Annotated in this window: 51 protein-coding genes and 3 pseudogenes (2 of these 54 cut by a window edge); 3 read left to right on the forward strand and 51 right to left on the reverse strand. The window is 33.5% G+C overall.

Annotated elements, in window-relative coordinates:
- The 3 genes from iorA to BMY18_RS13300 form a co-directional block, all read right to left on the reverse strand.
- Positions 1-466, reverse strand: the 5' portion of a protein-coding gene (gene iorA, locus BMY18_RS13290) for an indolepyruvate ferredoxin oxidoreductase subunit alpha (protein WP_092454829.1). 1,283 nt of this gene lie to the left of the window's left edge; the window shows 466 of its 1,749 coding nt (coding positions 1-466); its start codon is at positions 464-466; its stop codon lies off the left edge, out of view.
- A gap of 4 nt (positions 467-470) precedes the next feature.
- A complete protein-coding gene (locus BMY18_RS13295; protein WP_092454960.1) occupies positions 471-1,748 on the reverse strand; it encodes a phenylacetate--CoA ligase family protein in 1,278 nt (425 codons plus the stop codon).
- A gap of 492 nt (positions 1,749-2,240) precedes the next feature.
- Positions 2,241-2,918, reverse strand: a complete 678-nt coding sequence (locus tag BMY18_RS13300; RefSeq protein WP_092454831.1) for a polysaccharide deacetylase family protein — start codon at positions 2,916-2,918, stop codon at positions 2,241-2,243.
- A 177-nt stretch (positions 2,919-3,095) separates the two neighbouring features.
- Here BMY18_RS13300 and BMY18_RS13305 point away from each other — a divergent pair, with 177 nt between their 5' ends.
- Entirely contained in the window at positions 3,096-3,278 is a 183-nt protein-coding gene (locus BMY18_RS13305; RefSeq protein ID WP_092454833.1) for a DUF4250 domain-containing protein, read from the forward strand.
- Between the two features lie 133 nt (positions 3,279-3,411).
- Here the strand turns inward: BMY18_RS13305 and clpB are convergent, their stop codons facing one another.
- The 26 genes and pseudogenes from clpB to BMY18_RS13440 all read right to left on the reverse strand — a co-directional run bounded on the left by clpB (position 3,412) and on the right by BMY18_RS13440 (position 35,623).
- Positions 3,412-6,000, reverse strand: coding sequence for an ATP-dependent chaperone ClpB (gene clpB / locus BMY18_RS13310; RefSeq protein WP_092454962.1), 2,589 nt, complete (start codon positions 5,998-6,000; stop codon positions 3,412-3,414).
- Between the two features lie 325 nt (positions 6,001-6,325).
- Positions 6,326-7,666: a tyrosine-type recombinase/integrase gene (locus BMY18_RS13315; protein WP_330385988.1), complete on the reverse strand. Its 1,341-nt coding sequence runs from the start codon at positions 7,664-7,666 to the stop codon at positions 6,326-6,328.
- Between the two features lie 168 nt (positions 7,667-7,834).
- On the reverse strand, positions 7,835-8,029 hold the full coding sequence (locus tag BMY18_RS13320) for a hypothetical protein (protein WP_092454835.1): 195 nt from the start codon (positions 8,027-8,029) through the stop codon (positions 7,835-7,837).
- On the reverse strand, positions 8,026-8,829 hold the full coding sequence (locus BMY18_RS13325; RefSeq protein WP_092454837.1) for an ATP-binding protein: 804 nt from the start codon (positions 8,827-8,829) through the stop codon (positions 8,026-8,028). The genes BMY18_RS13320 and BMY18_RS13325 overlap by 4 nt, the downstream gene beginning before the upstream one ends.
- Entirely contained in the window at positions 8,830-9,357 is a 528-nt protein-coding gene (locus BMY18_RS13330; RefSeq protein ID WP_170841405.1) for a replication initiator protein A, read from the reverse strand.
- A gap of 2 nt (positions 9,358-9,359) precedes the next feature.
- Positions 9,360-10,574 (reverse strand): hypothetical protein, encoded by a 1,215-nt coding sequence (locus BMY18_RS13335; protein ID WP_092454841.1) that lies wholly within the window; start codon positions 10,572-10,574, stop codon positions 9,360-9,362.
- A gap of 744 nt (positions 10,575-11,318) precedes the next feature.
- Positions 11,319-11,894 carry a hypothetical protein gene (locus BMY18_RS13340; RefSeq protein ID WP_092454843.1) on the reverse strand — a complete coding sequence of 192 codons (576 nt, stop codon included), beginning with the start codon at positions 11,892-11,894 and terminating at the stop codon, positions 11,319-11,321.
- A complete protein-coding gene (locus BMY18_RS13345) occupies positions 11,860-13,158 on the reverse strand; it encodes a hypothetical protein (protein ID WP_092454845.1) in 1,299 nt (432 codons plus the stop codon). Before BMY18_RS13345 ends, BMY18_RS13340 begins: the two co-directional genes overlap by 35 nt.
- A gap of 218 nt (positions 13,159-13,376) precedes the next feature.
- The gene (locus tag BMY18_RS13350; protein ID WP_092454847.1) at positions 13,377-14,585 is read right to left on the reverse strand and encodes a hypothetical protein; all 1,209 of its coding nucleotides are present in this window, start codon (positions 14,583-14,585) and stop codon (positions 13,377-13,379) included.
- Positions 14,586-14,804: 219 nt separating this feature from the next.
- Positions 14,805-15,257, reverse strand: a complete 453-nt coding sequence (locus tag BMY18_RS13355) for a hypothetical protein (RefSeq protein WP_139197284.1) — start codon at positions 15,255-15,257, stop codon at positions 14,805-14,807.
- Positions 15,258-15,458: 201 nt separating this feature from the next.
- On the reverse strand, positions 15,459-15,671 hold the full coding sequence (rhuM, locus tag BMY18_RS13360) for a RhuM family protein (protein WP_242941037.1): 213 nt from the start codon (positions 15,669-15,671) through the stop codon (positions 15,459-15,461).
- A gap of 94 nt (positions 15,672-15,765) precedes the next feature.
- Entirely contained in the window at positions 15,766-15,957 is a 192-nt protein-coding gene (locus BMY18_RS13365) for a hypothetical protein (protein WP_092454853.1), read from the reverse strand.
- 2 nt (positions 15,958-15,959) lie between these two features.
- On the reverse strand, positions 15,960-16,967 hold the full coding sequence (locus BMY18_RS13370; protein ID WP_092454855.1) for a hypothetical protein: 1,008 nt from the start codon (positions 16,965-16,967) through the stop codon (positions 15,960-15,962).
- 111 nt (positions 16,968-17,078) lie between these two features.
- The gene (locus BMY18_RS13375; protein ID WP_092454857.1) at positions 17,079-17,252 is read right to left on the reverse strand and encodes a MerR family transcriptional regulator; all 174 of its coding nucleotides are present in this window, start codon (positions 17,250-17,252) and stop codon (positions 17,079-17,081) included.
- A 180-nt stretch (positions 17,253-17,432) separates the two neighbouring features.
- Complete coding sequence (locus BMY18_RS13380) at positions 17,433-18,035, reverse strand: ADP-ribosyltransferase (protein ID WP_092454859.1); 603 nt, start codon at positions 18,033-18,035, stop codon at positions 17,433-17,435.
- Between the two features lie 77 nt (positions 18,036-18,112).
- Positions 18,113-18,553 (reverse strand): hypothetical protein, encoded by a 441-nt coding sequence (locus BMY18_RS13385; protein ID WP_092454862.1) that lies wholly within the window; start codon positions 18,551-18,553, stop codon positions 18,113-18,115.
- Positions 18,554-18,905: 352 nt separating this feature from the next.
- On the reverse strand, positions 18,906-20,588 hold the full coding sequence (locus tag BMY18_RS13390; protein ID WP_092454863.1) for a hypothetical protein: 1,683 nt from the start codon (positions 20,586-20,588) through the stop codon (positions 18,906-18,908).
- Between the two features lie 131 nt (positions 20,589-20,719).
- The gene (locus BMY18_RS13395; RefSeq protein WP_092454865.1) at positions 20,720-21,601 is read right to left on the reverse strand and encodes a hypothetical protein; all 882 of its coding nucleotides are present in this window, start codon (positions 21,599-21,601) and stop codon (positions 20,720-20,722) included.
- Positions 21,602-21,705: 104 nt separating this feature from the next.
- Positions 21,706-21,876: a MerR family transcriptional regulator gene (locus BMY18_RS13400; RefSeq protein WP_092454867.1), complete on the reverse strand. Its 171-nt coding sequence runs from the start codon at positions 21,874-21,876 to the stop codon at positions 21,706-21,708.
- Positions 21,877-22,036: 160 nt separating this feature from the next.
- Entirely contained in the window at positions 22,037-23,731 is a 1,695-nt protein-coding gene (locus tag BMY18_RS13405) for a hypothetical protein (protein ID WP_092454869.1), read from the reverse strand.
- A gap of 445 nt (positions 23,732-24,176) precedes the next feature.
- A pseudogene (locus BMY18_RS13415) lies at positions 24,177-26,381 on the reverse strand (AAA family ATPase).
- Positions 26,382-27,315: 934 nt separating this feature from the next.
- Complete coding sequence (locus tag BMY18_RS13420; protein WP_170841407.1) at positions 27,316-27,798, reverse strand: DUF5104 domain-containing protein; 483 nt, start codon at positions 27,796-27,798, stop codon at positions 27,316-27,318.
- Complete coding sequence (locus BMY18_RS13425; RefSeq protein ID WP_092454876.1) at positions 27,795-31,085, reverse strand: cellulose binding domain-containing protein; 3,291 nt, start codon at positions 31,083-31,085, stop codon at positions 27,795-27,797. The genes BMY18_RS13420 and BMY18_RS13425 overlap by 4 nt, the downstream gene beginning before the upstream one ends.
- 928 nt (positions 31,086-32,013) lie before the next feature.
- A pseudogene (rhuM, locus tag BMY18_RS21800) lies at positions 32,014-32,094 on the reverse strand (RhuM family protein); the annotation flags it as partial.
- 129 nt (positions 32,095-32,223) lie between these two features.
- On the reverse strand, positions 32,224-33,906 hold the full coding sequence (locus tag BMY18_RS13435) for an ABC transporter ATP-binding protein (protein ID WP_170841408.1): 1,683 nt from the start codon (positions 33,904-33,906) through the stop codon (positions 32,224-32,226).
- On the reverse strand, positions 33,899-35,623 hold the full coding sequence (locus BMY18_RS13440) for an ABC transporter ATP-binding protein (protein WP_092454880.1): 1,725 nt from the start codon (positions 35,621-35,623) through the stop codon (positions 33,899-33,901). The genes BMY18_RS13435 and BMY18_RS13440 overlap by 8 nt, the downstream gene beginning before the upstream one ends.
- Positions 35,624-35,763: 140 nt before the next feature.
- Here BMY18_RS13440 and BMY18_RS13445 point away from each other — a divergent pair, with 140 nt between their 5' ends.
- Entirely contained in the window at positions 35,764-36,594 is an 831-nt protein-coding gene (locus BMY18_RS13445; protein ID WP_092454882.1) for a helix-turn-helix domain-containing protein, read from the forward strand.
- A gap of 762 nt (positions 36,595-37,356) precedes the next feature.
- Here BMY18_RS13445 and BMY18_RS13450 read toward each other — a convergent pair.
- The 19 genes from BMY18_RS13450 to BMY18_RS13530 all read right to left on the reverse strand — a co-directional run bounded on the left by BMY18_RS13450 (position 37,357) and on the right by BMY18_RS13530 (position 54,882).
- Positions 37,357-38,406 (reverse strand): linear amide C-N hydrolase, encoded by a 1,050-nt coding sequence (locus tag BMY18_RS13450; protein ID WP_092454884.1) that lies wholly within the window; start codon positions 38,404-38,406, stop codon positions 37,357-37,359.
- Positions 38,403-41,105 (reverse strand): translation factor GTPase family protein, encoded by a 2,703-nt coding sequence (locus BMY18_RS13455; RefSeq protein WP_092454886.1) that lies wholly within the window; start codon positions 41,103-41,105, stop codon positions 38,403-38,405. The genes BMY18_RS13450 and BMY18_RS13455 overlap by 4 nt, the downstream gene beginning before the upstream one ends.
- A gap of 260 nt (positions 41,106-41,365) precedes the next feature.
- The gene (locus BMY18_RS21110; protein WP_170841409.1) at positions 41,366-41,506 is read right to left on the reverse strand and encodes a hypothetical protein; all 141 of its coding nucleotides are present in this window, start codon (positions 41,504-41,506) and stop codon (positions 41,366-41,368) included.
- A 424-nt stretch (positions 41,507-41,930) separates the two neighbouring features.
- A complete protein-coding gene (locus BMY18_RS13460) occupies positions 41,931-42,845 on the reverse strand; it encodes a bifunctional helix-turn-helix transcriptional regulator/GNAT family N-acetyltransferase (RefSeq protein WP_092454888.1) in 915 nt (304 codons plus the stop codon).
- Positions 42,846-43,538: 693 nt separating this feature from the next.
- Positions 43,539-43,670, reverse strand: coding sequence for a hypothetical protein (locus BMY18_RS21540; RefSeq protein ID WP_278281029.1), 132 nt, complete (start codon positions 43,668-43,670; stop codon positions 43,539-43,541).
- Between the two features lie 70 nt (positions 43,671-43,740).
- The gene (locus tag BMY18_RS13465; RefSeq protein ID WP_092454890.1) at positions 43,741-44,130 is read right to left on the reverse strand and encodes a nitroreductase family protein; all 390 of its coding nucleotides are present in this window, start codon (positions 44,128-44,130) and stop codon (positions 43,741-43,743) included.
- Positions 44,131-44,196: 66 nt separating this feature from the next.
- Positions 44,197-44,721 carry a DUF5104 domain-containing protein gene (locus BMY18_RS13470; protein WP_092454891.1) on the reverse strand — a complete coding sequence of 175 codons (525 nt, stop codon included), beginning with the start codon at positions 44,719-44,721 and terminating at the stop codon, positions 44,197-44,199.
- Positions 44,722-44,730: 9 nt separating this feature from the next.
- On the reverse strand, positions 44,731-45,270 hold the full coding sequence (locus tag BMY18_RS13475; RefSeq protein ID WP_092454893.1) for a DUF4474 domain-containing protein: 540 nt from the start codon (positions 45,268-45,270) through the stop codon (positions 44,731-44,733).
- A 319-nt stretch (positions 45,271-45,589) separates the two neighbouring features.
- Positions 45,590-46,318, reverse strand: a complete 729-nt coding sequence (locus BMY18_RS13480; RefSeq protein WP_092454895.1) for a hypothetical protein — start codon at positions 46,316-46,318, stop codon at positions 45,590-45,592.
- A gap of 514 nt (positions 46,319-46,832) precedes the next feature.
- Positions 46,833-47,270 (reverse strand): hypothetical protein, encoded by a 438-nt coding sequence (locus BMY18_RS13485; protein ID WP_092454897.1) that lies wholly within the window; start codon positions 47,268-47,270, stop codon positions 46,833-46,835.
- 379 nt (positions 47,271-47,649) lie between these two features.
- Complete coding sequence (locus tag BMY18_RS13490; protein ID WP_330385990.1) at positions 47,650-48,546, reverse strand: TerC/Alx family metal homeostasis membrane protein; 897 nt, start codon at positions 48,544-48,546, stop codon at positions 47,650-47,652.
- A gap of 390 nt (positions 48,547-48,936) precedes the next feature.
- Positions 48,937-49,257, reverse strand: a complete 321-nt coding sequence (locus BMY18_RS13495; protein ID WP_092454901.1) for a hypothetical protein — start codon at positions 49,255-49,257, stop codon at positions 48,937-48,939.
- A 225-nt stretch (positions 49,258-49,482) separates the two neighbouring features.
- Positions 49,483-50,301, reverse strand: a complete 819-nt coding sequence (gene rnfB / locus BMY18_RS13500) for an RnfABCDGE type electron transport complex subunit B (protein WP_092454903.1) — start codon at positions 50,299-50,301, stop codon at positions 49,483-49,485.
- Between the two features lie 14 nt (positions 50,302-50,315).
- Entirely contained in the window at positions 50,316-50,897 is a 582-nt protein-coding gene (locus BMY18_RS13505) for an electron transport complex protein RnfA (protein ID WP_092454905.1), read from the reverse strand.
- A complete protein-coding gene (gene rsxE, locus BMY18_RS13510; protein ID WP_092454907.1) occupies positions 50,894-51,520 on the reverse strand; it encodes an electron transport complex subunit RsxE in 627 nt (208 codons plus the stop codon). The genes BMY18_RS13505 and rsxE overlap by 4 nt, the downstream gene beginning before the upstream one ends.
- A 3-nt stretch (positions 51,521-51,523) precedes the next feature.
- Positions 51,524-52,090, reverse strand: a complete 567-nt coding sequence (locus BMY18_RS13515; protein ID WP_092454909.1) for an RnfABCDGE type electron transport complex subunit G — start codon at positions 52,088-52,090, stop codon at positions 51,524-51,526.
- A complete protein-coding gene (locus BMY18_RS13520; RefSeq protein ID WP_242941039.1) occupies positions 52,071-53,117 on the reverse strand; it encodes an RnfABCDGE type electron transport complex subunit D in 1,047 nt (348 codons plus the stop codon). The genes BMY18_RS13515 and BMY18_RS13520 overlap by 20 nt, the downstream gene beginning before the upstream one ends.
- A 1-nt stretch (position 53,118) precedes the next feature.
- The gene (gene rsxC, locus BMY18_RS13525; protein ID WP_170841410.1) at positions 53,119-54,453 is read right to left on the reverse strand and encodes an electron transport complex subunit RsxC; all 1,335 of its coding nucleotides are present in this window, start codon (positions 54,451-54,453) and stop codon (positions 53,119-53,121) included.
- A 12-nt stretch (positions 54,454-54,465) separates the two neighbouring features.
- A complete protein-coding gene (locus BMY18_RS13530; protein ID WP_092454911.1) occupies positions 54,466-54,882 on the reverse strand; it encodes a SoxR reducing system RseC family protein in 417 nt (138 codons plus the stop codon).
- Positions 54,883-55,148: 266 nt separating this feature from the next.
- On the opposite strand from BMY18_RS13530, the pseudogene BMY18_RS21805 reads away from it, so the two are divergent.
- Positions 55,149-55,232, forward strand: a pseudogene (locus tag BMY18_RS21805) (hypothetical protein); the annotation flags it as partial.
- Positions 55,233-55,249: 17 nt separating this feature from the next.
- Here the strand turns inward: BMY18_RS21805 and BMY18_RS13540 are convergent.
- From BMY18_RS13540 to BMY18_RS13550, 3 genes are all read right to left on the reverse strand, one after another.
- Positions 55,250-56,134, reverse strand: coding sequence for a nitroreductase family protein (locus BMY18_RS13540; RefSeq protein ID WP_330385991.1), 885 nt, complete (start codon positions 56,132-56,134; stop codon positions 55,250-55,252).
- A 21-nt stretch (positions 56,135-56,155) separates the two neighbouring features.
- Complete coding sequence (locus tag BMY18_RS13545; RefSeq protein ID WP_092454913.1) at positions 56,156-57,235, reverse strand: S8 family peptidase; 1,080 nt, start codon at positions 57,233-57,235, stop codon at positions 56,156-56,158.
- Between the two features lie 69 nt (positions 57,236-57,304).
- Positions 57,305-57,671, reverse strand: partial view of an InlB B-repeat-containing protein gene (locus BMY18_RS13550; protein ID WP_170841411.1) — the 3' end only. It continues 8,939 nt past the right edge of the window; 367 of the gene's 9,306 nt are visible here — the last part of the coding sequence; its start codon lies off the right edge, out of view; its stop codon occupies positions 57,305-57,307.

The raw sequence follows: 57,671 nt of genomic DNA on the forward strand, positions 1-57,671 counted from the left end.
CTGGGGTATCATATTGTTCACTGATTTCAAATGCGAATTTAACGAAATCCTTCGCTTCTTGACTATCCGATGGTTCTAAAACTGGAACAAGTGCTGCTCTTGCTACACATCTTGTATCCTGTTCATTTTGAGAACTATATAAGCCTGGATCATCAGCTGCTACTAAAACCAATCCGCCATTTGCGCCAATATAAGATACCGTAAACAATGGATCACTAGCTACATTAACGCCAACATGCTTCATTGAAGCCATTGCTCTTACACCACTTATGGATGCGCCAATTGCAACCTCCATTGCTACTTTTTCATTTGGTGACCATTCTGCATAAATCTCTTTATATTTTACAATATTTTCGCTAATTTCTGTACTTGGTGTTCCAGGATATGCTGCTGAAACTTTTACTCCTGCTTCATATGCGCCTCTTGCAATTGCTTCATTGCCCAACATGATTTTCTTTTCTGCCACTTGATTACACTTCCTTTCTTAAGTCTTTAACTCGTTTTGCTTTTCCTTCGAATCTTTGTAACGTATTTGGTGATTCAAGCTTGATTTTTGCATCTAATCCCAAAACCACGCGTAATTTTGCTTTTACTTTCTTTTCGATATCTTCTAATTCTTTGTAAGAGTCGGTTGCTTTTACAAGTTCCACTCTTATTTCTAAACTATCCGAGAAATCTTTTCTTGAAACGATAATCTCATAGTGAGGACCAATTTCGTCAACACTTAATAATACTTCTTCGATCTGACTTGGGAAAACATTCACACCACGAATCTTTAACATATCATCTGTACGTCCATCTAGATTTTCCATACGGCAAGTTGTTCTTCCACACTCACATGGTTCATAAATGAGTCTTGTAACGTCTTTTGTACGATAACGAATCAAAGGTAATGCTTCTTTATATATACATGTAATTACAAGCTCACCTTTTTCTCCTATTGGTAAAACTTCACCTGTCTTTGGATTAATAATCTCGGGTATAAAGAAATCTTCATTAATATGCATACCGCACTGATATTCACATTCCCCTGAAACGCCAGGGCCCATAAGTTCACTCATTCCATAGTTAGATGTTATTAATATATCTTCTCCCCAATACTTATGCATCTCTAACCGCATAGCATCGGTTAAAAGTTCACTTCCGACTAGTCCAATTTTAATGTTCAAATCTTTTTTAGGATCAACTCCCATATGTAATGCAACTTCTGCTATTCGGAGTGCATAAGAAGGTGTTGCAACCAATAAGGTTGTACCAAAATCCTTCATATACATAATCTGCTTTTCAGTGTTTCCTGTAGATGATGGAACTATTGTAGCTCCAATATGCTCTAACCCATAATGTAATCCTAGTGCTCCTGTAAACATTCCATATCCGAAACAAATCTGTGCGACGTCACTTTTAGTAGCCCCACCCATTGTGGCAATACGTGATACACATTCCGTCCAAACATCAAGATCTTTTTGCGTATATCCAACGACTGTTGGCTTTCCAGTTGTTCCACTTGATGCATGAATACGAACCAATTCATCCTTTTCAACCGTAAATAGTCCAAATGGATAATTATCTCTCATATCCTGTTTCGTAACAAACGGAAGTTTTTGTAAATCCTTTAATGATTGAATATCCTCAGGTTTTACGCCTACATCTTCCATCTTCTTGCGATAAGCAGGTACTTTTTCATAGACACGCTTAACAGTTTCTTGAAGACGCGCTAATTGTATCTTTTCAATTTGTTCACGTGACATGGACTCTTCTTCGCTCCATATCTTTTTCACCTTATCTTCATTCAAAACGATTACCTCTTTTACATTTGAATTCTTTTATCCATCAAATTATAGACAAATACAGTTTAACACACTTATGTGCTAAAGTGCTACATAATTTGTTGTTTTTTTACTTTTTTTATGCACTTTTATTGTATATTTAACTTTAAAAAATAGATTATATTTTTTATAAATGTTTTATATTAGTAGGTTTTATATTTGAGTAATTTTATCTTTTAATAATTTATGTTTTGATGTTCTATATTTTAATGTTCTATATTTGAGTAGTTCTAAGTCTTGATGGTTTTATATTTTGTTTTTACGCCAACTCCTATCCAAACGTAACCGGTGAATAACAATTTATAATGTGCATTTACCGCAGACCGGCTGAAAACAGCGCCCTTTGCTGTTTGAAGGAAAGGCAAGGCAAATACACAATTATAAATTGTTATTCACTCACCACCCCCCAGAGTCTTAATCCAATATAATCTGATCAACCGTCACAAAAATATACCCCTTTGCCTTTAACTGTTCAATTATTTCAAGTGCCGCAGTTACAGAAGAATCATAAAAATCATGAAGCAAAATAATATCCCCACTTTTCACTTTACTCACGACTGCTTTCACAACGCCATAGGTATCTGTCGTGTTCCAATCATTTGGATCAACACTCCACATTACTGGTGTCATATTAATTTCAAGTTGAAGTTTATCACTATAAGACCCAAATGGAGGACGAATATATTTGGGCATATAACCCGTAATATCATATATCAAATTATTTGTAGACTCAATTTCTTCTAACGCCATATCATGACAAACATCACATAATTCTACATGCGAATATGTATGGTTCCCAATCAAATGTCCTTCTTCATACATTCGTTTAACTATATCTTCATTTCCAATAATATTCTTCCCCATCAAAAAAAATGTGGCTTTTACATTGAGCTCTTTAAGCCCATCTAATAATCTAACAGTCGTAGATCTACGAGGTCCATCATCAAATGTAATTGCCACTACATTTTCATAATATATTACTGACGTATTGCTTACAGTTTCTTTATATTTATTATTATCCATATAGGAACATGCAAATAATCCACAAATAATTAATATTAATAATACTTTACATAATATTCGCTTTTTCATATAAATTCTCTCTAAACAATGATTTATATTATAAATTAATTATATGCAGCAAATTGGATATTAATTATTATAGTTGATTGACACGTGTTTTTTAGACTGATATAATATGATTTAAATTAAAATCTAAATACATAACTATGAAATTATAGAGACAGCATTTCAGAAACGAGGAAAATCATGACACATACAATTCCACAAGACCCAATCATGCTACTAAGTTTTACGAACACACAATTACGAGATCATTTTAATAATCTCACTGAATTCTGCAAAGCATATATGATTGATGAAACACATATCATTCAAAAGCTACAGCTTGTAGATTATACTTACAATGAAAATACCAATCAATTTATATGAGGACAAAAAGAACATGCTTTCCATTTAATTACAGAACTCTGTAAAATAAAATGGAAAGCATGTTCTTTTTGTACGTGAAATAAAATGTGAAACATTATATTTTAATATAATCGTCGTAATCTATATAATTATTTTAATGGTTAAGAATGGCTTTTAATTCGCCATTTATAGCATCTACCACAATTACATCACCTGTATTTATATTTCCACCAAGAATCAGTTTTGCGGCTAGTGTTTCCACCGTTTTTTGAACATATCTCTTCAGTGGCCTTGCACCATACATTGGATCAAATGCTTTTTCAACAATAAATTCTTTGGCTCTATCTGTTAATTTTACACTAAGTTCCTTATCGTCCAAACGTTTGTTAATATCATTAATAACAAGATTGATAATGAATCCAATATTTTTCTTTGTCAATGGCTTGAATATGATTATTTCATCTAATCTGTTTAAGAATTCTGGTCTAAAGTGATTTTTCAAATCACCCATTACCATATTTTCGACTTCTGGTGAAATCGTACCACTTTCATCGATTCCTTCAAGTAAGTAAGTTGACCCAATATTTGAGGTCATAATAATGATTGTATTCTTGAAATCTACTGTTCTACCTTGTGAATCGGTAATTCTACCATCGTCTAACACCTGTAACAATACGTTAAATACGTCAGGATGTGCCTTTTCAATTTCATCAAAAAGTACTACTGAATATGGTTTTCTACGTACTGCTTCCGTAAGCTGACCGCCTTCATCGTATCCAACATATCCTGGTGGAGCTCCTATCAAACGTGACACGGAGTATTTTTCCATGTATTCACTCATGTCAAGACGTACGAGATTTGATTCATCGTCAAACAAACTTTCTGCCAAAGCTTTTGCTAGCTCCGTTTTACCTACACCGGTTGGCCCTAAGAATAGGAATGAACCAATTGGTTTTGATGGATCTTTGATACCTGCTTTGGATCTTATAATAGCATCCGTGACTTTTGTTACGGCTTCATCTTGACCTACTACTCTTTTATGAAGTATTTCATCTAACTGCAAAGTCTTTTTACGTTCTGATTCACTCAGCTTTGCAACGGGAATTCCAGTCCATCTAGAAATAATCTTTGCGATTTCTTCTTCCGTAACACTTTCGTGAACCAATTCCATTGCTTTTTCGTTCGTTTTTTCTTCTGCTGCACTCAATTGTTTTTGTAATGTTGGCAGTTTTCCATATTGAAGCTCCGCTGCTCTGTCTAAATTATAATCGCGCTTTGCAGCTTGAATATCAGTATTAACCTGCTCAATCTCTTCACGTATTTTACTAATCTTATCTACGCTATTTTTTTCGTTATCCCATTTTGACTTCTGTATCTTAAATGTTTCTTTTAATACAGATAACTCTTTTTGAATAATCCCAAGACGTTCTTTGCTTAAATTATCCGTTTCCTTTTTAAGTGCTGCATCTTCAATTTCCATCTGCATGATTTTTCTTTGTAATTCATCCAATTCAGTTGGCATAGAATCAAGTTCAGTCTTAATCATAGCACAAGCCTCATCAACGAGATCAATCGCTTTATCTGGAAGAAATCTATCTGAAATATATCGATCCGAAAGGATTGCAGCCGATACTAACGCACCATCTGTAATTTTAACGCCATGAAACACTTCATAACGTTCTTTTAAACCACGAAGTATTGAAATTGTATCCTCAACAGTTGGTTCACTTACCATAACTGGTTGAAAACGTCTTTCCAGTGCTGGATCTTTTTCTATATATTTTCTATGCTCATCAAGTGTTGTTGCACCGATACAGTGTAATTCGCCTCTTGCAAGCATTGGTTTTAGCATATTACCAGCATCCATTGAACCTTCTGTCTTACCGGCTCCAACAATTGTATGGATTTCATCTATAAATAATATGATTTGTCCTTCACTTTTTTTCACTTCATCTAAGACAGCTTTCAATCGCTCTTCAAATTCACCACGATACTTTGCACCTGCTACTAATGCACCCATATCTAGCGCAAATAACTTCTTCTCCTTAAGTCCTTCTGGCACATCACCTCTTACAATTCTTTGGGCGAGTCCTTCTACGACTGCTGTTTTACCAACACCTGGTTCACCGATTAGGACTGGATTGTTCTTGGTTTTTCTTGATAGAATACGGATAACGTTTCTGATTTCAGCATCACGTCCGATAACTGGATCAAGCTTTCCGTCCTTTGCAAGTTCCACCAAATCCTGACCATATTTCTCTAACGTATCATAAGTTACTTCTGGATTGTCACTTGTAACCTTTTGATTACCTCTTACAGTCGATAATACCTGTAAAAATCTATCCTTGGTAATATTAAATTCTTTGAATAATACTTTGATTTCTTTATTAGGCTCATTAATCATTGCTAAAAATAAATGTTCCACTGACACGTAAGAGTCACCCATTCTCTTCGCTTCATCTTCTGCATTAATTAGTACCTTGTTCAGCGAATTACTAATAAAGACCTGACCTCCGCCAGATACTTTGGTTTTCTTCTTTAAAAGGGCCTCACTCCTATTTAAAAATAATTCTTTGTTAATTTCCAGTTTTTCAATAAGATTAGCAATCAAACTATCCTCAATGGTAAGTAACGCATATAAGAAATGCTCTTGATCAATTTCTTGATTACCATATTCGTAAGCGAGTTTTTCGCATTTGTTCACTGCTTCTATTGATTTTTGTGTAAATTTGTTAATATTCATAATCGCTCCCATCTGCCGCTCTAGTGGCACTTAAAATCGGGGATGTGCTCCCTTTACTTCATTGAATTAACATAATTTCAATATAAATTCACTACTGATTAATGTAAAAGTACATTTCATTGATGTTACACTTGTTATACTACATGTATAGCAATAACTTTATTTTAGTTATAGCACAAAAAATTAGCACTGTCAAGACGAGAGTGCTAATTTTTTTATTATTTTTTTGAGAAGCCGTATGGTTACTGGCTTTGCATATTCGTAAATTTTTATAAAATGCCATTTTAGGGCGTTTTACACCAATTTTACACCATTTGCACGTTAGCTACGAGCCATGCGCAGCTAATTTGAAATGACTGTGGGAAGCTTGCTTACCAGCAGGCATCTTCAAATTCAGATGCATACGGCGACAGCCGTGACCGAGAAAGCTTTGCTTTCGAGGTGCATGGCTCACACTTACCCATGACTTCAATTTTGCAAGTTCCGTCTCAATTCTACTTTCATCTGTGATGTGGTTGTAGACATTCATTGTCACATCTATATTGGCGTGTCCCATCAAATACTGAACGACTTTCATATCCATTCCGCTCTCTGCCATTCTGGTACAGCCTGTATGTCTAAATATGTGAGCTGAAATTCTAGGGAGGAGTTCTAGTTCTCTTTTTTCTTTTTTGGCATTATCAACTTCCTGTAGATTGTAGGCTTTCACCACATTGTACAAAACATTATTCAATGCACTTGGCATAATCGGATTGTCATTTTTCGAATTAAATATAAATCCTGTGAAGCCATCCACTTCAGCAGTACCACGCAGACCAAGCATAAAGTTCTGTTTGCGTTGTTTTTCAAATGCCTTATAAATATTTTCTGTCATAGGGAATCTTCGAATACCCGCTTCTGTCTTTGGCGTTATAATATGAAAACTATAACCATTTCCGTCGCCAAAATCTTTATAGACAAGCTGATGATTGATGGATATTACTTTTTTCTTCATGTCAACATCTGACCAGGTCAGTCCAACAATTTCACCACAGCGAAAACATGTTTCGATCATGATCTGCAACAATGGAAGGTATACGTTGTAAACAGCGCTTTTACCTACGAACTCCAATAGGTTTCTTTGTTGCCTTATGGTAAGTGCATGCTTTTCCATAGGTGGCATTCCATTATCTTTTAATGTATTCCTACTTGGATTTTTTCGGATCAGATCGTCGTCTAATGCCATCTCAAAACTGGGATAAATAAGATTATGTAGCATCTTAATGGTACTGTGAGACAGTTTCTTGCGAGAAAGTTCTGCATAAAACAACTTGATATGTGATGGTTTGATCTGAATTACCTTCATCTGTCCGATATTATTCTTAACATGATGATTCCACATATTCAAAGAATTCATCCTGGTCGTCGGAGCCAGTTTCTTTAAAAGCATATATTGCTCAAAGAGCATATTGAGTGTCATCCTACGGCTCTCCGGATCAGTTACAATATCATCATCAATATCCTTTGAAATTTGATTTTCCGTATTTCTAAGATTCACTAAATCGTCATCATAGATGGTCATCCTCTTTCCTGACCTTTCATCTACATAACGATACATATACCGACCGTCTTTTCTTTGTGATTCTCCTGTTTTTAAATTTCTTCCTCTATTATCTTTTCTTGCCATATAAATCATTCCTTTCCGCTTACGCCCTTGCTGACACCTCCTTGTCAGTTGGAATGATTTTTGTCTTACACTGTAAGTATAGCACATTCATTTCAACTGTTCTATTTTTTGACCACAAATTACTTTACGCAACAAATTTACTTTATTACAGAAATAATCATCAATGATCTAGATGGAAATTTCATTCAAATATCTTTCCACTTTACTGACCGAATATAAAACTCTACGTCCAATTGTAATCCTTGCCCTGGCATCTTCTCCAATTTTTCTTGCAGTCGCATTTCCACAGGAAAGCATCGCCGATAATCCTTCTATATCCACCGCAATCCTTTGATTTGTATTTCTAATTTTTGTCTCTCTCATGTACGTTCACCACCTTTTTTCTGTTTAAAAATACCTTTATAAAAATTCTTCTTATGATTTGCTGATTCGATCCTCTTACTATCTCCATCCACCAGAACCGGAGTGCACATATCAAGTAAGCGATCATATATTCTTGTCTTCGCTATATCTTTTTCCTTCGTAATATCCTCCATATCCAGATTTGTTGTCACGATCAATGGTCTCCCCGATTCCCATCTTCTGTTGATGACATCAAATACATTCTGAATTGCATATTCCGTGCTTCGTTCTGCCCCCAGGTCATCAATGATCAGCAGGTCATAGCTCACTAAACAACTGATATATTCTCTGGCATCATTTACAGAGATATTTGTAATAGCAGAAAAATCAGTCATCATAACTCTCTTTTCCTTTTCAAGTAATGCATTGGCAATACAAGCTGCCATATACGTTTTGCCTGTACCAATCCCGCCCCAGAAAAGCAGTCCGGCTTTTGCATTTCGTACCTCATCCCAATGTTCCACAAATGCCCTGGCACGATTCATTGCAGGTGAGCTTCCATCATCATGTTCAAAGGTCCACTCCTGCATTCTCTTCTCATGAAAGCAGATTCTTTTGTTCCTGCTAACTATTTCTGCATGTTCGCGGTCTCTACGCTCTTTTTTTTCTTTCTCTTCCTGTAATCGATGGCAGGCACACTGTCTTGGGAATCTATCGAATTTTACAAGCAGCGGCGTTGGTAATTTCAGTTCCATTGCTTCATGACATATCGAGCAATAGATCAGTCCATCATCACCAATAAATGTATTCTCCTTATCCATTTAAAAACTCTCTCCTTCCACATAGGTATAATTTTTTATTCTATTACCTGTTCTATTATTTGTTTTATTAAATGTATTACTATAGTTGTTAGTAGCCGGTTTTCTATCCTTCCATAACCCAGAATTCTGACCTGTAGTCTGGTTTTTTAGCTTACTGACAGGCAGATTTTCGGCTATCATACATTCTTCCGGCAGTAATACATAAATTAAGTTCGCGGTATTATATCCAACTCTCTTACGCACAATCAGCCCCTCCTCGTCCAGCTCCTTCAAACAGCTTTTTATAGTGGAAATGCTTTTGCCTGCATCTTTTGCAAGCTGCTCGATCGCATACCGAATATATACTTTTCCCTGCTCATCAACCCATTCATTTTTCTGGGACAATGTTGCTCTACCAAGAAGCATTCCATACACAAGCAGTGTTGTACTGTTCAATCCACTTTTGATCAGGCAGTTTGGAAGCGGCATATATCCAGTTATTTTTGAATCAGGTTCTAAATATTTTGCTTTCATACTCATTGCTCTCATGCTCATTCCTCTGACCTTTGGTCCACTGGACCAAAAGAGCTATCCAATTTATATTCCACGCTGAGTTCAAGATTCTTTAAATCTGACTGTATTTTTTCCAGCTCCTGCACTGGTACAAGCTGAAAACTCGTCTTTTTCCCATTGTATTCCGCTTCGATCCACCATTGTTTCATAATCAATTCCTTGGCAAACTTCATTCTAAATTGATATTCGCTATCTGATTCTGCCAATTTCAAGGCTTCCAGAAATGCTTCTTTTGTTTTCTTGTTTACAATATAAGTTTCCAAAATCCTAATAACAAACTCTGCATTAATTCCATTCTTTGCTGCCTGCTCAAGAATTTCCCGCTTTTCTTTTGAATATCTTTTTGAGAAAAACGCATACAATGCCAGCTTTTCAGAATTCGTCAAACCATCATAGGCGAGAAGTTCCTCTGTTGTAAGTACATCACGATTGGGCCATATACAGTTTCTTAGTTTCCTAAATGGTCTGATATTCTCCACAACATTCCTGAGGACCCTATCTGAAAATGCTCTTCCAAACGCAACTCCCTTCAACTTAGCTGCTGTTAATTTGTTCTCTGCTCCAATCTGATGAAAATAAGAGGACAGCAAGCATGTGTCTGGATCTAGCGCAGGATAAATTTCATTTATCTTAAAAAATTTCTGTCCATATGAATTCCATGATTCCTTTAATCTGACCGATGCAGAATCTACTACATTTCGTCCCATTTTAGCTTTTATTACTTCTTTTTCTAAAGCCTGATTCTGAAGTTTGGCTCTATCCTCTTTCTGTTCATATTCTTTTATTTCCTTCCTGCGACTCATCATTTCTTCAATGTTAATGTCATCTAACTTCTTGATACGTTTATTCGCTTCAACAATTGTTTTTTTCGCCTTATCAAGATCTTTTTTGCACTCGTACAGTTCACCAGACCTGTAATCGTATTCATCCCAATGAAAAATATCAGTTAGTGCACTCTCAAACTGCATTGCCTTTTCCAAACTAAGACAGATTTTGTTTTTGCTAAACTGCAGCAATCCTGTGTCTGATTTCTTTACTGCTTCAATATGAGCTCTTGCTGTTGATTCCGGCTTACCGCACTCCTCCATCAAATACGCCTTTACTTCTGGAATCGTTTTTTCGTCCTGCTGGACAAACTCATAGATTTCAATATAACTTTGAATATGTTTACATACTTCTTCCACATTTATCATTTTTCTTCTGATCCTTTCTTTTTTTTGATTTCTACCTTTATGTGGGTTCGCTTATGCCATTTGCCACCCTGTGCATTTGCAAGAATTTGTTGATTACAAAAAAGTAGAATATTTTACTTTCAATATGTATTTGGGTTGAAAATTTGCTGATTGCCAAATCTTTTGGTCTGAAAATGCAAAAAAAAGCTTGCCAGATACTTCTGACAAACTTCTTAATATTTTTTGTATTCAATTTTTTATTCAATTCATTATAATTCTCTCAAATAACGCTTGTACTGCATAAACACTGACTTGCAGCAATCCTGCGAAATCTAACGGGTGATCCGTTCAAATGCTTGGACCTTTCTAAAACACATTTTTGTTAGGTTAAGCTGACTTTGATAATCGGTCAAGCAGTTGGGTGGATGAAAGCCAGTAAAATCAATAGTTTGCAGACTCGACACGAAATATCGGACGGATGGTCCGTTTTGATTGTAATGATAAGAAAACAGATAACAGGATACGCATAAAGTTGCAGGCAAATTTCAGGCTGGTTGACTGCACTCCTATGTCGTGCGCTTTAATGTATAAACTACATTTCACTTCGTTCAATGCATAGCAGATATTCACTGGATGTATTACCCTTAATACCCAATTTTAATTTTCACCTCACAACCTCTGGTTAACTTGACCAGAAGTTAAGCAACAAAAAATGACAGTTATAAACCGAGTGAATACGGTATATAACTGCCCTAATGTTGTGTTTTAATTACTCTTTTTACCAAGTCCACTAATACAACATGCATCTATATCATTTTCTGTAATATCGCCCACTTGTCTAAAACAAATTTCTGATTTTTCAATTTCATACTCAAATAGTGGTTCTAATCCTTCTTTACTCATATAGACTGGTATAATCTTATAACTCAAATATCTTTCATACTCGCTTCTAAATGTCTCCATATTTCGATTAGTTTTTGCTGTCTCAATACGTCGATATCTACTGACAATAGCGAATAATGTTTCATCTATTGGCAAATTTAATTTTTTGCATTTTGATAATAAATTTTCTTGATTTGTCGTAATATGTACTGTATATCCATGTTCTTCTCCCTGAATATCCCCTTGCAAAATTGATATCCGAATTTCCTCATACATATCTCTGCATCCGAAATCTTCATTCCATTGTTTAAATATTTTTATTGCTGCTTCTCGATTTTCAAACAATAGTCCTAAATAAGGTGCTGACTGTCCATCTGACAATACTGCAGTTCCCCTCCAAGTAGCTTCATTCCATAAATCTACATCAATTACTGCTGTTACACACATGACCTTTTTCATCTATCGTTTCATCCTCTCCTATGTTATTATGTATACACAAAGATTCATTAAATTTTTTGTACATTTCAAATAGCTTCTCAATTAACCTATTTGAAATAGTTATATAGTTTCTTTCTGTTTCAGATAAATCAAGTCTCGTACAACATGATGATAACATTTCTTCTCTCGATTCATCTGGGTATAGATGTGCAGATACTAGTCTTAAATCATATAATACAAACAAAGGTGCAATTTCTGTATTTATATCAATTTTATCTGTATTTTTTTCTAACCAATATTGTAATAATTTAATTCCCTTTTTCCCCTTAATCTCTTCTTTCACTTCTGGATACTTTTGCTTTAGATACTTTATGATTTCTTTGTTATTTATAGCCTCTACAAACAATTCATTTAATGGAATCATAAGATCTTTAAATGCTTCATTTGTATTTATCAGCAATTTACAGATGTTTTTAGCTACACGAAGTGTCTCTGTGTCAAGTTGTACAATTGAAATGCTAAAATTATTACGAACTTTTTCATTAAATTCTAAGCGTTCTTTCAACAATTTTTTTTCGGCTGATGCTTCAGCCCACTTTACTTCTATCTGAGCTTCATAGAATTCTGATCCAATTGAATGATCCGATGGTATATTTTCTGATCTTAAATAAAATTGCTCATTTATATCTAATTCAATAATATCCCCTAACCACATCAATACCTTATTATTTTCATTAATACCAAAAGAAATATAATGCTCATCACCTTTGTAGATATATCCAAACGTATCTGCGCCAATATCAAGCCCAAAACTTGGATGATGTAGATATTTTAGTAACACTTCAATATTAAAAAAGACTGGTGTAAGGAATCCTATTTTCCACGGTCTCGTTAAGCCGGGAATAAAATAGTAATCATCCTTATCATAGATGAACTTCACCTTTTCAGCTATATATTTATCATTACAAACTTCCATCTTAATTTTATTGAAATCATACCATACACTAACTTCATCTTGTTGATAATCATCCTCATATTCATCTTTCTCAACAATCTCCACACTTTTATCAACATTTTTTTCTAATTCATCCTCCCCTAAAATCTTCATAAACCCAGTGATTATATCTTTTGTCATGTAAGGTATATACTTTATTTCACATCTACTACACATCAGTAATGGTGTATTTGCAATTCCTACCTTCTTTTTCTTTTTCAATGTCATTACTTTATCATCATGAATCAATCGGAGTTTTCCATCACACTTTTTGCAATCCAAACCAGACATTTCTATTTCCTCTCTCAATATATATTTTGAAATATTACCTATTTCATATTCATTAAAATAATTTCTTGTATTTGTATCTAATATAATTTAAAAATCCCCCTTCTTTTGCAAAATTAAATTATATTCCCTAATCTAAACATTTTAAAGAAGTACTGTATATACAAAAAAGCAACGACTATTGAATTTTCAATTGTTGAGCAATCTTTTTGTTAATCATTTCATTCTTTTAATAACTTAAATGCCTCTTTAATTGGAACTAGATTTATTTCTCCTATTTCTAGTTTTTCTCTTTTTCCGATTTCCATATGTTTTGCAATATATTCTATATTATTCAACAATTGACCTTCGAATACATACTCCTCTTCATTCATCTCTTGATCTACTTTCATAAATGCTAGGACTTCATTTTGTGACATTTTACTTCTCTCTTTTGACGTAGCTTTTAAATTAGTTTCATTGTCCTCACAGAAAATATATGTATTCATAAAGAATACTTCTTTCGCATCTCCTTTTAATACCTTTTTTGCTGTTTCATTGATTTTTCTATATATTGTTGTTTTTATATCCGCATGAAAAACATCTAACTCAAATGTTTCATCTTGGTATACGGTCATAAGAACAGGCATTAGTTCTGTTGATTGCATCACAACATGCATCATGACAAAATTTTCAAAAACAGTATTTCCAGATTTATATATTGGCGAGTTCATAAATCCTTTAAGAGATTGTCGATTCATCCCAGAAAAAACAATAGCCATACGTCCCGCCCTTTCAAACTCTTCATTACTTAAATAATATACATAGTCATTTATAAGAAAGAAGTCTCTTGGAATCAAAGCAAATCCAGCTTTATTAATTTCTTCACGCAATTTATCACATAATGGACAGTTTTCATTAATTGTCTTATACATATAATCCATAAATATTTGCAAAGTATTAATTCCTGACATTAACATATCCCACAGGTCATCATCACTTTCTTTTTCCTTAAAAAAATAATTAGCTGAAAAGAATGTCTCATTATCTTTAAAAGAATGGAAAAATTCTTTTAATCTATTTTCAAGTGTTATTAGTGGTACGTCATTTTCAACAGTAAATGTCTCTGATGAAATATTGCGTCCTCCATACGGGAAATATATTGTAATTTGAATTGTTTTTGTAAACTCAAACGGATGTTGATGTATTGTTTTTACACGTTGTTCATTAAAAAACTTATCCCAAATTCCTTCGGATTTTTGTTTATATATCTCTTCATATGGTGTTTTTGACAAAGATTTTTGCATTACTAAAGTAGTACTTCGATATTCCGAAAAAAAATTATCCATACTGGCAATATTATCAAAAAAATCATTTTCCTTTTTAAATCTCATTAAACTACATATTGCAGCATAGAACTTCTGGTATGCTGGATACATTAAACCTGGCACACTGACTACCTCCACTCATAAACTTAACATTATCTCTGGCTTCCATGATGCCCTCATATGATTTTCAATTTTATTCACTTCTTTTCACTTCAAATATAATAATAGGTGTACACTACATTTTCATATTATAGTAATCCCAGTAGATAAACACATTCAATCTTAGGTCCTTGTAAATTGTTTCAGTAGATAAAGTAATCTTTCCACTTCATACTACAATGATCAGATTACTTTTTTTAGTTTCATAATGTACGCGGTATATTTTCTAAAATACTCACTTCCGCTATTACATGTTTCCTCCAAATCCGAATATTCGATTGTTGTTTTAGCCAAATCATGGATTACCCCATTTCTTTTTTCTCTCCATAATTGAATGTTATCTACCAATCCTGAATCAATAAATTCCACTTTTAACCAATCTGTCAGCTCATCAATAGACATTTTTGTCGGAGTAAGCGTAAGTTGCCTATCAATAATATTCTTTTTAAAATACTCTAAACATTGATACAACTTATCTTTGTTTCTATAACTTATTCCCAATTTATCTAACAAAGAATACGTTCTTTCTTCCATTAATGCATATGTAATTGCCATTGCTTCTATGTAATACCCATTATTTTTAGACTCATCTAATCTCGAAACCAAGAACTCAAATCTTTTTCCCTTTTCGTCCAACCTTGCTATTCTCTTGTATTTTCCTTTCATATATGTTATCATTAAATTGCATATAAGTTGGGTTCGATGCCTGCTTATATGCAAGAGAGAAGGTTTTCTTCTCTCTTGCATATAAATTTTATATTTTTGAATGAAAACCATTCTTATTAAACAAACTTTTCCTTTTCATCTTTCCTAGAATTAGTTTACATCACCAAGACATTATTCTTTTACCTGTACTATGGCAAATCCTTTGCTCATATATTCTTTCAATACTCCTGTATCCCCAATTCGAAAATTCGTTGCTCTCTTGGAATTAACACAATATCCGATAGAAATAATCGCAACTAAATTATAAAACTGTGCCTCTTTTGTTTGTGTCTTGTTAGCAACAGCCCCATGCTGAGTGGTTACTTCTATTTTGGAAACAACCACTTTTTCATCTAATTTTCCCTCTTCAAAAATAATTCCAGATATTTGCTTATATGATAATTGGGGATTCTCGTTTATTTTCTATATGCTTGATAATTTATGCTTTATCTCCCCCACCAAACCTTTCTTTAACAATTATAAGAGCTCCAAAAGAAACAACTGCTAATACTCCTTTACCTACTTTTTTTACAAATCCAGCCCTTTCGCCTCTGCAGTTTTCGCATTCATTATACTTATACCCCTTTGGCAATGGTCTATTACATTTTTTACAAACTTTTTCTTCTTCCATTTCTAAAACTCCTCCATAAGTTTATTTTCTCCAAAGCATGGTAATGCTTGAATTTTCTTACTGATATCTGGAAGTGCATTACTCCAGTATTTCTTAGGAGACAGATCAAGCATATCCAATCTTTCCACAAGCCCATTTCTTTCGAGATAGGTTTTATTAATATAATCACCATAATACTGCAAACTAATCCTTGCCGCTTCCATTTCGCCCATTTCCTGATATGCCACAGCCTCAGTAATAGAAACCATATTGACAACACATAAACTCTCTCGTATCTCATTCATACGTTGATTTATTTTTTCCTGCTTAGATCCACTTATAAGCTTTCCAAAAAAATCTTCTGGTTCATCATTTATAAAACCAATATTTGCGTTTTGACTAAGCATCAATAAATTTCTACTATTCTCCGCATCAGACGTCAGATTCAGTAGAGCCATTGTACGAATTTTTTTATCATTAATTGCCATTGCTTGTATGAACTTCTGTTGACAGCTATACGCCATAGCAAGTCTGTCATTTTCTTGTCCCTGACGAACTTCCTCTACTGCTAATTGAACATATTGGATTTCTTCTACTATCTGTGCCATCTGCATCTGAGTAGCATAATTTGTCATAGCCTTATTCAAATCAGGAGTCAACTTTACACTTTTTAAATTTACGGTCGATACAATTTTCTTTGTCTTAGGATCCACTAAATTTGCCAACAAAGATCCATCCTTTTTTGTCATTAGCTTAAGTGCTCCTGATGCTAGCTTTTCTTTCTGCTCCTTGGATAAGACAGCTTGTAGCGTTTCTTCTGGTATAGCGGCTCTGATTGTGTCAATAAAAGCTGGGGCAGAATATAAAGCTTTTTCTATTTTCTTAAGCCCTGCCTTTGCACCTTTAATAAGTGGTTTTGCAATATCCGGAACATTTGAATAATAATCATTTATATCAATGCTATATTCAGACTTATCTACTATTTCTATATCTTCGGGTCTAATATCTAATGTGGCATCATTTTGTGGCATAAACCATTCTCCTCTTTTCTTTAAGTTTTTTGTTGATTACTTATAATAATTCAGTCAAATAACAGTTCCAGTTGTTTCTTATTTCACCCAGTAATTTCGAAATAAAAACCACTACTTTTTTCCCCTTTTTCTTGGATCAGCTGGTTTCTGTGCTTTCTCTGGTATTAGCCACATTAAGCCTTTCTTTTCAGCGCCTTCAACTCTTCCTTCATTGCACAAAAGTGTAACTCTTCTGGATGATATCCCCCATATTTTAGCTATTTCTGACGATGTTAAGTATTCCATAAGCACCTCCATAAATATATGGTTAATTTGTTTTTTAATTATATTCCTACATCGGAATAGTTTCAATAAAGAAATCCCCCAGTTGGCAACATCAAGTCATCCCATCCATCATGGTAATCTTGACATTCCCGCCTTGGCTTGTTCGTTATCAATGGACCTTCAGGATAAGTCCCCTGAGAATCACTGGTCTATCAGTTCACATTCATAAACATAAGAATAGCGCATGCTAATATGTTTTTTAATCAACCGAAGAGAGGAATTAGGTGGTAATAAAATCTCATGTTCGTTCAAAACACTATTATCATAATTTATATATACCGCTTTTGTTCCTTTAGGCAAAAAAATTTTCAAAACGCAATCATATCTATGTTCCTTTGCAAACTTTCTAAGTAAATCAGGCACTAATGTAGTACTTAAAAATCCTTTATCGATAAATGTATTCTCTGATTTGAAGTTTGCTGAGGTCATTATTTCTTCCATCCATTTTTTTCGAGTATACCGATATACGATTATATTTTCAGGTAGTTCATGTTTATGAATTTCATCCACTAAAGTATCTATACCCTTTAAGTATTCTTCTATTTCGTTAGGACTGAAGCTGATGAGTCCTTTTAAATATCGGTTATATAAGAGGCTTAAATTACCAGAATAGTAATATAACAAATCAGTGGACTCACTTTTTTTGTCGTTCAGTGTATGTAGCCACTGTTTAAAGTTTACATCGGCCCATTGTTTAGCTTCGTTATCAGAATTAAATTCATGATACATTCTCTTGTCACTCAAATCACTACCTCCAAAGTGTAATGTTATAAAATAGTTTCCAGTTATAAAATGAATAATTATTTCCACAATTCAATTTTCTAAGGAGCATCTATACAATTAATTTTAAGTCCTGTTCTACTCTTTAAATTATCTATTGTATATTCGTATAACAACTTACTAATCTTATTTGCCCTTTCTGCATTGTCATCTTGTATAACTACATCTATTGACTTAGTATGTGTACTTATAGTTATTCTTTTATATAAAGTATCACTTGAAATACCATATTCAAGTTCTGCAAGTACCTTTTGTAGAATATCTCTATCTTTAATTACATCAATGCATACAGCTTTAAATTCTTCTGTCATTTCGCCAGTTGATTTTATTTGATATTTTTCAGGTAAATCCATAACATATAAAGTAAATTGATTTGAATATGCTAATTGAGATTCTTTTTGTTCTTTTTGCACCCCACATCCATTTATCACTAAAGCAATAAATAGTATTAACAACAATTCTACTATATGTTTTTTTCTCATATTTTTATTCTCCCTACAATTTTTATACAATTGCACTTTTAAAGATATTTCTTGCACAAAAATCCTTTCTTATTCCACCGACAACATCATACATAAATTCTAAAGTCTCTGAAACTAACTGTAGTGTCCTCGGTATCCCCATTTTTCTTCTCTCATGACCTGTACTGCTTTTATAGAATTAAATAAGCTCTACCTCTCCAGTGACTTGTCTACGGAATACATCCACTTGATGGCAAATTCCATGACACGACGACAGTTAATCTCACTGGATTCCATATCAATCTTAAGAAACTTCTCAGCATCTATTGCTGCATCAGAAAAACTATTTAATTTTGGTTCTTATTTCAAAAAATCAAAGTTGGTCACTAGCTGTGCCACCTTTCAAATGCTCTAGTAAATAATATCCAAACACAGTATTTAAAATATCAGTAAAGATCCACATAATTTGTGCAACAAATCCTATAGAAAAGTGTTTTTCAATGTTTCCAGTTAAATGAGCTAACGAATTACGGATATTCTGCCCAATCTGTTTTTCTCCTACTGTTCCCATGAAAAACATAATATTTCTTATATGATCTACACCAAAAATTTTTATCATATAACAATTTGATTCTGATAATAATTGTCCTAATGTTGCTCTATCTGTTGAAAAATACTGTTTCCCTCTTGCCTCATATTCATAAGTGTCACGCATAATCTTCTCCATAAAGCCACACATAAACATCGACGCACTATAGCACAAAGGAGCTTGCACTTCTTTTCCGGCTGATGAATTCGCTTTTATCGTAGAAATCATGTTAAGCATCAACTCATAATCATATACTAGAGAGTTTGTTGCCAATTCCATTTTTTCTTCGATAAAATGAATGGCACTTCCCATCATATCGAAATAGTCTTGGAGCATTTCGTCTCGTGCCAAAATTCCCATCATCGTTCCAGTTCCTACGCTTGCTATGATATTCAGATTTTGCTGATGACTATGCGTAAAATAAGAATCTGAAACTATATTTGAAGAACACAAATCCATAAGAGATACCTTTGCTTCTTTGTGAGTATCTAGCCTACTTCGCACAGTATAATCTTCGCCAAGCACTATAGAATCATGCGTTAATGATAATAGTTTTACCTCCCACTGATTCTGATCATTCCATTTATTCAGTATTTCCTCTACCGGTATCTCATAAGAAAACACCTGTCCTTTTCTTTGTAAATAATCATCAAGCTTTCCCGAAGTATTCTTGTTGATAATTGCAAACTCAGGAGCTCTTCTGTGCTTTATTCTCTCAAGAAAGTCATTAAACAATCGTATCTTGTGTTCTTCTTGCATAATAGACTCATCGTCAAGTTTCTCAGATAATGTAATCATTTCTCCGTATAGGACATTAATGCGATTCTTAACTATTTCGCCTAAAGACGAGCCTTTTTTACTATTTATATGCGCATACACATTCAAAACTTCGTCAAATCTATATGACATAACTTCACTGTAGCTTCCACTTGGTATGGTTTTTTCAAACAACCAAGTTTTCGCTTCAAATACCTTTTCAAAATCCGAATACTTGTCAATTAACAAATATCCATAATTCTCAGCAAGAAAGTCAAATACTTCATCTGATATTCCACCTGAATATTTAGCAACAAATTCAAGTGTAATATGTTTCGCATCAATATCTGATTCTTCCCCAAATATTGTTTGAAAATCTGCATTTATGTACTTGATAATATCGCCTACAGATATAGCTTTAAAATAACCTTCTGAAATTGAAATCAGATTCTGGATTTTTTCTTTGGCAGTTTCATCAACAAGCGCTGGCAACAATTCCTTCATAGCACATATTTTCTTTGAAAAAAGATAAAAAGGAAATTCATTATAGTCCATTTGTACAGGAGTTGAATGGTTAACAAATATTCCTTCGAATAATCCGTATTGCTCAATAATACTTTTAACTTCCCATCCAGTCGCAAGATCATTTAAGCCATAATACTCTAACGAAAAGGTTATATTATTTTCATCCAGTAACTCCAATACATTCATTCTTTTATTTTCTTCCCTTCTTCATTCCTTGCGAGATTTGTTTTAGTTTTATTAGTTTATGGTTATATATGAATTCCCCTTTTTCAATTGATACGACAAATCACAATTATCCATATTAACAACAACTTTCACTATCTTATATATTTCAGCAGCATATCGGACTTCTTTAGGAGAGAATCAGTATACGGAACATATAGAAAAACCTTATTATTACCCCCATCCAACATATGATAATAAACATCTGAACTACAACCATACAAGCTGTAATGCATCTTTGAAAGATAAGTATAAAGATCGATTTCTAATAAACCACTAAAATTCTCACTGGCCATATGAACAAAAAAGTCTATTTTTTTATACTTTTTTTCATACTCTGAATAGCATTCAAAAACTCCATTTATTTTTCTAGCCCTAACCATATCATATGTATCATTCACATCCGCTATCGCTTTACATGAATCCGACTTTCCACTCCCAGTTACTAAACAAACTTTTCCCTTAATAGTAAATAAGTCCGCATATAACATGTATTTGCAGTCATCTTTATATACTCCACTATTCAACCAGACTTTAGTTTTTTTACGAATTTCATTTTTTATATTTTCCCATCTCTCGGGAATGTTTTCAGGTAACTCATTCGCTTTAATATCTTCAACAAATACATATGATTTTTTTTTCATCCATGACACGAATACATTATAGGAAGTCTTATCATCTAATTGTAAATTCAGCACAGTAGCAATTGTAAAATAATCTCGTGGTGACGGCATATTATAAATATTCATTGGAATTGAATTCATAAGTTTATGGCGAATGTCAGTAACATTATAGTAAAAATTATTAATAGAATATACAATGCCATACTTTATGTAATAAAAATCATACATACATTGTATGCCTTTTTTATTCATTAACAACGTTTTTGACTTACTACTTACTAATTGTTTTGCACTAATGTTGGCTATTCCTCTATTTACTCTATTGTTTAGTAATTGTTGAACAAATTTAATCAAACAAACATCCTCCTAAATTAATAAATCACAATTTATCCTATTTTTTATATTCAATAGCAGCAAGTTGCTAACAAATCTAATACTTCTGTATTTCTTTGTAGGTATTATTCTCCCCTTTTTCTTGGATCAGATGGTTTCTGTGCCTTCTCTGGTATCAACCACATTACCCCTTTCTTTTCAGCTCCTTCAACTCTTCCTTCGTTGCACAAAAGTGTAACTCTTCTGGATGATATCCCCCATATTTTAGCTATTTCTGACGATGTTAAATATTCCATAAGCACCTCCATTAAATATGGTTTAATTTGTTCCTTTTATTATATTCCTATGTCGGAATAGTTTCAACAAAGAAATAACAACCCCAGCCGTCAACATCAAGTCATCCACTCCATCATGGTTATCTTGACATTCCCGCCTGGCTTATACTTTTTGTGTGTTCTAAAGAAGTTGCAGTTTTTCATAATTTCTCTTAATCCAATAAATCACTTGCGGCATACTATCTCTAGTAAGGCTTAACTTCCATTCTTCCTTCAGACCTTCTATATCTATCTTTTCTAAACTTTCCAGTCCAAATTCTTCAACTTTAATAAATTCTAGATATTCGTAATGTTCTATACCATTATCTGTATATTCAACATGATCCTGTTTAAAATCATAAATGGCTTTTTGTTCAACGCCATCCGCATAGATAAATACAAAACCAATTCCAAAATGGCGACACTCTCGTATATTTGTACACAACACATCAAAAGAATTTTTCTGTACAATTTCCAATCCCGAATAGTTCAAATCGATATTGCAGCTACCTAGAATTAAATTATATAACAAAATTGCATTTTTCCTTGTCTTTTCAACAACGTCCCAACTTTCCAAATTATGTTTATGAAAAAATTCATTTCTACACTCAATTCTGAAACAATGCATCATATTTACTATTTCTTTTCCAGATTCTTTTACTAGCAAAGCATCATTATTTATGATAAAGAAATTGGCGAGGCTCGCAAGTGTATCATCCATATAGCCTTTTTCCACATTAAAGTCTGTAAAATCTACACATCTATATTTCTCAAATCTATATATTTCAACATTATATTTTTTAGCTTCTTTCCATTTGTTTTTTGCTAGTGATACCTTGTATCCAGGTTTATTTATAAATGACATAACCATTGTATAAAGTAATTGCTCTATCGATTTAAGATATCCACTTATTATTGATGTATAGTCATAATTTCTTGTTCCTTTTAACGAATTATACAACCACTCAGATGTTCTAAAACTCTTGGCAAAGTCTGCATCACCAAGCATGGCTTTAAATAATTCATTTGAAATATATCTATCGTCTAAAATCCCTTGATCAGAAGCCTCGATTTCTGCATGCTGTAAATAAAGGTATTGTGTAATCCGTTCATTTGTAGCGTCTAAAATCTGATATCGTCGCTTACTCCCTTTTATCTTTTTGAGCATTTCTTCATCATCTGCTCTAAATGATGATAAATTTGCCGGTGACAAGTTCAATACAGATGTATAACCAAGAACATCCTTAGCTTCTTTCAAATATGTAGCCACTTCCTGGTTCAATATATGAAACTCTTCATCCGAAAAATAGTTATCAAATAATTGTTTTACGTTATAAAAAGTCACAGGTATACTGTCAGCTATAAACTGATTATTAAAATCCCTATATGGATTCTCTTCAGTACAAGTCTCAAATAAAACAATTTTTATTTCATCTAGCTTAAACTGATTAATCCACTGCTTTATGCTTTCATCATAAAACTCATCTGAAAATCTAATTGCCACAACTTTTTCATGATCTTTAATTGTAAATCTATACGGAGTTTTCTTTGCACAAAAATCAAATCCTACATATCTACGTTTAGATTTATATTTTTGGGGATTCATCCCGTGTTCATAAAACAATTCTTCTAAAATTTGCGCATACATTTCCTTTGCGCTACTTTCTGCATGCTCTATCATACTCTTTGATTCATAGAATTTTTGATTGCCCATTTGTAACATTTGTATATTTTTGTGTGAAGAAAATTTCTGACTTCTTTCTTTGTCTCGTTTAATCCATTCAATAGATTCTTTCATCTTTTTATTATACATTGCCGTTATTCTTTCCATGCTCATCTTTTATCATCTTCTCCATTTCCTGCATTATATACGTTCAATGCACTTTGATGAAATTCTATCCTTTTCTGTCTAAGTAAGTCTGGTTTAAGTACTTCTGCAGTTCAACAATCAAAACGTCTGAAATATAAAAATAACAAACCCATCCGGTAACATCAAGTCATCCACTCCATCATGGTAATCTTGACATTCACGTCTGGCTTTGTTCGTTCGTAATCAAGGGAACTTAAGTATAAGTTCCCTAACGTACCATATTCATTTTTAAATCCCACACATTCCCAAATTTAAATTTTTATGTAATTTTTCTTTGCCCAATATAGTCAGATAATTCTTTTTGCTTTATGTTCTGATTTACTTAAAAATAGTAAATTAACTTTGACCAATGAATCAAAAATGACTTTTACAATTTTCACTGTAACTTCTAGGTAAGTAATCAAATGTTCTTTTATCGTTCTTCAGTCATAGAAACAAGAGAATATTCTGGCCAATAACTATTAAAATGTTCTATTGCATCATTTTCCTGAAAACATTGATAAAAAATATTTACTATTTCTATTTTTGATTTACCACATAAATCGGATTCTAAATCATCTATAGAATGTGAATTAACATTAAATAACTTCATTGCTCCTGTTACCTTTTCGCAGAATATATTATGATCCATAGTATTAAATTTAGTATATGTCTCAACAATTCTACGCATAGGATTTAATAACATTTCTTCTGAAGCTGACTCATTATCATATAAGAATATCAATTCTTTCCAAAGAGCTTGATAGCTTGTATTAAAATCTTCTTTAGACGATGCTATTTCATTAATTACTGTTTTTTCTCCAATTGAAACTAATCTGAAAAAAGAAGCTTTATTATAGCATCTGTTAAATGGGTATTTCACATTAAGGTAAAAATGATTATTATGTGTTAGAATAATCATCTTGTTTTCATTCTTAATATTTTTCATATACTTTTGCAATTCCTCAATTATTAAATATTGCATATTGTCATCATTTGAATTCATAGGATCATCAAATACTATTAATTTAGGGATAACAACTTCATTTTCTTGAATTTCCCCTAATTTTTCTAAAAAATATTAAAAAGCAATTATATTCTTTTCTCCAGTTGATAACTGAGTAATATCTCTAGTTTCATTTGTTTTTATATTTTTAACCTGATAATATCCTTTTTCTTTTTCATCTTCACAATGTTTTAATTCAAATGAAACCATATGACGTAATTTTTTGTTGATATTATCTGCCAATATAATTTCATTTTTTGTTTTGCTTTGCAACTCAGCTATTTTGCTTCGACAAGTTGAAATTTGAAAATCTAATCCACCTTCCCCTATAATTTTAAATTTTTCGTCCTCAAGATCTTTCTCATCCTTTTTTCTCTGATTTTCTAAAACTTCTAATTCAGCAAGTTTTGCAGTATATTCATATTCAACTAGTATAGATTTCACCACATCTAATCGAAGTTTATTTCTTGCTTGTTCTTGTTTTTCTGCCAATTTGTTTTCATTATTTTTTTCTTTAATATCTGAATAGCTTTTTATATTTGAATTAAAATCTTCTGGAAGCTGAATATTGAGTTCTTCACTTGCTTCAAACAAATTTGCCTTTTTGTCTCCTAACGCTTTTTCAAATTGTTTTAATATAGCATTATATTCTCTCTTTTTTTCCTCAACTTGATTTTTTATTAATAAAACCTCATCAAGATATTCGGGATAAAACTCATTTTCTACTATTTCGACTTGACTAATTAACAGGTAGTAATTATTTATCTCATCAATTTTTTTCTGTATTTTCCCCATAAATTCTTTTACTTCATCTGTCGAAAAATAACTTTCAAGTTCTTTAAAAACAGAATCCTGTATTGTTGAACCACAGAAAGAACAAATATCTCCTTTTTTGTGTAAATTTAGGCCTTGAGATGCAAATAATCTTTTCTCAGGATCATTTACTAATCTATTAATTCTTATTTTTTCTTCGACAGATTCGATTAGAAGCCCATTAGTTTCAACTAACAAACCTTTTAAATCACAATTTGGGAATTTCACCTCTTTAGCTTCTTTAGGCTCTGATTTTAGTAATTGTATATATATTTTTTTATCTTTATCCTGGATATATTCTGCCTTGGTAATATCCTCTTCAAAATTTCTTAAATTGAAATTTGTTGAAGATATTTGCGGATTCTTCTTTTTCTTTATTTCTGCTGCAGATTTTTTATAGAAATCAGATATATCTTTGCTCTTCGCATCACACTTATTTTTTGATTGGTAATATCTTGTCCAATAATTATTCGTCTTCTCATCCTCTGGCTTCGATAGACATTTTTGAATCTTTATTTTCTCTGACGATAAAGATTCTATTTTCTTATTTAATTCATCAATTTGCTTTTTTATTGTACTATTTTCTTCACCTAAGACAACCGCATTAAGTCTCTTGCTCTCATCAATAACATTTTCAAAACCTTGAAAAATTCTTACATCAAAATCGGTTCCTTGTCCCTTAATAGCCCTGGTTAATGTGGATTTCCCCGCTCCATTTTTCCCAAATACAAATGTAACATTTTTACTTATTTCAAGTTCATTGTTTTGAAACAATTTCTCATTTGTTAAATCTAACTTCATATTCTCCCCCATTTTCATATCGATTTAGTTTTTAAAATACCATTATATTATATTCCATAAAGCGAATATTTTCAATTTCAAGTGAAAACAAATGACAATTATCGAATGACCAATATTTACAGAACTATAACAATAATTTACATAAACCTTCTCATCTACATTAACAAATCGTCTCCCCCACACAGTTTCCCCCTCTTCCCACCCCTTTTTTACACCATTTTACACCAATTCCTACACCAAATTCGCGAATTTTGACGCAATCAGATGCCAACTGATAAAAACACCAAATGCCGTAGAGCCCAGTATTTATGGGCTCTACGGCACTTGATAACGTAAGACAAAAATCACAATCTTCTTCCAAGACGACAGTATCATAAATCTAGACGTGATATCATAAACATAGACGCGATATCATAAAGCTAGACAAGCTCTGATAAAAAGAAAAAGGTCCCACAAGCACCTAAAAGTAGGCACTTATGAGACCTGATAACATAAGATAACAGTAACTCTGCTTTAACACGAATTCATTAACAATTTCTACTTCATTCATCTTCACCATAGTTAATCCTGAAGTAATCTGGCGTAAGTATCTCCATAGGTATCGATATAATTCCTGTACTTATCATAATCAATATAATATTTTTCACCCCAGGATGAAACACATAGCATAGTTTTAACTAACAATCTCCTAATACCTTCTTCTTCAAAGTTTGAAACATTTCTTCACGACCAGTAAAATCAATTGTTCAAATCATCTGCACACTTAAGCTTCTAAAAATGCACTTTCCAGTATTAGCTCATGTATTAAAATTAGCTGGTCTTTGCCTGTACAATTGAATCTAATCCAAGCAATTGACTCACACAAGCAACTCAAGGATTAAAAACTTTTTAATATACTATCAAGAGACAGTCTTTTTTACAAAAACCTCTTATCACCGTTCGCAATTTTTTATCAATCAACATACTCTCCAATAGTGAATTCTTTTCCATCTTCTGATTCAATATATATTCGTGAGATACCTACTTTTTTTTCATCAGCAGTGCAAACTTGATACCCTTCAATTACTACTACTTCATATTTATTATCAGAATCTGTTACTATATCATCTATACTAACCGAGAAAGTAACTTCCGTTGTCTTTCCATTTTCTACGCCCTTTCCACTAGAATTAGGAAATTTAATTTTATCAATGTTAGTTGTTTTTCCCTTATAAAATTCCATTCCTTTTTTTATTTCGTATTCTAGGCCATTGGTTTCTATAGAATACTGGCAAAACATGCTCTTTAATCCCGCCGCATCATCCTCATCCAAGCACTTTAGAACTTTCTTACATATATCCTCAGCCTTTTGATCATAATTTACATATAACTCACAGGAAGTCGTAAAAATCACAATCATTACCATCAAAAGTGACAATATGATTTTCCTCTTCATATTTTGCTGCTCCAATTTATCCATACTGTATGACCATCCTCATCAAATATCATATATTTTTTTAATTCACTTTTATTTGTTACTTTCTTCTTCAATTCCTCAAACATTTCTTCACGACCAGTGAAATCAATTGTTCCTACCATAACCATATCCAAAGCTTTGGGTTCATCAAATTCTGGATTGAATCCAGTAATCCACCATTGCTCTTCATTTGGTGCCCATGAAAAAACATTATCAATATCGGCTTTTCCATAATAGTTATATAAACTTAGTGTCATAGGTAATGTAAAATCAACTACATTCCACTGTTTAAAATTTATTATAGGAATAGTATATGGATCTGTATAAATGCCAATTTCAGCTCCACTTCCCAGATTAAGATAATCACCTCTCCATGCCCAAATCATATAATCTTTTCCACCAGATGTGAACTGAAACTTTTGCTGCTTCATATTATCAGAAGTTCCTACCCTAAAGATTTCATCATAAACATCATTATATCCACCTATTTTTTGCCAATTATCTGCATTCGAATGTAGTGACTGTTTCATATTATCATATCTAAACTGTAATACGTATGACCCGCCCCCTGTTGATGCTGAAGGCCACTTACCTAATTTCCAGTCTAACCAATCTATATCATACCAATCACCATAATCACTTGCAACATTTTTATTATACGCCTGATTATACTGTTCCTGCCAAATTCCCGCTGGACCATTTATTCTTAATGGTTCCGGATCCTTAGGAACAACCTTCTTACCACTTACATACCTTGCGCGACCATCATATAATCCATCATCATCTGAATCTTGTTTTGTTGGGTTGCTCTTCATAACAAGGTACTGAGCAATTATTGGCTGCGGATATCCATGCCCAGTAAGTTTTAAGATTTTTGTAACTATATTGTTTAGAGGATCATCTTCTGGATTTTTTTTCACACCCATCTCTTCTGAGTCTGATATTCCATCTCCATCTGTATCATACTTAAGTGGATTAGTTTTTATATAGGTACCATTTGAAATAATCATTCCACCCGTCTCATATACATCGTACAACCCATCTCCATCTGTATCTGTAGTATCTACATTTCCTACTGTATCACCTTGAACACCAAATATTGCTTTCCTAATTTCGTCTGACGATGCTGCAAAATAAAACTTTCCACCTGTAACATTTGCTATATACTCTAATGCACTTTGCCCATATGTTGAACCAATCAAAACAGTATATATTTTTATTCCCATTTCTTTAGCTCTTTGTAATGTTGCCGCTGTATAGTAAACATCACCATCACATAATAGAATGATTATTTTAGAATTTTCCACACCAAGTACAACATTGGGATCCGTTTTCTCAAATTCATTAAGTGCAGCAACTAATCCAGACTCAACATTTGTTCCGCCATCTGCATAGATAGAACTCAGATTATTCTTTAAATTAATCTTATCCCAAGTGAATTGAGTATATACAGTTGCAATAGAATTAAATCCGACAATTGTTCCCCTATCATTTGAAAGCATAGCATCTATAAAATTGCCAATTGCTTCTTTTGCTGTTGAAATACTTGAACCTTGCATACTACCTGAGCGATCAATCACATAACCGATATCAAAATACTCTAGTGTTTCTGATGATGGCTTTCGATTATAGCTTAATGCTTGACTCCATACTTTATACCATTCCTTACTATCAACTACTAGATATGTAGAAAAATGCGTTGTTCTATAACTTACTGTGTTTTCTTCTGTATTCAGAACACTTTCTTCATCCATTATAACATATTGATTATTTTCTACATCATACCACATTACCCTTAGATCATTTTCATTTACATCACCTAAAAGTGTATCATTATAATGGAATGTTATTGTAGCCTCATCAAAGTTTGATTGACTATTAATTTCAATTGGAACACCTACTAAACCCACTACCCCACTTGATAATGTATCTTCACCAAATGTATTTTCTACAGAAGTTGTTTTATTAATATCACCTGTACATGCCATTGAAATAGTTACATTTATAATTTGCTTTTTATCTTCTGAAGCTACATCATGTGATAATTGTTGCTGTATCTTTTCTTGTCCATCAAGAATGTCATCACCATTGGTATCAATATTTAATGGGTCTAATCCTAATTTTATTTCTGAGCCATCGTCTATTCCGTCACCGTCTGTATCCGCTACTAATGGATTTGTAAAATACACATAGATTTCATCGTAGTCTGACAAATTATCCTCATCAGTATCATACTTTAAATTACTTGTCCCAAAACCAAATTCTTCAAGTATGGTGAGTTTATCTCCATCTAAATCTTCGTCACCATCAAAAACACCATCATTATCCGTATCTTTTTTTAAAGGATCCAAACTGTAATATTGCTCTAAGTTATCATCAATCCCATCTTTATCTGTGTCACTATCATATGGATTTGTACCAATCGATAATTCAATTTGGTTAGTAAGATTATCTTTGTCAAAATCACCTTGCAATTCATTAGCATCTGTTATTACTTCCGTAATGATAACGTTTTCAATGGCTGCTTCAGCATTGCCTGGACTACCACCAAATCCAAGTCTAACACTTTCACCAGATTTTATATTTGAGTTATAACCCGCATTTTTAATTGTACAATGTCTATCTTGCACATCCACAATATTTGCAGTCCAAAACCTATCAATATTATTTAAGAAATCAAATTGTAAATTCCAGTCTTCAATTGTGTTCTGACTATTATTTGTAATTATAATTTCACCATTGTAACCAGTTCCCCAATCATTTGTAACATTATATGTAACTGTATAATCAGCATTATCAACTACAGCTTCTTTTGTTACCATATAATAAGAATTTGGTATCATCACTTCTGATACGGCCTCTGATTTTGCAGTAAATCCAAAACTTACGCTTTGACCGACTCCAATATCTTGATTGTATCCTGCATTTTTTATTACGTAGATTCCATTTTCATTTGAATATACTTGTCCATTCCAGATATTTGTAATTTCATTATCCAGCTTAAATCCAATTGCCCAATTGTCTATTACTTTATCACTAGTATTTTTCACTGTCACATCGGCGTTAAATGCTCCTGCCCATTGTGATGTGATTTTAAAGTCCACTTCAAAATCTGTGCCTTTAAAAGTTGTTTCTTTGTTCTCTGTTCCCGATGAATTTGCTTTTATGGCTGTAATATTTACATTTGAAACAATCATTACAACCAATAAAATTACTGCAATTACCCTTTTCATTTCCAATCTGACTTTCCTCTTAATAAGCTTCATACTTCCCCCTAAAATATAATATTTAAGGATTATTCACAGCAAAAAAGGCCGCAAAATAATACTCTGCGACCAAAATATCTTAGTTTGATATAAAATCAGTATCCCCTTAGCTGCTTATCTCCCTCTAGATATATAGCCTTATAGCATTGTATTACTTAAATTCACTGTGATTACTTCCCTTAAAATTGAACATAACATTTTATTATTTTAATGTCAATGACAATAGTTCGACATTAGACAACCACAATTCGACATTGATACAACCATTAATTTACTTTCGAAAATTAATGGTTGTATCAATGCAAAGCAGCCTTTTATTACTAATTTAACCAATATTATTATTAGAAGTATTTCCATCTATATGAATACTAATATTGCCACTCCTCTGATCAATTCCAATAATGACTTATATCTTTCCTCCTTCATCATTTTCTTATTTTTACACTTTACACCATTTTTTACACCATTTGCATGAAGATACATAAAGCCAGACAATCACTGATAAAAAGAAAGAAGTCCCACAAGCCCCTAAAATAGGAGCCTATGAGACCTGATAACGTAAGACAACAGCAACTACGCTCTAACAAGACGTGAGTGCTAATTATTTTATTTTTATGAGAGTGCTAATTATTTTATTTTATATGTGAGAGTGCTAATATTTTTATTTTATTTTCTATGAAGCCGCATGTTTACTGGGTTTGCAGATTCGTAAATTATTATAAAATGCCGTTTTAGGGTGTTTTACACCATTTTGCACGTTAGCTATGAGCCATGCATGGATAAATATGCATTGGCTGTTGTAAGCTTGCTCAATTATGTTCGTCCCAATTATTTATCTATCATATACAACCTCAGCTGCAGTCATTCCATAATTACTATAATGCAATTTGTTTTGCACTGCCTGTAAGAAACGTCGTGTTGCGTTTGCCTAAGGATCATAATCTGATACTGTATCATAAATATCCGTAATTTTCTGGTAAAATTTACGTTCTGACAATCTGATTTCGCGTACTTTCTCTAATTGCTATTGCTCCTTTTTCGCTGCAAATCACATTTTTAAAATCACTTAACACCATTATAATAAATAGCATTATTAGGTTCTTTTCGAATTATATTCAGAGTTTTATTTGCCTAAAATCTATATCACTATTTTACAATCTGCCGTCTCAATTGTTGATGGTCGATGAGCTATCATTAGTATGAGTTTATCCTTTTTTATCTTAGATATAGATTCCTGTATTAACTTTTCTGATTCATTGTCCAGAGCTGATGTTGCCTCATCCATTAATAGAATGGGTGCATCTTTTAGTATAGCCCTAGCAATGGCAAGTCTCTGCTTCTGTCCTCCAGAGATAGTATTTCCTCGTTCACCAAGTACAGTATCATATCCATTTTCCAATTTCATAATAAATTCATGTGCATTGGCAATTTGAGCAGCCTGAATTATTTCATCATCTGTAGCATCCAATCGTCCCTGTCTGATATTCTCTTTTACTGTATCTCGAAACATATATGGTTCCTGAGGTATATATGCTATCCTGCTTCTTGCATATACTAATCCCATTTTTACAATATCTTTTCCACATATTGATACATTTCCGGATTTCAGTGGATAAAAGCCCATAAGTAACTTAATAAGTGTACTTTTTCCCCTTCCGGATTCACCTGTCAATGCATAGCTGTATCCACGTTCAAAGCCAATACTATAATGGTTGAATACATCTTCTGATTTTTCATCATACCCAAAAGAAATATCATTTAATTGTATATATGGTTCAGTATCGCAGCCCATATTCTCTGTCACATCGAATTGCTCCATGCAACCTTTGTTTGGCTCCATTCCACCTCTGTTTTGCTCATCAGGCAAATCAAGAAATGAAAGTACTCTTTCTCCATTTACCAGCCAGCTTGCTAGACTTGGAATGTACTCTCCCATCATCAGAAAATTATATTGAAAGGTTCCATACAAAGTATAGAGTGCAATTAAACTTCCCATGTTTCCATTCGTATTTTGCATATAGATGATTCCCAATGAAAGAAAAACCAAGGCTCCAATTAAATCAAACACTGCTCTAATGCCAGCTACGATTGATTCCAGATTTCCCTGCCTAATCATATTACTTCCACAATGATTATTTGCTTTATCATACTTTTCTTCAATAGTACTCCTTAATGGAAACATTCTTATCGTCTCCATTCCCTGAAGCATATTAGTAATGGATTTACTTATTTCTTTATTATCATCTGAAATCTTTCTGCTATATTTCTTAAAAAAAGGAATCATAGCAAAATTAATGGTCAACGATAATGCAGATAATATGAATAATCCAAGCATAACTGGTGGACACAGTATAAACATTGGAACTCCGCACACACAGACTAGAATAATAGGCATCATAACCCTTCTAAGTCTTGAGCCAAATATCCCTGAAGCCATATTGGTATCATAAGTTATTTTTGCCATGAAATCCCCAGTGTGATTTTTTTCATAGAAATTCATTGGTAGCATTAAAGCTTTTCCAAGTACAATATTCTTCATATTAGCACTTGTTCTTTTGGCTTCGTTGTTATAACAGATTCCAAGGATATTTCCAATAATAAGTTTTAAAACAACTACTATGATTATGTATTCAAGAACAGACGTATCCCATATATTATCTCCTTTAATTGCAGTATCCGTGATCAGACCAATGATATTAGAAATCATAATTGCAGCTACACCATCAATGATTCCCATCGATATAATCGCACCAAAATACAGGAACGCCCTTTTTCCCTGAAATATCTTAATTAATTTCGTTAATACCTTAAAATTATTCACAAACTGCCTCCTCTGAAATATGATACAATTTACTATAAGCACCATTTATTCGAATTAATTCTTCATGTTTTCCCGACTCAACAATTCTGCCATTCTTAAAGACATGGATACAATCTGCAGAGATAATTGTATTCAAACGATGAGCAATCGTAATAATTGTATGATCGGCTGAAATCTTTCTTAAGACCTCTTTAATCTTCTCCTCATTTTCTATATCAATAGAAGCTGTCGGCTCATCAAACAGAATCAATTCAGCATCTTTTAACAGCGCCCTTGCAATGGCTATTCTTTGTTTCTGTCCACCTGATAATCGATCACCACGCTCTCCAACATTAGTCTCATATTTCTCTGGCATCTTCATTATCTCGTCATGAATACCTGCTTTTATACAACATTCCATTATTTTATCTATAGAAATACGATCATCTCCACAGGCAACATTCCAAGCAATTGTCTCAGGGAATAAAAATGTAACCTGAGTCACAATAGCAATTTTGCGTCGAAGACAATCAAGATTCCATTCATTTATATTTCTTCCAAATAATCTTAGCTTTCCAGAATCAAGAGCATAGTAACCACATATCAATTTAATAATTGTGCTTTTTCCTCCACCTGACTCTCCTACGAATGCAATGTTCTTTCCCTTTTGAACACACAGATTAATACCATTTAAAACTTTTGTATTTTCATTATAGGAAAAGGTTACATTTTCAAATGACATAATTTCATCAGTTTCTTTTTGATTATCCATCACATTTTCCTGTTCAATTGGATAATCCATCAATTCTTCCAAACGTTTCTTAGATACAAGACATATCTTGCCTTCAATTATATAATTAGGCAGCATAGCCAATGGATGCACAACTCTATCCAACAGCAACATAAAATATGACATTTCACCGATTGATAAATGCCCTCCTGCAACCCTTACTATTGCAACTAATCCTAGAATAATCTGTGGAGCATAGTCTAAGACCTGTCCTGTCATAAATGCTAAAGCAGAGATTTCATTTCTTCTATATGCAAACCGTAACAGTTTTTTATTCGTTTTCTGAATCTTCCCCTTGAAATAATTCTCTAAATTATAGCTCTTGACCACTCCAATTCCGTTGATGGAATCGTAAGCCAATTCACTCAATTCATCATTATAATCTACGAACTTCTTTGTAAGATCAGACACCCTCTTACCAGTGAATCTTGAAACAAGAATCATTAGCGGCACCATAACCATTAATATTAATGTCAGTACAATGTCTAGTCTGAATAATGAAATCATTATTGTCCCTATGGTTATCACAGACGAAGCAACAATTGGCAGTATTTCTGAATAGTATTCTGATAACATCCGAACATCATCTAGGAAATTATTTAATACTTTCCCAGATGCATGTGTATCAAAGTATTGAAACTGTAATCGAAAAAGTTGTTGTCCTGCAGCTCTTCTAAAGCCTGTCTGCATGTTTGAAGAAAATATCTTTGCACTTATATTCTGTAAATATGTAAATGTGAAACCAGCAACAATCAATATCGCAACATAAATCCAAAACTTCTCATTTACAATCTCAGATAAATTTCCATTAAACATGGCATCAATCGCATCTGAGATTTTACCATTTCCCAACAGTAATACTATCGCAGTAACATAAGTGCCTATGATTTCTAACATAAACCATTGTCCATTTTTTAGAAATAGTTTCTTAAATATATTATTTCTCATATATAATTCCCCTCTATTTTATTCTTGTTATTAACTTATACGAATGATATAATCATAATATAAATTTATATGTTTTTCATTTAATAAGCTATTAAATATCCAATTTTTCTACAATATTCTATCATTATAAGGAGTTTAATATGTCGCAGCCAATTTCAAAAGGACGATGTTTCTTAGTTGAATACGTAAAAAAATCAGCCGATAGCTTCATGCCAACGTCTGATATTTATAATAATTATTATGGAATTAGTTTTATCGTAAGTGGTGACCGCCAAATTGCAACTCCTGACAAGAACTACTTTGTTCATAAAGGATATGTATCTCCTATGCCTAATGGTGTATATCACCGGACTACACCATTATCTAATGAGCCTTATGAAAGATACGGAATACGATTCAATCAAAAGATTGCACATGAATGTATTGCACATTTTGGTAAAAACACTTTCCAAAATATTATGTCCCATAGCAGTTACAATATCTCTATGGAAAGTCAGAAGAAAGTATTCGGCTTATATGAGGAGATGCAATTAGAATACAATAATAACGACAAATACTCTGAAATACTTCTTTATAATCTATTAGAACAGATATTAGTTATTATTTTGCGTGATGGTAATGTAGAAGAACATTCTGAAATTAAGCTTCTATCTGCTGATACATTGATTATTGAATCCTTGAAATATATAGACTTCAACTATGCTTCCAATCCTACAGTAGATGAATTATCTTCTAGAGCAGGATTGTCAGCATCCAGGTTTATGAGTCGTTTCCATGCATGTGTAGGTTCTTCCTATATCTCTTATCTGAACACCTATAAGATAGGAATTGCTCTCTCGCTGTTATCAAATACTAGTATGTCTATTCAGGCTATTTCAGACAGCCTGGGATTCTGTAACGCCAATTATTTCAGCAGCACTTTTAAAAAGCTGACAGGAACCTCTCCACTGAAATGTAGAAAGAACACATGATTTTTTTTACACTTAAAGCATCTGCAACTTTGGGTGATTCTTATAAAAAACTTAAGCAATCAAATTATTGTACTTTATTATTCTGATAATTCTCCCTGTAGCTCAAATTATTCTTATTTTCTATATCAAAAAAGGACTTCTACACGAAGGCCTTTTTTTTAACTATATAAATTTAATCAATACTGCCAATCTGCTCTTGACCTTAATGTTATGCTTATCAACCAATTTCTGAATCCACGCCTGATCCTCATTTCGATATGGGTCACTAAAAAAACGCTTAACAAACTTAAAATAGACCCTATAAGCCGGACAGTTAAAAAAGAGCCTTAATCTCAAATTTAACATTCCACTATCTTATTAGGGTCTATCTTTTCTCGTTTATCATTTTCTCATTTCTTTTTTCTTCTTATTTCTTTTTTCTTATTTCATATCTTACACCATTTTTTACACCATTTAAGTGTTCTTACATAAAGCCAGACAACACCTGATAAAAAGAAAGAAGTCCCACAAGCCCCTAAAGTAGGAGCCTATGAGACCTGATAACGTAAGACAACAGCAACTACGCTCTAACAAGACGAGAGTGCTAATTTTTTTATTTTATTTTCTGGTAAGCTTCATGTTTACTTGGTTTTTAGATTCGAAAATTTTTATAAAATGCCTTTTTAGGGATTTTTACACCATTACTATAACAATATCAGTGTTCTTCTCCACCACTATTATCTAACCAGATATTTTCATTTTCAAATCATTTAAAACTGGAATTTAGTTTTTCATTTGACCATTTATATAATATGTAAATGAATTATTATAATCTGCTCTAAAGCATACAGTCGCAGAACCATCTGTAAGATTATATACAACCGACCAGCATTCATCACCGGGAATTACATGTTCTGCAAGAAGCTTTAGGGCTTCCTCTTCTGTAAGAATTCCGCCACACTGGCTTAAGGCATTCTTATAAGCATTATATCTATCTGTTCCAAATCCATTCATCGTGGCTAGTGGGAAATTCGTCATAATCATATAGTTCTTATCTGGTTTAATAACTTGCATTTTACCGTCTATCCACTCTATAACTGCTATATTACCTTTGGCATCTCCAATCATGTAATGGCTCAAAGGATAGTTTGCTACAACATCATAATTTTCTAAAAATGCAATTGCCTCTTCCACATTAGAAGCATTATTGAGAACTGCAGTTGTTATTACCCCATCATAAAGATTCTGCTTATCAGTATCATTACAACGAGAATCTGATGCTGTGGCCACGGCAATCGCAAGGCCATTTTCATTAATGCCATTACATGCCATATATAAAGTAGCGTTTAAAAGTAACTTTTCATTTATATTGAGACCATCCGTTGCATCGACTATTTCTCCAGCATTACCAATTACCATGCTTTTCTTTCCAAGATTCATATTCATAACAACTGGTGTCTTTTTTTCATCTGATATTGACTTGTCAATATCACTACATAAAAGTATATCTCCATCTGGTGTTTTAGCATAGAATGCAGAGCATCCATGTTTATTAACAAGCTTTCCATAAAAGTTAAGTGAAAGTTTGTTATATAGAAATGTCTCCAGTTCTTTGTTGGTGTTTATCTCAGTCTTCATTAAGTCATCAAAATACATATCACCATGTAATTCTATTGTAAATGCCTGTTCATCACTAATCTGTTTAACCGATAAGGCTGTAAGGATTTCGTTATGATACATGATTAACACAGCAATCATAATCACTAACACAATTGCACTAAAAGCAACGAGTATCCTTTTTATGATTTTCAATACTTTGTTTTGATGCTTCATTTGTTATTCCCCCTATTTCCTTCTTTCATTTCTTTTGGCACTGCGTCAGCGATAAGATTTCTATGCTGTTCCTGACCCGCTCTAAAATCATGAATGATTTTTTGATTAATATCAATGATTTCTGTTTCAAGTTCCCTTGCAGAAATAATCCTGCAACCTATTCCCCTTATGATCATCTGTTCCAGTCCATCTGAAGTAGCAACTGTAATACTGTATTTTTCTTCATTTTCATATGCAAACCTTTCAATATACTGATCTGCGGTCTCATCCTGCTTTGTGTAAACAATGCTGATATTATTATATTGAACTACTTCTGTTTCATGCCCTTTTATTTTGTATGCATCAAACACAACAATCAGTGTACAGTTCCTGACGCCCTGATAGTTCGACATAATATCAAGGAGTCTTCCACGTGCAGCATCGATTCCTACTTTTGCAAGTTCCTTAAGCTCGTCCCATGCAAAAATAATATTGTATCCATCTACAAGCAGATATTTTTCTTTTGAAACAGCAAGTCTTTTATATACACTACTTCCCACATGTTCATCTGAATAATCCTGAATTTTTCGTCTTACAACAGTGCGTCTTCTGACTCCTGTCTTTTCACTACTGTTCGCATAAAATGTCTGTTTCATAATTGCATCAATTTCCTCGTCATCTATCCACTCATCCATGACTGATCTGTGTGTCCTTACATCCTCTTTTTCTTCTTGTTCCTCTTTTACATTTTCCTTTAGAACAAATGGCAGATGCATGTAATCCTTTACAGTTTCCCAGCTCACTGTAAATCCTGAACCATTTGCACAAAAAACAGATCCCGAAGGATTTTCTGTATCTCTGTCTGGATCATACTCTGAGGCACTGATCACTTCCAGCGCATTATGGCAGACGCCATATCCTTTATAAGAGCAGAAAAGCCTCCCAAATCCTTTTGTATATGCTACGACTTCAGTATGATATCCACGCATATTTACCACAGGTACACTTCCACTCAGCATCGTCATTCCATCCTTGGTACCAGCCAGTTCAAATGTACCTTTCATTTTTTCAATATCATTCATCGCCCTGCCGATCGTATTTTCGGGCACTTCTAATAAAAATTCATAATATGGTTCAAGGAGCACTGATTCCGCCTGCATAAGCCCGTGTCTTACAGCACGGTAGACTGCCTGCCTGAAATCCCCACCCTCCGTATGTTTCTGGTGTGCCCTCCCCGAAACCAGCGTGATCTTCATATCTGTGACTGGAGCTCCTGTCAAGACTCCTGCATGATCCTTTTCACGAAGATGGGAAAGAATAAGCCTCTGCCAGTTCCTGTCAAGAATATCTTCACTGCAGTCACTTTCAAAAACAAGTCCGCTCTCTGATTCGCCCGGCTTCATGTTAAGATGTACCTCTGCATAATGCCTTAAAGGCTCAAAATGCCCAACTCCCTCAACCTCGTTTGCAATCGTTTCCCTGTAAAGAATATTTCCTTTTCCAAATCCCACTTCCAGTCCAAAACGTTCCAAAATCAGACTCTTTAAAATTTCGATCTGAATTTCACCCATTATCTGCGTCTGGATTTCTTGAAGCTTCTCATCCCACACAATATGGAGTTCCGGTTCTTCCTCCTCAAGCAGTCTTAATTTGGGCAGCATCACTGCCGGGTCACATCCTGACGGAAGTTCAATCTTATAAGTCAGCATAGGCCGGATAAATGGCTGATCAAAGTCCTCCTCGATTCCAAATCCCTGCCCTGGAAATGTCTGGCTCAATCCGGTAACTGCACAGATATATCCTTTCCCAACTTCATTTACTGCAGTAAATTTTTCGCCTGAATAAATGCGTATCTGATTAACCTTTTCTTCCCATACATTCTCTACATCTGCATTTTGGAAATTTTTCAGGTTAGAAAGCTGTGATTTGACTTTAAGGCTTCCTCCTGTAATTTTCATATAGGTAAGGCGGTTTCCCTGTTCATCCCTTACTATTTTAAATACTCTTGCGCCAAACTCTTCCAGCATGAGTTTCTGGCATGAGTATTTTTCAATGCCTGCAAGCAGCTCATCAACACCATCAAGGCGTAGTGCCGCTCCAAAATAACATGGAAATATTTTTCTTGCAGAAATCATCCTCGTGATATCATCATCTTCAATTTTTCCATTTTCAAGGAACCTGCCAAGCAGATTTTCATCACATAGTGCTATATTTTCATAAAACGACTCAGACGTGCTTCCATTTTTATCTGCCATAAAATTAATGCAGCTATTATTCAGCCTCTTCTGAAGATCATGCATAAGCATTTCCTTATCGGTTCCATTCTGATCCATTTTGTTTACAAATACAAATACAGGGATATCATATTTTTCAAGCAGATGCCACAGCGTTCTGGTATGCCCCTGCACACCATCAGCTCCGCTGACTACAAGCACAGCATAATCAAGCACCTGCAGTGTTCTTTCCATTTCAGCTGAAAAATCAACGTGTCCAGGCGTATCCAGAAGTGTTATACTGACCTCCCCATATTCAAGTTCAGCCTGCTTTGAAAAAATAGTAATCCCTCTTGCGCGTTCAAGCTCGAAAGTATCAAGAAAAGCATCCTTATTATCTACTCTTCCCATTTTTTTAATGCTGCCCGACCTAAATAGCATTCCTTCCGATAAAGTTGTCTTTCCAGCATCGACATGTGCCAGTATTCCAATATTTAAATGTTTCATATATCCATCCCTTGATTACATTTTTCATAAATCATAACCATTTGCGAAGCGTATTTTCATAATATACTTCATTCCACCATCCAGTGACAACTACATTAGAACGTGCGTACGCGCTGCAAAATAATAACAAAATCAATGAAATAATTGATATTTTATTCTGTTTCATTGGATGTAATTATATTCACTTATTCTTTATAATTTAATGTTATTGTACTATTGGGGGTATAATTTAACAACTTTTTTATAATTTATACGCAAAATTATTTTTCATATGAAGTAGTTAATGTAAACTCTTCATTTTCAAATCCTGTCAAATCCCCAAATTTTTGGCTCTTCCCACCCCTTTTTTCTACACCATTTTTACACCAATTATTACACCAAATTCGCAAATTTTGACGCAATCAGACGCCACCTGATAAAACCAACAAGTGCCGTAGAACCCAGTATTTATGGGATCTACGGCACTTGATAACGTAAGACAAAAATCACAATCTTCTTCCAAGACGTGATAATGTTGTAGTTTTAGAACTTAATACCTTCTTGCTCTCCAATACATTAATTTTTCTTCATATTATAGGGCTTGCCATACTATGAAATAACCCAGCCTTCTATAATTTAAGAATGCTGAGTTATAGAATTTAATTAATTAACTAGTTAACTTGTAGGCATAAAACATCTGCAAACTTATCTGGCATTCAACAGGTAATTTATACTCCTTTATCTTTATTAGTCCCCTTAACGGGATTTTTTCTACTGATTCAAATAAGAAAGAGTAATATTATTCAATCATTATAAAAATCCTGACCATCCTTTGTTTTATGATTATTATAAATCCAAATCCCAGCGTTCTTCTATAACATCTTTTCCCCATGCCGGATTTTCATGTGTATGGGTTATCTTAAATCCTTTACTTTTATAAATGTACCTTGCTGTTTTTAGTCTACTTATAGTTTCGAGAAAAATGTGTGTATATCCTTTCTCTCTGCAGAATTCCAGTGCATTTTCAATAAGTTTTTTTCCTATCCCCTTGCCCCTTGCTTCCGGTTCAAGGAGAAAAAATCTTAATTGTGCAGTTTTAGTATCAGATTTAGCAATTGCGATGCTTCCGAGTCTTTGTCCGTCCACTTCTGCAATCAGTATACATTCCTTACTCGCATCAAAATGTTCTATAAATTGATGTATTACCGTATTTACATTGTTGACAAAGACTGAAGATAAATCATATTCGGATGGATATAGAATCTGATGCCGCAAAATCAAATACTCTATATCATCTTTAACAAAATTACGGATAGTAATTGGATATAAACTTTCTGATACTCTTTTTTTTATAACGCTCATTGCTTCTAAGACTTTAGATAACTCTTCCTGCCCTAAATGTTTAAATAGCTGTGAAATTTGTTCATCTGATTTTTTATTAAGTTCTACAATAATGCCTAAACCCTTTTCGGTAAGAGCAATATAATATACCCGATTATCCTGCTTGGATTGTAACTTAGTAATCAGTTCACCCTTCTCCAAATGTTTAATTATTCTGCTCATATAGCTACGATCAATCTCCAGCTGATTGCCTAAAACAATAGCAGTACACTGATTTGTTTTGCATATTTCATGTAAAACTCTGACCTCAGTTAATGAATACTCACTGTCTAATATGTGTTGATCTAGTAAGCCTAATACGTTTGTATAAAAACGATTAAAGCTTCTAATTTGAGAAATTGTATTTGATTCATCGTTCATGATTGGTTCCTCCTTAGTGGAGAAATAGTTGACGCTGTCCACAAATATATTGTAGCAAATGTAGTGGACTATGTCAACTATCTTTTTCATACTAAATATAAATTATATTTTTATTTATAAACGAAAACTTTATTACACCATATCCATAAGAAACATAAAGCCAGACAACACCTGATAAAAAGAAGGAAGTCACACAAGCCCCTAAAGTAGGCGCCTATGAAGTATTTCCTTGTGTAAAAAGTGTTATTGATTATATCAGATTTGCCCAAGTAATAAGCAAAATATAGGATAATGGAGATATATAAAACATTGATTTGTTAAAGGCAATGTAAATAATTGTAATTATCTCCATCATCTAAAAGACCGTTCAATTTTCTTCGTAATTTATGTATAGAACAAATAAAAAGAATATGTCCTCAAAGAATCAAAAAAGGAACATGTAGTAAAATCTTTCTATAAATCTTTACCTAATAATTTTTTTATTTTATAGACATGAACAAATACAAAATAGAGATTTCTTTTTTAGTTAAATCGGAACTAATATTACAAAGCCCTATACCTAATAGTTTGCTGCATCGGGATGAACAGTAAGATATTCTTCCAACAACATAAATTGAGCCACAAACACGCTTCTTTCTGTCATTTCTGGGCTGTTTAGCCATCCTACTATTTCGCCTTCTGAGGGTTCTCTTTTTAAGAGCGCTCTATAACATTTCCCAGTAATCTCCCATTACTTTGTGATGTATTTTTATAGTTTAAAATACCTTCCACTGCTTTTTTTGTTCCCCAAAGATTTAGAAGCATAGTTGTAAGTTCATAAATCATCTTTTTTACCTCCCGATAGTTTTTTACATCTTATAGACAGTATATGAATACCTGCTTTAGACAATTTATATTATTTAAGTAGGTCACGTTGTCCTTCATCATTTTTGCCCTGAGTTATACCTTCAAAAGAGTTAAAGAAAACTGTATCATTAATATCATAACGCTTGCCATGTAATTGATGTGGAGCTGAATCACTTCTTAGATAACCTATTGGAAGAAGTGCTACTGGAACAAGATATTCTGGTAATTCCAAGTTTTTTTTGATAATATCAGCATTAAAATGTCCTACCCAAGTGCTACCTAATCCTAAGTTCGTAACTTGAAGTATCATATGAGTTGTGACAATGCTAGCATCAACAACTCCCATGTCTACTTTATCATAAGGCCTTTTCCAGCTAACTGTGGAATCATAGCACACCAGCAATACTGGAGGTGCATTAAAATGAAAATTATTGCCTATATATTAAAAAGGAAGGAAGTCAATATTATGAAAGGGTTGGAATCTTTGATTCCAACCCCTGCTTGATTACTCATTCTTTAAACCGATCTGTGACAATAATGCTCCAGCTTTCTGATTCACCTCATCATAGTCATAAAGACTAATGTGATAAATCCCCTCACTTTCAGGTTCCCCTTCCAAATGCAGATAGGATTGAAATACAATCATATAATTGCCACTTTCATTCGTCTTAATATCACGTATCGTCCCTTCTACAATTTTTTCAGTCTTTTGGCCATCTCTGATTTTGCCGCTCTGCACATTTCCACAGGTATCATCATACGATATGACCGTTCCATTTATAGAAGAATAAAATCCCGTAACTTCATTCTCTATATTACCAGATTCCCTGACTTGCTTCGTTAAAAGATTTATTAAGCTCTGCACATCCTGTTCCTTTATAGATGACATGATCGTGCTCTTTTCCATCTGTGCTTTTTCATCTGCGTTCTGATTATTTGATTCACTACCATTCGTGGTCAATCTACATGCTGTTGTCATACATGTTATCATCACAACTAATATTGCTGTGAAACATTCTTTCCATTTCATATAAGCTCCTTATTTCCATGATATCCACAGTGTATGTCCATTCTCATCAAATATCATATTATCATTTCCATTGTACGATCTCTTTAGTTCATTAAATATACTCTCATGACCTGAAAAATCAATACTACCAATAGAAACCATTACATCAGGATTAGGATTCTTAAAATTAGCATTAAATCCAGTTACCCACCACTGTTTTACCTTTGGTGACCAGTTAAATATATTCTGAATATTATTCTTTGAATAGTAATTATAAAGACTCAATTTCATTGGCAATTCAAAGTTTATTGCATCATAATGCATTTCTTCTTCATAATTCTGTGGTGCAGTATATAAACCAATTTCAGCGCCACTGTGTAAATTCCAATAGTCACCTTTCCACAGCCATAACACATAATTATTTCCAGTTGTATTAAAGTGAATATAATTCATATTTGACCCAATTCTAAATATATCATCATAAAGATCGTTGTACCCAAAACTTCTTTGCCAGGTATCTGGTTGAGAATGATATGCAATATATATTACAATCATCCTTAACAAAATCAAGTAAATATGCTCCTAATCTAACTTTGATTTTAAAATACTGAAAATTTCTATCCAAACTATTTCCTTTTATAAAACATTCCAATCCAATATCTATTTCACTTATAGTCGTTAATACTTTACTCTTTCTGGCAGGCATTTTAAATATAAGGCTTCGCCGAGTTGGGAAATTACTATAAAATGAAAAAAATCCCAAAAGTGCCTATACGTGGCACTTATGAGACCCTCTAGCAAATGTTGACGAAAATCAACCACACTTGTTGAAGAATCTTCCTGCTTTGGAGAACTAATCTCCAAATCCTTCACTAGTTTTATTTACACCCTAATCCTTAAAACCTTTATAAACGCCATAACCCAGATAGGTATAATAGATATTTTTATTGTCCAAATTATCATCATCTAGTAATTGTTTTTCATTTTGATATTCTATTGGCAAATATTCTTTGCTAAATGCTACATCGTTATTTGAAACAATCTGAATATATATATATGTAATAGTTTTTATATCTTCATTAAATATTGCGTACTCAAATATACGGTTCCCTCCGTAAGCTGCTATATATGCGGGATAATTAAATTTCGTATCTGAATATTCAACATAGTTAACCTTTGTTCCATTTTTCGTATTAATTTCACATTTTATACTTTTAAGCCTATCAATTTCTGCTCGGTATTCTTGGTCAGAATAGGTACATTTTAAAAATTGCTGATAACTCAAACCTAAACCTCGTACTCTACATGAATACAGAAATTCAATATTTTTGGCATTTACTGATAATTCTTTTGGAAAAATAAATAGTCCACTACGCAATTGTGCTTTTTCATCTCTTACATGACCTTCATATACACCGTAGTTACTGATATCAGTGGTTGAATACTCCTCACTTTTAAAGGATAATAACCCTATTATAATCTGGCCAACATTAATCATCACAATAATGCTAATAAACACTGCTCCCAGCACAATGAACATCGTTTTTCGACTGCTTTTTTTTGTCTGGAAGGAGGATGTTTTAACCCTTTTATCACTATCTTCTTTTCTTTTATTCATTGCAATACGCCTCCATTTGATTCTGAATCTAAGCATTCACCTAAAGTAGGTTACGCTTGCCCCATGTTCAAAACAAACATCAACAAAGTTCTTGTGTACATTAAAACCACATTTTTACTATCGCCCTTTTGTAAACAAGACTGGACAGATAGTGGTGCAAATGAGAGAACCTATAGTCAGTTTATAGGAGTATTTGCTCCGGAATATTTATTCCGTTGTCTATATTATCAAAAATTGTTTCTAAATCCTTCAAACTAAACCTGTTGGTTAAATTCTTATAGTGCTGTAGACCTAGCCATAGTGCCCACGGAAGTCATAATCCAAGAACGACTGTCTTATTTTATTATCTACAGAAAACTATAACTATTTTATCTCATCTACCTCATGTAGTATTACTGAGATATTCATATTATTCGGTCCAATAATATAATTGTTCCCACTTAATATAATTTGGTAATTTTCGAATCCATAACGAAAAATAAATAATTACTCTTCATGTAAAAATACTTTTATTTTATTTAGTAAATCCACTTGAAAATACTGTGGTATACCAGCTATCTCTTTTTGGACACTCGCCTATTTGGCATTCTTCTATACTCATTTCTTTTTTCATCTCTTTAGATAATATTTTCGCACATTCTATGCATATCCTACCATATTTAATACTCGCTCCGCAATTTTCGCAATTTATAAAAATAGGAGAATTATCTGGTATCATTAATCTTCCATTTTTTAGATAAGACTGAATCCTCATTACTTTTACCCCTGTGGCCGACGCAGTATTTTTGAGTGTTGCGAATGGATTTTCATAGATATAGTCTTTTACCAGATTAAATTCTTCTTCATCTAACTCTTTACACTTTTGACAAATATTAAAGCTATTTCCCAAATTTCGAAATATTTTTCCGCATTGAATACAATTACTAATACCATCTACGCCTTCTACATTCATAAAAAACCCCTCAATATCCTTTTATATTTTTACAAATTGTAATATAGATAATATAATGGTGTTTCCATTTAATGTCAATCTAAACTTATAGTTTGTTAGAAATAATTTTTTCTTACTATCTACTTATATAAATCTTTACCGTCAACCATATGTGCCTCAATATAGGTTGAATGTAATATAGTTCTTTTGCATTTATATATCACAGTTTTCTAAAGATAATATTTGCACCTATAATAACGATACTAATGCTTAATTAATTAATCCCTGATTTTAAAAAAGGTCTCACAAGCCCCTAACGTAGGAGCCTATGAGACCTGATAACGTAAGACAACAGCAACTTCACTAACTTCTTTAAGATTTATACAAACCCTGTAATTCTTTATTCTGCGTCGATGTTGCTTTCATTGTTGACAACTCCATTTCCCAACGGAATATCTCTTGTGAATGCCATGGATGCAAACACACTTCCTGCAAGTGTCACAAAGATAATAAGAAGTGAAAGTTCAACCGGAATCTCAATGCCAAACATTAATATTGTAAGTTTTACACCTGTAAATGTAAGGATAAGTGCTACGCCATATTTTACATATTTAAATTTTTCCTGCATTGCGCTCAGAACAAAATACAGATTTCTAAGACCTAAAATTGCAAACATATTCGATGTGTACACAATAAATGGATTGGTCGTAATTGAAAATATAGCTGGAATAGAATCAATTGCAAACAGGATATCAGTAAATTCAATTATGAAAATAACCGCAAATAATGGTGTTGCATAAAGGACTTTATCTATTCTGACAAAGAATTTATCACCATGAACTTCTTTGGTTACAGGAATGATTTTGCTTAAAAGCTTTATCATTTTACTGTCTTTCATGTCTGCCTCTTCTTCATTCTTAATAGCCATCTTGATCCCGCTGATAATAAGGATTACACCGAAAACATAAAGTACCCAATGGAATGCATTAACGACTGTAACGCCAAGTAATACAAATATTAATCTTAATACAATTGCTCCAAATATACCATAATTTAATATCCTTCTTTGATGTTCAAGTTTAATCCCAAAGCTTGAAAATACCATGATAAACAAAAACAAGTTGTCGATACTTAAGCTCTGTTCTATAACATAGCCACCTAAAAACTGAAGTGCTAGCTCTTTTCCCATGAAAAAGTAAATCCCCGCATTAAAGCATAAAGCCAATGCGATAAAAAATGCAACCCAATATAATGCTTTTTTTGTTGACAAAAATAAATCCTCCTTAATAATTATAATTAGTTATAGTTATAAACGGGACCTAATAAAAAAGACTTTTAATATAACTAAGAATATTCTTAGTTATATTAAAAGTCTTGCTATCCATTACTGGAGTATAAAGCCAGGCAATCATCGGCCGGTTGTTGACTTTATAGCTTATAAGCTACTCCCTTTTAACTATAAATATCATATCATATTGTATAAATCACTGTCAATCAAATGTATATATGTGTTTTTGTCATAATAATATTATTGTCTGATGAATTAGTGGTCAATAATATTCAGAAAATATATTATTAATCAGGCCACTGTTGAGCAAAACACATATCCATATGCATAAATCTTGTTAAAACCCCAACGTAAATGTTGGGGTTTTTCTTTTGGTTAATGGATTGATTTTATGACTTACTAAACATTAGGTGAAAGTGTATAATAAACGATTGTTTGTTTATGGCCACAAGGGCAGGTACAGCCTAAAAAAACGGTATCTTCTTCATTGAAACAAGTTTTTGTACAAGGTACAATTATATAATTAATAAACCATAAGAAATCATTCAATTGACATTCTAACTGACTTGAAGAACAATAAGTGAAAACTTTAGCAAACCAAAATTTACATGATGTTGAATGAGCATTCCAAGATATATGATATTTTTCAGCTAATAATTTCAAAGCTTCTTCTTCTGTTGTTCCTTCAAATTTTCTCTTTATTTCTTCTTTATTAAACATAAAATTCACTCTCCTTTTAATAATATATAATATGCGAAAAAATGTTTTTTGACTCCATAATATGATGTTTTTTGACAATATATTAATATTGGAACCAAAGAAGAGATTCCTCTTTTTAAAATAGTATTTTAAAGTAATTTTATCTTTTAAAATACGCCAAACCAAAAATGATTAAAGCAGTGTGCTTAACCAAAAATGATTTGACGTATCTTATTTAAATATTTATCACTTCACATATTCAATTGTTTTCGTTGGACATTTGTCAATACAAACTGGATCACTACATACTTCCATACATATATGCTTGTCCATTACGGATAAATTATCCACTATTTTCACTGCACCATGAGGACATGTTTTTACACAAATCCCACATCCAATACAAGCAATATGACAGTCTTTTCTTGCTTTCGCACCACGCTCAATTGAATTGCAGACTACATTTACTTTTGTGTTTACTGGAATCAATTCAATTACATTTTTAGGACAAACATTTTCACATTTTCCACAACCGGTACATCTTAACTTATTAATCTTTGGTAATCCATTTTCACCCATTTCAATTGCATTAAACGGACAATTTCTTACACAGGTGCCAAGGCCAACACAGCCGTATTTACAGCTTTTTGAACCTTCATGTAATAAATTCATAGCAATACAGTCTTGAATGCCCGAATATTGATACTTTTTTGGTGCTATATTGATTGGATTATTACATTTTATGTAAGCTATTTTTGGTTCAACTTCTTTCGCCACTTTACCTGTAAGTTCAGAGACTTTTTTAGCTACTGCCTCTTTACCTGGTATGCATAAATTGGGGGCTACATCTGGATCAGAAACTACTGCCTCTGCATAAGCCTGACAACCTGCAAATCCACAGGCCCCACATTGTCCTTTGGGAAGGACGTCCTCTACTACATGAATAAGCGGATTTAGTTCAACCGCCAACTTTTTATTGGCAATCGCAAGGACTAAACCGAAGAACAACCCTACTAATCCCATTACTGCAATAATAGAAATAACTGTTATAATACTTGCTGACATATTTTACCTCATTCTTAAATATTTATCATACCTGAAAATCCGAAAAATGAAAGAGCCAATAGTCCAGCCAATATAAATGCTATACCAGACCCTTCCAGTGCCTTGGGAACATTTGCAAATCTGACTCTTTCTCTTAAACTTGCCATTAAAATAATCGCCAATGTAAAGCCAACTCCTGATCCAATCGCATGAACAACGCTCATTCCAAATGAAAAATGAGATTCAACATTTAAAAGTGGAACACCGAGCACAACACAGTTCGTTGCAATGAGAAGCAGATAAATTCCCCAAAGCTTATATAGCGCAGGTGCTAATTTACGAATAAACATTTCAAGTAACTGTACAAAACTTGCAATAACAAGTACAAAAACGATTGTTGTTAAAAATGTCATATGTAATGGTACCAACACAAAGTTATAAACTGCCCAAGAAATCATAGAGCTTAGCGTAATTACTGAGGTAACTGCCATTCCCATTCCGATTGACGCATCTAATTTCTTAGATACCCCGAAGAAAATACACAATCCTAGAAATCGTGTCAAAACAAAGTTATTTGTGATAACCGTTCCTATAAAAAGCAACAAATATTCGTTCATTGAGCTTCTCCTTTTAGTTTCAATTTATTCTCTCTCTTCTCATTGATTATCTTTGAAACCGCTACTAGATATCCAATTAAAATGAAAGCACCTGGTGGCAAAATCACGATAAGCGCTGGGTGATACCAACTTCCCATTACTTGAAATCCAAAAAATGTACCATTTCCAACGATCTCACGGAAAGTAGCGATTAAAATCATTGCCAATGTAAATCCGATTCCCATCCCAAATCCATCTGCAAAAGAAGGAAGCACTTTGTTTTTTGATGCGAATACCTCTGCTCTTGCCAATATAATTGCAAATACTACAATGAGCTGAAGATAAATTCCAAGATTCGAATATAACTTCGGTGCATAAGCTTGTAATAATAGCTCAACAACAGTAACAATTGTTGCAATTGACGTTATATAAATTGGCACCCGAACTTTCGGATTGACCCATTTTCTTGTAAAAGATACAACTGTATTATTACAGGCAAGTACAAATGTCACTGAAAGCCCCATTGTTAAGGCATTTTGCACTGTAGTTGTAACTGCTAAAGCAGGACATAGACTTAATGCCAATACTAGGATTGGATTTTCAGAAATGATTCCTTTTTTAAAAATATTCCACAATTCACGCATTGTTTATTGTCCTCCTTCAAGGTAGGTTTTTAATTCTTCCACAGCATTTTTTACACCTACTGTTACTGCTTTTGAAGAAATAGTTGCACCACTCATCGCTTGGATATCCGCTGTGTCGGAAGCATCCTTTGTTACTACCAAGTGTTCTACTGTCTTACCAATAAATTGACTTACAAATGCACTTTTACCTGCATTTTCACCAAGTCCCGGCGTTTCTTTACTAGTTATAATCTTATATGTAATAACTTTTAGGTCTTTATCTACAGCAACTAAAAGCGCCATGGTTCCGCCATATCCTTTTGTGTCAGTTGGTATGATATACCCCATTAACTCACTGTCTTTATAGACTTCATACCAGTCCGCTTTGCTTTGCATTTCTTTAATACCTGTTGAACCGTCTACCATTGTCTTCATTGTCTCATCACGCAACGAAATTGCAGCTTTTACAGCTGTATCAGCAGTTATGTAATATGTTGCAGCAATGATACATCCTGATATGAGACATGCAACTGTTAAGTTTAAGGCTATTTTAAAAATACTATCATTTTTATCATTTTGATGTTCTGACATATTGTCTAACCCTCCTGCCAAATAATCTAGGACGAACCAGTTGATCTATAAGTGGAGTTACTGCATTCATTAATAATATTGAGTAACACACACCTTCTGGATATCCACCAACCAAACGAATAAGAACTGTAAGTGCACCAGCTCCTACTGCAAATATCACACGCCCTTTTCTAGTGATTGGCGTAGTAACCATATCTGTTGCCATAAAGAAGGCACCTATAATTAATCCTCCTGCCATCATGTGAAAAATAGGGTCACCTGTAAACAAACCATTTGGTCCATATACAAATGTCAAAATTCCAACAGTACCTATCATGCAAACTGGAACAATCCAGTCAATATATCTTTTATAAATAAGAAAAGCTCCGCCAATTACCAAAAGAATTGTACATGTTTCTCCAATACTTCCGTTTCTTGTCCCAAAAAACAAAGCTTCATATAATTTACTTTTACCGCCATATGTAGTAAGTAACTGGTCATATCCATTATTTTTAAGTATATTTAGAGGTGTTGCAGAGGTTACTGCATCTACTGAGGTTGTAATTGTCGACCACTTCGTCATAAGTGTAGGCCACGAAACAAGTAATGCAGCTCTACCAATATGTGCCGGATTAAATAAATTATTTCCCAACCCACCCATTGAATGCTTTACGATAACAATCGCAATAAATGAACCAACCACTGGTACAAAATAAGGAACAGTTGGAGGTAAACACATTGCCAAAAGTAAACCAGTAAGTGCTGCGCTTCCATCGCTTACTGTTATTTTGCCTCTTATTTTTTGAATCATTGCTTCAAATATTACAGCAGAGATTATACCAAGTAGAATAATTATCGCCGCTTGAATTCCAAAATGCACCATTCCAAATATAGCCGCTGGAGTAAGTGCCGCAAATACTGTCCACATTATCTTTGGTACAGAATTATCTGCATGAATATGAGGAGAAATATTTACATTAAGCATGGAATCTTCAATTAATTCAGCCTCACGAATGAGTTCTCCTTCATTAATTTTGTCTACGTTCATGTTATTTTCCTCCTTTCGCTCTAGTAGCCTGATTATTAAGTAATTTTTTTGTAAATTTTATGTATTGAACAATTTTTCTCTTAGACGGACATACATAGCTGCAACATCCACACTCCATACAATTTAATATTCCTTGGTCCTTCAACGCTTCGTCAATCATCTCTTTTTCGCCTAAAATGCTTAATATACCTGGATTCAGTCCCATCGGACATACTTCCACACATTTTCCACAATGAAGACAAGCAGTTTCAAATCTATCATTTACGTCATGCACATTTAAGGCAAGGATACCACTTGTTCCTTTGATTACAGGCACGTCCATTGTGTATTGGCTCATTCCCATCATTGGACCACCCATAATGATTCTTGCAGGATGTTCCTTGAATCCACCTGCCAATTCAATTGCATCTGCAAATGTAGTTCCAATTCTTAGGAATACATTTTTAGGCTCATTTAAAGATCTTCCTGTGAGTGTAACCACTCTTTCAATCAAAGGTATTCCTTTTGTAACCGCATCGCAAATAGCTACTATTGTAGAAACATTTTGTACAATAACTGCGATATCTATCGGTAATTTACCATTTTCAATTTCCCTACCAGTTAGTGTCTGGACAATCATCTTTTCGGCACCCTGAGGGTATCTAGTTTTGATTGATTCCACTCTAATATCAGTTCCGGCAAATGCCTCTTTTAATTTCAGAATGGCATCGGGTTTGTTGTCCTCGATACCAATGATTACTTTTTCTACATTTAATAACTTTTTAATAATTTCAATTCCAGTTACTATTTTTTCTGTAAATTCAAGAATAACACGGTGATCTACTGTAAGATATGGCTCACATTCTGCTGCATTTATAATTAGGGTATCTACATTTTTTTCTGCTGGAGGATTGAGCTTAATATGAGAAGGGAATGCTGCACCACCCATACCCACAATTCCTGCATTTCTAATAATTTCAATTGTTTCTGAATTGCTTAATTTTGTCCAATCTCTATCAACAAGAAGTCCTTCTTCCCATTCATCTAACCCATCATTTTCAATTACAATTGCCAAGCATTCGCCAAACAAAGGATGTGGATTCTTAGCAACTTCAATAACTTTACCTGAAATGGAAGCATGTATGTAACTTGAGACAATTGCATCCGTCTTAGCAATGAGTTGTCCTTTTTTCACCAGATCACCTTTTTTCACAATCGGTATCGCGGGTGCACCGATATGTTGTCTTACTGGAATTGTCACCTGTTTTGGAAGTTCTAATGTTGCGATTGGTTTTTTTGAAGTTGGCCCTTTCCTTGTCCAAGGATGTATGCCCCATTTAATTCTATTTGAACTCAAAGTGAGTCCCTCCTATTCGTTTATAATTTTAGTGATAATTGGTAATGATGATTTACTTTGTACTTTTTCATCATATTTTTTGATAAATATAAATGTTGGAACAAGTGTCATCCCACTTAATATGATTGCAACCAATAAACCAGATAAATGCATAAAGTTTGCAAAACAGATACCCATTTCTGAACTAGCTGCTATTACTAGTAACGGAAGAACAAATACGATAAATGCAATTTTTAAGACACCTTGTTTCTCGATTTCTAGAATAACACTTTTTCCACATTTCGCATCAACTTGATTAATCGCTTCATAATAGACTGCGTCACTGCCTTCACAAAGTCCACAACTACTACAGTCGCTATGCATTTTGACTCTTACTTTTGCCATTCCTTGATCTACGGAAACTACCAAACATTCCATTGATTCTTTCATTTTAACTCCGTTCCTAACTCTTACTTTTGTAAGGCATTACAGCTTGTACATTTTTGCTTGTTAAAATTTAGACATTAAAAAACCATCTCTGCTTGTTGACTTCCGGTCAACAAACCTAGATGGTTATATATACACATTAATATTAATGAGGCTAAACCCTCTGATATGATGTCCGAAAAACAAGACAGATTTTACATGCATTTTTGATATTACTATTTATAGATATATTTGTCAAGAAAAAGATGCTTTGAACTTATAGTCTTTCTGAAAAAGGATTAACTCTTATGCCTGTTTTAGATGCATTATGTCATTGGGGTCATGAACATATTCCGGCGGAATTAGATCAATAGTAGTGGAGATTATTATACTATAAATAAGTAACCTCTAATGGATTTCTGTCAACTAACTTCTTGTAGTTGTACTTAGGATATCCAACCATAACAGCAGCTGTTATAATTTTTCCTTCTGGAATATTAAATAATTTAGGCAGTGGAGAGCCCTTAATGCCTGCACAATACTCAAAAAATCCAGCCCAACAAGTTCCAATTCCTATTGATGGAGCAAATAGTTCTAGGTATGTCAAACAAGAAATAGAGTTACCTCTTCCACCAGAAAAGTCTTTATCTGCAGTAGTTATAATTAAGTTTGGAGCACCTCTTAGTATTGAATCAACTCCATCTTCCCTGTAACTTCTGATTAACCCTTTTAATGAATCCTTTAGTGGAGATTTCTCAATCATTCGAATCGTAAGTTCAGTTGCTTTTTCAACTAATTGCTTGTCCTCAACTACAAGAAACGATATACCTTGACTATTGCTTCCAGTAGGTGCAAATCTTGCAATATCTACTAATTTAGTTAATTCTTCCCTTGATACAGACTTTTCTTGATAACTTCTTATAGAACGACGTGACCTTATAAAATGCTCAACCTGCTCACCATTTAATTTAGAAAAGTCTTTTGCATCAACTTGTTTATCTTTTGGTGTTTTACTATTATCTATAGCATTAACTGGGCATACTGCAACACAATGTCCACAGGAAATACAAGTGCTGTCTGCTACTTCTTCTGGCCCCTTTTGTCCCATCTTTAAAACAAATGATGGACATTCCTTAATGCACTGTTCGCATTTAATACATTTTTCTTCATTTACAGTTATTAGACCCATTTTGTTCATCTCCTCTAAAATCACTCTACTGATTTTCCTATCACTTTTATTTTTTAATAATTCTTCTATTCTTTCTTTATAAAACATCTTCAAATTATCTTCTTCTGACTATTCGTGGGTATCAAAACCCTTTTTTAGAGTATGTCGTCTTTTAATAACAAAAGCAGTGCTCCCTAATACTAGTACCATTGCAAACGACACGCAAGTAAATAAAATGATTTTTTTCTGCATTTTTGCGGCTTCTTTTCGGTTCGCTTCATCCATTGGTTTTGCATAACCTAAGGCGCCATCAATTTGTAACACACCGTAGCCACTTTCGCTATCATAACCTTCGCTACCCATATCCTTTGATGAATTGCATAAGGAGAGACGTACCTGTTCTGGTGTAAGACTTGAAAAATCGGAAAGTAGCTGTGCCGCTGCTGCCGCAACAAATGCAGCTGAGTATGAGGTGCCATAAGCTTTTATGGTTTTACCTCGAATAGTTGCAACCTTTAGATCCGTACCCGGAGCGCTTAAATCGACAGAGGAGTTTCGTTGTGAAAAAGTTGCGATTCCACCATCTTCTCGAAGAGCAGCTACACCTATCACAGTTTCATAAGCTGCTGGGTAGTAAATATAGTCAGGAAAATCCTCATTTTCATTTCCAACTGAGGATATTACCACCGCACCTTTTTTTTCGGCGTGTTCGATGGCGGATTGCAAGTCCTTGGAATTATCATTTGTTCCGGCACCGATGAGAATTATTTGACAGTCAAATTTATCTACGGACTCACGAATTGCCTTTGCAAGCATCTCTACGCCTCCGTCAACTATGTTTTCATTCTCATCCTTTGTATAGTAAACCAATGGGACAAGGGTAGCATTTGGTGCAATTCCGGTAAGGTCCTTTGACTCCATACCAACGATAATGCCAGCCATCGCTGTTCCATGTCCGATTTTATCCTCGGTATCCGTATTGCCCGTGATATAGTTTTTTCCTTTGGAAATTCTTTCCTTTGCAATGGCATTTACCGAAATTCCCGTATCAATGACAGCAATACGAACCCCTTTTCCACCTGACTCATTTCTGGCAGTACTGGTATTACTGGTATTCCCAATTGCGGAATTTGGCCAACTCTCAGCTGCATAGACCGGTTGACACAAAATAGTACACATCATAATTACACAAAATATTCGTCGTTTCATCGATTTCTCCTTATAATTACAGTCCCTGACCAAATCGGGCAGGGACTGAGATATTTGTTTTCGCGCGAATTAATTGCACATATCTTTAATGTTAGCGCTGTTATGGATAGTTATACCACTTGTTGTAGGTGTACTGCAACCATTGTTTGTAACTGTACCTTCAAAGTAAAGCACATTTGTTCCAAGACCACCCACAAGCGTAAACGCTGAACCAGATAACGGAGTGGTGATAGAAACATTATCTGCACTGTTTACGATTTCATCAAATACAAGAGATACCACTACCTTGTCTCCGTTTGTAAAGGTCGTGCTTGCCATAGGTGCCACTGCTACAAGACTAGGTTCTTTTACATCCTTAGGGCAGACCGACAAACTTGCACTGTCAAACCACCATGAGGAATTTTGTGTGGCGCTATTATATGCGCCTACCGTAATT

The sequence above is a fragment of the [Clostridium] fimetarium genome (assembly GCF_900111235.1).
In the GTDB taxonomy this organism is placed as follows: Bacteria; Bacillota; Clostridia; order Lachnospirales; family Lachnospiraceae; genus Clostridium_N; species Clostridium_N fimetarium.

What these genes read in the sequence shown, in the direction of transcription:
- BMY18_RS13385 (WP_092454862.1), bottom strand. Translation starts at nt 18,553, where the DNA reads ATGAGAAAAAAACATATAGTAGAATTGTTGTTAATACTATTTATTGCT.
- BMY18_RS13330 (WP_170841405.1), bottom strand. Translation starts at nt 9,357, where the DNA reads ATGAGAGCAATGAGTATGAAAGCAAAATATTTAGAACCTGATTCAAAA.
- BMY18_RS13315 (WP_330385988.1), bottom strand. Translation starts at nt 7,666, where the DNA reads ATGGCAAGAAAAGATAATAGAGGAAGAAATTTAAAAACAGGAGAATCA.
- BMY18_RS13495 (WP_092454901.1), bottom strand. Translation starts at nt 49,257, where the DNA reads ATGTTTAATAAAGAAGAAATAAAGAGAAAATTTGAAGGAACAACAGAA.
- BMY18_RS13470 (WP_092454891.1), bottom strand. Translation starts at nt 44,721, where the DNA reads ATGAAATGGAAAGAATGTTTCACAGCAATATTAGTTGTGATGATAACA.
- BMY18_RS13425 (WP_092454876.1), bottom strand. Translation starts at nt 31,085, where the DNA reads ATGAAGCTTATTAAGAGGAAAGTCAGATTGGAAATGAAAAGGGTAATT.
- BMY18_RS13455 (WP_092454886.1), bottom strand. Translation starts at nt 41,105, where the DNA reads ATGAAACATTTAAATATTGGAATACTGGCACATGTCGATGCTGGAAAG.
- BMY18_RS13375 (WP_092454857.1), bottom strand. Translation starts at nt 17,252, where the DNA reads ATGGAATACTTAACATCGTCAGAAATAGCTAAAATATGGGGGATATCA.
- BMY18_RS13370 (WP_092454855.1), bottom strand. Translation starts at nt 16,967, where the DNA reads ATGCCACAAAATGATGCCACATTAGATATTAGACCCGAAGATATAGAA.
- BMY18_RS13450 (WP_092454884.1), bottom strand. Translation starts at nt 38,406, where the DNA reads ATGAAGCATCAAAACAAAGTATTGAAAATCATAAAAAGGATACTCGTT.
- BMY18_RS13320 (WP_092454835.1), bottom strand. Translation starts at nt 8,029, where the DNA reads ATGAGAGAGACAAAAATTAGAAATACAAATCAAAGGATTGCGGTGGAT.
- BMY18_RS13405 (WP_092454869.1), bottom strand. Translation starts at nt 23,731, where the DNA reads ATGAGCATGGAAAGAATAACGGCAATGTATAATAAAAAGATGAAAGAA.
- BMY18_RS13365 (WP_092454853.1), bottom strand. Translation starts at nt 15,957, where the DNA reads ATGGAAGAAGAAAAAGTTTGTAAAAAATGTAATAGACCATTGCCAAAG.
- BMY18_RS13390 (WP_092454863.1), bottom strand. Translation starts at nt 20,588, where the DNA reads ATGAATGTATTGGAGTTACTGGATGAAAATAATATAACCTTTTCGTTA.
- BMY18_RS13325 (WP_092454837.1), bottom strand. Translation starts at nt 8,829, where the DNA reads ATGGATAAGGAGAATACATTTATTGGTGATGATGGACTGATCTATTGC.
- rsxE (WP_092454907.1), bottom strand. Translation starts at nt 51,520, where the DNA reads ATGCGTGAATTGTGGAATATTTTTAAAAAAGGAATCATTTCTGAAAAT.
- BMY18_RS13345 (WP_092454845.1), bottom strand. Translation starts at nt 13,158, where the DNA reads ATGTCTGGTTTGGATTGCAAAAAGTGTGATGGAAAACTCCGATTGATT.
- rnfB (WP_092454903.1), bottom strand. Translation starts at nt 50,301, where the DNA reads ATGTCAGCAAGTATTATAACAGTTATTTCTATTATTGCAGTAATGGGA.
- BMY18_RS13420 (WP_170841407.1), bottom strand. Translation starts at nt 27,798, where the DNA reads ATGAAGAGGAAAATCATATTGTCACTTTTGATGGTAATGATTGTGATT.
- BMY18_RS13505 (WP_092454905.1), bottom strand. Translation starts at nt 50,897, where the DNA reads ATGAACGAATATTTGTTGCTTTTTATAGGAACGGTTATCACAAATAAC.
- BMY18_RS13520 (WP_242941039.1), bottom strand. Translation starts at nt 53,117, where the DNA reads ATGAACGTAGACAAAATTAATGAAGGAGAACTCATTCGTGAGGCTGAA.
- BMY18_RS13400 (WP_092454867.1), bottom strand. Translation starts at nt 21,876, where the DNA reads ATGGAATATTTAACATCGTCAGAAATAGCTAAAATATGGGGGATATCA.
- BMY18_RS13340 (WP_092454843.1), bottom strand. Translation starts at nt 11,894, where the DNA reads ATGAAAAAGGTCATGTGTGTAACAGCAGTAATTGATGTAGATTTATGG.
- BMY18_RS13480 (WP_092454895.1), bottom strand. Translation starts at nt 46,318, where the DNA reads ATGAATAAAAGAAAAGAAGATAGTGATAAAAGGGTTAAAACATCCTCC.
- BMY18_RS13445 (WP_092454882.1), top strand. Translation starts at nt 35,764, where the DNA reads ATGTCGCAGCCAATTTCAAAAGGACGATGTTTCTTAGTTGAATACGTA.
- BMY18_RS13335 (WP_092454841.1), bottom strand. Translation starts at nt 10,574, where the DNA reads ATGATAAATGTGGAAGAAGTATGTAAACATATTCAAAGTTATATTGAA.
- BMY18_RS13540 (WP_330385991.1), bottom strand. Translation starts at nt 56,134, where the DNA reads ATGTTTTATAAAGAAAGAATAGAAGAATTATTAAAAAATAAAAGTGAT.
- BMY18_RS13305 (WP_092454833.1), top strand. Translation starts at nt 3,096, where the DNA reads ATGACACATACAATTCCACAAGACCCAATCATGCTACTAAGTTTTACG.
- clpB (WP_092454962.1), bottom strand. Translation starts at nt 6,000, where the DNA reads ATGAATATTAACAAATTTACACAAAAATCAATAGAAGCAGTGAACAAA.
- BMY18_RS13530 (WP_092454911.1), bottom strand. Translation starts at nt 54,882, where the DNA reads ATGAAAGAATCAATGGAATGTTTGGTAGTTTCCGTAGATCAAGGAATG.
- BMY18_RS13515 (WP_092454909.1), bottom strand. Translation starts at nt 52,090, where the DNA reads ATGTCAGAACATCAAAATGATAAAAATGATAGTATTTTTAAAATAGCC.
- BMY18_RS13485 (WP_092454897.1), bottom strand. Translation starts at nt 47,270, where the DNA reads ATGAATGTAGAAGGCGTAGATGGTATTAGTAATTGTATTCAATGCGGA.
- BMY18_RS13440 (WP_092454880.1), bottom strand. Translation starts at nt 35,623, where the DNA reads ATGAGAAATAATATATTTAAGAAACTATTTCTAAAAAATGGACAATGG.
- BMY18_RS13545 (WP_092454913.1), bottom strand. Translation starts at nt 57,235, where the DNA reads ATGAAACGACGAATATTTTGTGTAATTATGATGTGTACTATTTTGTGT.
- BMY18_RS13295 (WP_092454960.1), bottom strand. Translation starts at nt 1,748, where the DNA reads ATGTCACGTGAACAAATTGAAAAGATACAATTAGCGCGTCTTCAAGAA.
- BMY18_RS13460 (WP_092454888.1), bottom strand. Translation starts at nt 42,845, where the DNA reads ATGAACGATGAATCAAATACAATTTCTCAAATTAGAAGCTTTAATCGT.
- BMY18_RS21540 (WP_278281029.1), bottom strand. Translation starts at nt 43,670, where the DNA reads ATGATTTATGAACTTACAACTATGCTTCTAAATCTTTGGGGAACAAAA.
- BMY18_RS13300 (WP_092454831.1), bottom strand. Translation starts at nt 2,918, where the DNA reads ATGAAAAAGCGAATATTATGTAAAGTATTATTAATATTAATTATTTGT.